The organism is Pedobacter duraquae, from assembly GCF_004362245.1.
Lineage (GTDB): Bacteria > Bacteroidota > Bacteroidia > Sphingobacteriales > Sphingobacteriaceae > Pedobacter > Pedobacter duraquae.
In genome coordinates this window covers 1325159-1382829 of the sequence record NZ_SNWM01000001.1, presented here as the reverse complement: position 1 = coordinate 1382829, position 57671 = coordinate 1325159, and the positions used below count along the sequence as shown (strand labels likewise).

Below are 57671 nucleotides of genomic sequence, written 5' to 3'. Positions count from 1 at the left end.
GACGAAAATCAGTTGCAAGGACTAATGAAAATGGTTGAGCCACGTAAGCATAAAGAACTTCCAGCTATTGAAGGTGATTTCTACCACCTCGGCGATGAAGCTTTGAAAGATGAAGACCGGGCCTTGCAACTAAAGGTTCGTGCTTTTATGGAAAAGGAAGTGCAACCTATTGTCAATGAATATTGGAATAGGGCAGAATTTCCTTTCGAGCTCATCCCCAAACTAGCTGAACTCAATATCTGTGGACTTACCTATCAGGGCTATGGATGTCCGGGTAAATCAAATCTCATGGAAGGGATTCTGGCTATGGAAATGGCTCGTGTAGACACTTCTATTTCTACTTTTTTTGGTGTACAAAGTGGACTTGCAATGGGATCCATTTACCTCTTAGGATCTGAGGAACAGAAACAGGAGTGGCTTCCTGGTATGCAGCAATTTAAAATTATCGGTGCATTTGGGCTTACCGAGCCTGAGGTCGGGTCAGCCGCTGCAGGGGGGCTTACCACTACGGCGAAACGTACTGGCGATACCTGGGTAATTAATGGGCAGAAGAAATGGATTGGTAATGCGACTTTTTCGGATGTGACGATTATATGGGCGCGTGACGTGGATGATAATGAGGTGAAAGGTTTTTTAGTGCGTAAAGGAACACCTGGAATTTCGGTAGAGAAGATGCAGGATAAAATGGCACTGCGAATTGTGCAAAATGGGCTAATCACCTTAACCAACTGCACCGTTCATGAATCTGATAGACTTCAAAATGCCAATTCTTTTAAAGACACAGCAAAGGTATTGCGGATGACCAGGGCTGGTGTGGCCTGGCAGGCGGTGGGATGTGCACGTGGAGCCTATGAAAATGCGCTTGCCTATACACAGACCCGCAAACAATTCGGTAAACCAATTGCCTCATTCCAGCTCGTTCAAAATCATCTTGTAGAAATGTTATCGAACCTTACTGCGATGCAGACCCTGTGTTTCAGACTGTCACAACTGCAGGACCAGAATTTGCTCAAGGATGAACACGCTTCACTGGCAAAGGTATTCTGTTCACTAAGAACCCGTGACGTAGTAAGTAAAGCCAGGGAAGTAATGGGAGGTAACGGTATTTTACTGGAGTACAATGTGGCCAGGTTTGTGGCCGATGCCGAAGCAATCTATTCTTATGAAGGAACAAAAGAGATCAATTCACTGATTGTTGGTCGTGCCATTACCGGCTTTTCAGCATTTGTATAATCAGTCGATGAGTTTGTAGCCTAAGCCACGGACGTTAATGATTTCGATGTTTTGATCAGCCTGGAGGTGTTTACGGAGTTTACTGATAAACACGTCCATGGTGCGGGCATGGAAAGGACTGTCGTTGCCCCATAATTTGATTAATGTCGTTTTTCTGTCCAATAGTTGATATTTACACTCGACTAAGAGGGATAGCAATTCTGATTCTTTATGAGATAACCTGATGGATCTACCAAGGTACACGAGTTCTTGCCGTTCGGCAAAAAACTGGAAGCCACCAACACTTAATGGTTGCGTTGTTCGGGTTTTCAATTGCGGGCTTCGTTTTAGCAACTCATTGATTCGGAAAATCAGCTCTTCCAGACTGAAGGGTTTGCGGAGATAGTCATTGCCGCCACTTTGGTAGCCTTCAGCCACATCTTTGTCCTGGGATCGTGCAGTCAAAAATAATACAGGAATTGTGTTTCCTGAAGCTCTTAAAGTTTTTACGAAGCTAAATCCGTCCATGAAAGGCATCATTACATCTACAATGCAGAGATCAAAAGTCGACGCAGCAAAAGCTTCAAGGCCCTGTTCTCCGTTAATCAAATGTGTAACTGCAAACCCCCTACTCCTGAGTGTTTCGGAAACAATTTTAGACAGTTGCGGATCATCTTCGAGAAAAAGCAATTCAGGGGTTCTCATGTCAGCTTAATGGCAGTTGAATGGTAAATGTAGTTAATTGTTCTGCGGTACTAAGTGTCAGTGTACCTTTATGTTTTTTGATAATGTCCCTGGAATAGCTCAGTCCGAGTCCATAGCCCTTAACATTGTGCAGATTTCCTGTAGGTATCCTGAAAAAACGTTCAAAGATCTTCTCCTTGAATTCTGGTGGGATGCTGCTGCCGTTATTGCTGACCCTGATAATCAGGTTGTTGTTTGCGCGACGGTAATTCAGGTTGATTTCTAATGGGTGCGAACCGTATTTTACGGCGTTATCCAGGATGTTGATCAAGACATTGCTTAAATGTGATTCATCGCCCATTACAAAAAGCTCTGAGGGATCGATAAGGAGGTTGATCTTGGCATTGCGCTCGGATAGTTGGGGCTCAAATTGTTTTATGCTTTCAGCTACAAGTTCAGAAACGCTTAAATTTTTGAGATCCAATGTGTGCTCCCGCAGTGCTCCTGTTCCGCTTTTAAGAATTTGGTCAATAAGATTTGTCAGGTGACTGGATTGCTGGCGGATGATCCCGAGATATTCAGAAGTCGCTTTTTCACTGAGTTTAAAATCCTGAATTGCTTCGGCGGCAATCCCAATTGTAGCTACAGGGGTTTTTAGCTCATGCGTCATATTATTTACAAAATCATCTTTCAACAGCGTTATTGTTTGTTGTGATCTAATAGTCTTTATCGTGTAGATAAAACATCCGATAGTTAATGCGAACAATAAAAGACCGTTCAACAACACCCATTTCATACTACGTAGTAACACCAAATTAGGGTTTGGGAATAATGCTGCTATTTGCTGCGCAGGATGTCCAAAGGCATATTTGAAGCTGCGGGTACTATAGAGCTCCTGATTAGTTTCTTGATTATCTGCTGCAAAACCTTTAAAGGTGTACTTAGCTTGCACCAACTGAAAGTCATTATCGATATTTCTTTTTGCAAGTTCTTTCATGTAAATGTTTCTTAACCTTGCCGTGTCCGGAAGGTCTTTTTGTAATGCTGCCGACATAAGGTCACCGAGTGTATCGGTATAATAATAGGTGGATCCACCACGTAGATCGTGATACAGTACATTTTTAGCAAACATATTGATGAAGTTAACTTTTGCGGCTGGCGATATACTGTCGATGCGTGGCAGATCCTTAAAGCTAATTGTAAACGGCGGACGTTTAACAGCGCCCTGATGTTTATCGCGGATGCTGTAAATTGTGCTTTTCACGCCGGCGCTATATTTTGCGCTCACTACAATAAGATTGGTATCAGCTAACCATTTTTTATATTGAGTAGCAAATTCATCCCTCCGGAAATCCTCCATCCGGTTTATCGATTTTTCCAGAACATCGTTGATGTCACTCTTAAAAACACGTACACTACTTTTATAGGCTTGATAGTTCCAATACAATTGCAAACCCAGGATCAGCGTGGTACAGGCAGTCATTAGCGCAATAATAAGATTGACCTTGTATTTCATTAGTTGCAAATTACACAAGTTGATACGCAAATCTCAAAAACGTTAACACTAATTAACAGAGATTAACAGCTATTTGCACCGCAGGTGCCAGGTAACAAATAGTTTTGTCTCAGTTAATTCAACAATATGAAACATTCAAAATTAGTTCCTTTATCGGCTCTTGTTTTTCTCTTGCTCTTTGCCGGAATAATGCGTGATGACGTTGCCGAAAGTAAATATACAGCTCTGGCTAACCAGAAGCAATTTGATTGTGTAGGACAGGTATTGATCGGGGGTAAGCCTGCCGGCTCCTGCGTGTTGATCTCCAATCGTTTTGTGCTTTCTGCGGCACATGTATTTATGCGTTACCAAACCCGGCAGGATACGCTTTTGGTAGGTGGTCAGAAAGTAGCTGTTAATATCCCAACAAGTGCATCTCCGGTTGATGCCACAAAATGTGCTTTTATTTTTATAGGCAAATCCTACACTGGAAAAGCTTTACATTTTTTCCCTGGTTATAGCATGAAAGATAACAAATCGGATTTGGTGCTTATAGATCTTGAAAATACGGTGAATTCAGTGGTGCCAGCGACGTTAAATATGACTTTTGATGAGAAGGGCACCACAGGAGTGGGGGTAGGATTTGGGGCATCGGGATTTGGTATGCAAGTTAAAACAGTGCGTAGTAAAAACCAAAAAATTGCAGGCGAGAATAGTATTGACAGCCTTGGGGGTAAATTGATGAACGAATTGTCTACTACATTGATCTGCGACTTCGATAGTAAGGCAAGGCCAGAACTTAACAGAATTGGCAGTGCAGAGCCCCTTGGTTTAGAATATTCATCTACCGGAGGAGACAGTGGAGGGGGAATGTTCAGAAAGAAAAATGGACAGTGGGAGCTTATTGGTATTTGCCATAATACAGAAGCAGGTATGGATACTTTCATCACAAATGGTTATTACGGGCTGCTTATGGAATGGATGCGTATTTCTGTATTTCGAAACTGGATTAAATCTGTTACAACTTAACTTTATATATATGAAACGTATTTTTTTATTGACCTTATTAGGTTGTCTAACACTAACTGCTACCGCGCAAATAAAAATAGGTGAATCTATTGGGAATGTTCCAATTGTTAGTTTGCTTAATGCACCCATTAAAAAAACTGATTTAAGCAGTCAACGTGGCAAAGTCGTGCTCCTGGAATTCTGGGCCACCTGGTGCGGCCCATGCGTAGATGCTATGCCCCATCTGCAGGCTCTTCAAAAGCAATTTGGAAACAAATTGCAGATTATAACGGTAAGCACCGAAAAGGAAAAGCGCATCAAGCAATTTTTGCAAAACAGGCCGTCTAATCTATGGTTTGCTATTGATAGTGCCGATGCCTTTCGTAAGGATTTTCCCTATCATACCATTCCGCATAGTATTTTGATTGATCAGCAAGGCGTAATTGCAGCGATTACAGAGCCGGTAAATATTACTGAAAGTGTTATTGCGGATGTGGTGGCGGGAAAGAAGATCAACCTTCCATTTAAGGAAGACAATATGAATATGGATCCATGGAATACTTACTTCAAAGCTGACCCCAGTGTAGAAAGTAGATTCCTGATACAGCCTAAAATACAAGGAGCAAGTACCGGAGTAAAGCACTATACTAAAGCTACGGATTTTAACGGCCGTAGGATTAGTTTCTTGAATATGACGGTCGAAGGAATGTACCGGATAGCCTATGGCGATCTTCCTTATGGTAGAACTATCGATCTCATCCCTAGGGAAGACAAAAAGGACAATGAAAAGATGTATTGTGTGGATTTTATCGTTCCTAAAGGTAGAGAGGCAGAATTGCTGGCTACGCTAAGGGCAGAACTTAAGAGTCGGTTCGATTTGAATGCCAGTGTGGAAAAACGACTAAAAGTAGCTTATATCCTCAAAGTTGCTGATCCTAAGCTTGTAGCTAAAATTGAGTTGTCAAAATTAAAAGAGCAGCAGCTTAACGCCAGTGGAGCTGCGTTTAATGGCGAAGGCGTTACTTTTGCTACGATTGCAAATTATCTGGAAGACTTCGGCGTAACAAACATTCCTGTAATTGATGAGACTAAGGACAGTAAGCGGTATGATATCAGTTTCAATTTTATGCCTGAAAAAAAAGGGGACTATCTGGAAGAACTCCATAAACTTGGTCTGGACCTGGTGAAATCAGAACGGGAAATTGACGTGCTGATCTTTCGATAGCTAAAACGGGGTCTTGGTCATGCTGACATTGCCCATGGCCGACTTCTCATACAAACCAACACAGCTTGAATTAAATACGGGATCAAAGTTTACTGTACCGGCACCTACCTGTGCAGGAACTTTGCTCCCTTCCATAAAATAATAAACCTTGGTGTTTCCACCTTTATGGTGTGGCTTAAAATTACCGTATGCTATCATTTCATTCCAGATGGTGTCTTTTACCGTTACTGCAAAGACATATTGTATCGGTCCGGTGTTGTTGTCGTTTCTATATTTAGCGACCTCTTTAAAGCCACTTTTCATATCCTCAATGCCAGGCTGACCGAAAGTGCCCTTCAGCATCCAACCTATTAGGATCACTACTAAAACACTTAAAAAAATATTGATTTTTTTATTCTTCATACTACAATCCCGGTAAAATCTGCTCCATTACATCCAATCCTTCATCGATATGTTTTTGTTCCATACATAGTGCTGGCCGAAAACGGATGGTTTTAGGGCCACAGCCAAGGAACATCACATTTTTCTCCAATCCTTTTTTGATAAATGCATTTCTTTGTTCGGTATGCTCAAAGTCGAATGCACACAGCAACCCTTTACCACGTACATTTTGCATGCTACTGTATTTACCCGAAAGTGTAAGCAGATTTTGCTGCAGATATGCACCTACTGTAGCTGCATTTTGGCAAAGCTGATCTTCTTCTATAATCTGAAGGATCTGCGTGGCACGCACCATATCCACTAAGTTACCGCCCCAGGTAGAGTTAATCCTGGAGGGCACATGAAAAACATTATTTTCCACCTGATCTACCTTATCGCCCACAAGGATTCCACAAACCTGCATTTTCTTACCAAATGCAACAATATCAGGCCTTGCCTGCTCACTGTAATGCTGGTGGCACCAGAATCTGCCTGTAAGACCAACGCCTGTCTGCACTTCATCATAAATAAGAAAAGCATCATTTTCATCGGCAATCGCTTTCAGCTGAATCAGAAATTCTTCCCGGAGATGGTTATCTCCACCTTCACTTTGTATAGGCTCAATAATGATTGCACAGATCTCGTCTTTAAAATCTGCAAAAGCCTTTTTAACTTGTTGTATGGATACTTCCTCTGTAGATACTGCCGTTTCCAGATTTTGACCCTCTAAAGGAAAACGGATTACGGGTACCGAAACACGTGGCCAGTCAAATTTGGCAAACCACTTCGTTTTTTCCGGGATGGTATTAGTAAGACTCAGCGTGTAACCAGTACGTCCGTGAAATGCTTTTTCAAAGTGAAGTACCTTAAACCCTTTTTCAGAAGAATACCCTTTGGCAAAGTTTTTTTGTACTTTCCAATCCATAGCCACTTTAATAGCATTTTCTACTGCCAGGCCCCCGCCAGCAATAAAAAACGCATGAGGGAGATAATCGGGAATACCAATTTTACCAAATGTTTCTACAAATTGCGCATACTGTTGGGTATACACGTCTGAATTGGAGGGGTTAGACATCGCCGCATTTAACAGATTCCGTTTAAATTCTTCATCGTCTGTCATCTTTGGATGATTGTATCCCAGTGGTACTGAGGCAAAACAAGTAAAGAAATCCAGTAAGGTGCGTTTGTATTTAGAATCGTAAATATAGCTGCCGTGGCTCAACTCCATATCATACGTTAGGTCGAAACCATCTGCAAGGATGTGTTTGCTTAAAGTCTCGTTTACCTGTTCTGGAGTTACGGTTAATTGGTACATATCTGCTGATTTGGTTCATTCCAAATGTACCAAAATGCCCCAAATAAACAAACTGAGGCACTTTTTAAGTTTTTTTTATAAAATCATGGTTTAAAACGTTTAAAGTATGATTTCAGGAATTTAATGCTTCCGTTAAACTATTTCCGGATCTCCGTGATTCAGAAATTAAATGGTTTTTACACCTCTTCGTCCTGAATATTGCCGTCTTCCCAAGTCAGGTAATCTGAATACCACTTGGCTGCTTTAAGGAAAACTTCTTTCAGTTCTTTTTCCTCAGCCATCGTAAAATGCACAGCGAGCTTGTGGTTTTCTTTTTCTCCAAAAGTATTGTGATAAATAAAATCAAAAGTTTGTACACTTGCATTCAGCTTAAACTCTAATGGCTCCTGCATGTCCAGAACTTCCAAAACAGTGTGCGTTGGATTGTGTTGAATGATATTCCGTGTTGCGGTGACATTATTTGGCTCATGATCACTTCCATCCAGGAAGGCGAATTCAGGCAGTGTAAAATCTAGAAATTCCATTTTGCAAATATGCGATTTTATACGCGCTAAATTAAATGATTAGGTTTCAACCCTAAATACTATATCTTAACTTGCAGCAGGCTATAAGTCAGATGTATGAACCCAATATTCTACGATGGAAATAAAAAAAATTGAGCGACTGGAAAATGTGATCAGAGAAATTTCTGGTATGTCGTTAAAAGACTTCGAATTGTCGAAATCCTTCTGGTATGAAAAAGATTATAAAAAGGGCGAATTTTACAACGAATACAAAAATGTATGTAAATATTTGGGTTTTGTAATATCAGGTGTTTTTAGGATATACAAATACGATGAGCAGACAAATTCGGAAAGAAACATTCTGTTTTTTTCAAATGATCAGTTCATGAGCTCATACAAGAGTTTCCTCAGCCAGACCAGCTGTGCATATTATACGGAATCTATGACCAACTCGGAGATTTTGTATATACATTACGATGATCTTCAATACCTGTATAAGACATCGCCGGCCTGGGAGCATTTTGGGCGGATCTTTGCTGAGACTGTTCTGCATGCTGTTATGCATAATACGGAACTACTTTTATTCAAGACGGCAGAAGAGCGGTACGTTGATATGCTGCAACAACACCCAGATATTCTTCAATCGGTTCAATTGTACCATATCGCATCCTACCTTGGCATTGAGGGACCTTCACTAAGCCGCATCCGGAAGCGCATGGGGCGCAGATGATCGTTTGGTTAATTCTAAAACATACAAAACATAGTTATTACAAAGGGCCCGGTATTCTACCGGGTTTTTGCTTTTATACTACCGCTTCAAATGGGTTAATCTTTCCCAAATCATTCATTCTAGTATCGCTAGAGCAGATTTGGAGGGAATTCCAGGCAAATATTAACTATTTTGTTAGTTGACGGTCCCCACATGCATGGCCGATACGGGGTCGGTACGGCCTTAACGCGCCCTTTAGCCGGGGTAAGGCCGCGTCAAGGGCGCGTCAACCCCCCGTGTGTGCCCCGTTTGCCTATGAGTTGTTGATAGTGCTTTAAAAACTCGGTCAGACCCATCTTAGAGGGTGTTCTATACTGTCTTGTACTGGTTTTACTTGACGTGTTTAGCGTGTTATTTTTTTATTTTACTGTTTTAACTTGTCATTGGTTTTTTAATTTCCTAAAATCACTTGACAGACAAATTTTATTTTCCTGGTTTTGCTTGACCTCCCTTCGTGTCATTATTTGTGATGTTGGTTTTGAATCTGATGTGGTGTTATGTTTTCTTTCAGCCATATTTCCCTTAAGAACAGGCTAAAGCCAATAAATATGACTAATATTGTCCATGACTATTGACAACCCACTAACTAAAGAGCAGGAAGACTTTATAAAAAAGCACAAAATCGCAAAGGATTTGTTATTCGATGCACAAGGAAATGTGCTTTCAGACGAGCTTAAAGCTGAAATGTCTGAAAATAATAAAGTAGTCGCCTATAATGCTTCAGGTTACAGTGAAGATGAAAGTTTTAACTTTCAAACAATAGGCGGAGATTGGCTGCAGGCCGACCCTTCAAAACTGGCAATAGCACTTAGAGAAAATATTACTGGTTATATCTACCTGGCTGGCTCTAGAAAAGGCGGATTGATTAAAGTTGGTTCAGCAAATGATAAGCACAACAGTATCAAGGGACTAAATTTGCCTGCGTCACGCTCAGCTGGCTTTGATGATTGGGAACTGTTATTCGACGTTAAATCAACAGCCATGGGTAAATTGGAGAGATTGGTTCAAGGTGAATTGAATGAGTTTAAGGCTGCCTATCCACATGAAAAAATAGCTAAAACACAAAATGCTGCAGAGGTATACCGTTGTTCTTATGATAAAGCAAGGGCTGCTATTGCTACTTTTGAAACTGATGAAGCTTTTGGATTGATGCAATTTAACGAGAAGAAACACCTTATTTCCGGTTATCAGTTCAGAAACCTGAAAGCACAACGTGGCACACCTGTAGAAGCCTAATAATATCCATGTTCATCCTTTCGCGCTTGTTGTTTTACAGCAATGCATTACTGTGTCTTTTGAGTAAATTATTATTTACGTTTCGTTGTAGCATTTGTCAGGTCTCGATCGTTTAATTAGAAAACCAGATTTAAATTAAACTCAAAACCATGAAGAACCTATTTATCCTATCGCTGAGCATGTTCCTGCTAATCTCAGTTTCAAGCTGTAAAAAAGAAGCTAATGAATCAACTTTGGAAGGAAGTTGGGAGCTGCGTCGTGTAGATGGTGGCAATATTGCGGGACTCAAAAGTGATTACGCGGCAGGTAACGGCAATATACTCAAATTTAGTGGCGCAAATTATGAACGTTATGTTGAAGGAAAAGTCGTTGATCGGGGAACATTTAAAATAGAGCGGGAAAAGCAGAAAATCAATAATTCTGAATCTAACTTTACAATTACGTATAACCGCGGCGAACAATTGACTTTTGCCAGCGCTATGAGTAAAGAACCTATCAACCTGTCCAGTAAAGCACTTGTCACTTTTACTGGCGTCATTGCTGCGGATGGTTTTGAGTCTCACTACGTGAAGCAGTAGTTTGATTTCAGATTATCACCTTTTATAATTTGTTGATTTTATTATCTTTACTAGATATTTAATTGACAACGACGATGATCAAAATCAATCCGACAAGACGTATCAGTGAGCGGGAAAAAGAAGGGGTTTATAAACTGTGGAATCAGGAATATCCAAAAAACCTGAGGTATAGCTGTATGGAAGATTTTGAAATCTACCTGTCAGAATTAATAGAGCCTGCCCACTTTTTTCTGATGGAAGATGGCGTTATATTAGGTTGGGCATTTAAATTTAAGCGCGACGAGGCGACTTGGATCGCTGTCATCTTGGACAGTAAGATCCACGGTCGCGGATTTGGATCTGCATTGTTAGACGAACTGAAAGTTGACGAGGAATTATTGAACGGATGGGTAGTCGAACATAATACCTACCTGCGTGCTAATGGAAAACCGTATCAATCACCTATCGGGTTTTATCTCAAAAATGGATTTATCGTCCTTCCGGAAAAAAGATTAGAATCGCCGCACTTGTCAGCAGTTCAATTGCAATGGAGAAAAATCGGTTAAACGTGCATTAATAGTTTAACGCCAAAAAGCGAAAGTGGTAATTCAAATAACATAAAGAATATCAGTTGAAATATAAGAAAAGCTGTCGTCCTTTTAACGATTTGGAGTTTGACAGGCTCCGAAAGTTTAAGCTGTAATCCCGTAATCCGTTGATATATTTTAAAAGGATATTTTTTGGAGTACGGATTTGTGTAAAATGCCAAAATAGCAACACCTCCCATTATTCCTAAGGTAATCGGAATACTATAGAGACGAAGGGTTTCCCAAAGCACTATAGAAGAAATCACGCCTGTAAATCCAGCGAATAGTAAAATTCTAAAGAAATTCATATATAAAAGGACCTGCCTATAGCTGTATTTTTCGCTAAAATCTTTTTCATGGGTGCTGTTTCTCAATCGGAATTGGGTTCGCATAGCGTAACCGAGCAGTAAGCTGAGTTCGTTTTTATTGAATTTGAGAGACATTATCTTTTTTGTAAATTTAGGGATATATAGCTACTATTTCCCGGTTTGGCGCAGTTTTACTGGTTTTTCGTTTTCTGAACTAATTAATAAATATATGGTAAGGAATAGAGCCTTTTATACGGTTTTCCGTAAGTGATGGTTATAATATTTAATTTGGACGGGCTCAAAAGCTCACCTATCATTTAATTTTGTTGAATCTATCCTCAATATCAAAGCTTATAAGCCGTAGAATGCTTGCTTTCTGATAACATCAGAAAACTTTGGATACTTCCAACATACGGTAGCCTGCCAATATTTTCTCTTAGAAACGTATTATAACTGTTCATATCGGGCATCACAATCTTGAGCATAAAGTCGAAATGCCCCGTTAGGTGATAACATTCCATAACCTCCTCGTATTGCATCATTTCATTTTGAAATTGATTTAGTGTATCTTCTCCATGATTATTGAGTTGCACATGGGGAAATGCCACAAAAAGAGACTTAACTTTGTTAATATCTACCAGGGCAACCGTTGCTTTGATAAAGCCATTCATTTTTAACAAGCGGATGCGGTCTGCGATCAGGCTCATGCTTTTTTTAAGACTGTAAGCTATCTCTTTATAGGTCATGCTGCCATCCCGTTGCAACATTCTTAATATTTCAATGTCGATTTCATCCAATTCACGTGCCCTCATCTGCGATTGTTAATTTGGTTGATGTTTTTGTTACGGATAAAAGTATTAATAATATCTAAATATAAATCACTTAGGCAAAATTTTGTAACCCTTAGTGTGTTTCAAACACAAAACTATTGCTGTTTTAGTTCACGCTGCAATTAAATTTTGTATAAACTTTCAGTTTCAGTCCGAACCAAATAAACAAGAGGTGAACACCCTCTGAAAAAAATATTTTTACGGATTTCTGTGGTTGTTTTTGGGAACATGAAAAAGGTCCGGAAATTTGGTCAACTCTTAAAACACCAATAATCCGAAAACTATGAATACTAAACACAATTTTGGAGCAGGTCCTTGTGTACTCCCGGCAAGTGTACTTCAACAAGCAGCTAACGCTGTATTGAATTGGAACAATCTCGGACTATCTATCCTGGAAGTTTCACACCGATCTTCAGATTTTGAAAACGTAATCTCAAAAACAGAATTATTGGTGAGGGAATTACTGCAGGTCCCTGATCATTATAGTATCCTATTTATGCAAGGTGGCGCAAGTACTCAATTTTCCATGTTACCAATGAATTTTTTGAAAGGCAGGGGTAAGGCATGCTATCTGGACACTGGTTTTTTTGCTCAAAAAGCTATTCGCGAAGCCCTGTTATTTGGTGAGGCTAATATTGTAAATAGCTCTGCCGATAAAGCGTACAGCTATATTCCTGAAGATTATTTGGTTGATAAAGATGCCGCTTATCTGCATTGTACTTCAAACAACACAATTGAGGGCACGGAGATGTTTCAGTTTCCGCACACCAGTATTCCACTGGTATGTGATATGTCTTCTGATATTTTCTCCCGGGTGATAAATGTAGAGGATTTTGATCTTATCTACGCAGGGGCACAAAAGAACATGGGCCCCGCTGGAATGACACTTGTTATTGTAAAGGACAAATTTTTGGAACGTATAGATCAGGTTTTGCCTGCAATGTCTGATTACAGAATTTTTAAAGAACATGGAAGTTTATACAACACACCGCCAGTATTTTCTATCTATGTCGCCATGCTAAACATGACCTGGCTGAAAGATCAGGGTGGGGTGACGGTAATTGAACAACGAAACATCGAAAAGGCTGAGATGCTTTACACCGAAATTGATCGCAACTCACTATTCTATGGCATGGCTCAGGGCAAGCACCGCTCCAGGATGAACGTCACCTTCAGCATGTATAATCAACAACAGGAAAGCAGCTTTCTGGATTTTGTTGAGCAATATGGAATCGTGGGCATTCGAGGTTATCGTACTGTTGGAGGATTCCGCGCTTCACTTTATAATGCACTTTCCATTGAAAGCGTTATTGAATTAGTTAAGGCCATGCGGGATTTTGAGCATATTTACGTTAATTTAGATGCATTACACGTTAATTCTGCAAATAATGGCTAACATTAAACCACTTTATGCCATAACGGACCATTACCTGCCAAATCTATCTCCCGGTGCGGCAATATGGGTTTACCGATGTGTTAATTCAACGGGATCCCAGACAGGAATATGGGCTGCAACAGATCCTGTTGATATGGCCAGAGGCAAGATTGTGCCGCATGAAGCTGTATTGCCAAAAAAGCTGGATCATCTGGTATCTTATATGAACAAGAATGAAGTAACCAGATCTCCGGTGTTATTGACCTATAAGCCGCATCAGCAAATTACAAACATTATTGCTGATATTTGCTCCCAACAGACTTCCCATACTAGTAGTGCATCAAATGAAGTCCATCATCTTTGGTGCGTGTCAGATCCTAAAATGATCTCAGACCTGCAAAAAGCTTTTCTTGAGCTTGAGGAAGTCTATGTAGCAGATGGTCACCATCGCCTTGCCGCTACAAAACAACTGGGGAGGTCAATATCTTCACTATACGTGTCAGCAGATGAACTGGAAATCCATCCTTTCCACCGGATTATAAAGTTAGACAAACGGGACAAGATGACGAGTGCTGAGCTGCTCAGAGATATTTTTAATCCCACAACATTCTTAGATAACCTTAGTCTGCATTACGACATAACAAAGAGCATTTCGCAGGAACCTTTTCGTCCAGATCGTCGCAATCGAATGGGCATGTTTTTTCAAGGTAATTGGTATCAGCTAGATTTGAAACGGGAGGGAAGACAGCTCCCAAGCCAGCCGGATGTTAGCCTGCTGCAAGAGCTTATTTTAGCACCGCTCTTGGACATTAGAAATCCAGATTTTGATAACCGCCTACAAAATTATCCAGACAGTGAATGGAATAAATTTACCCTGGAGCTCGACCACAGCACAATGAATATCGGATTTACTTTGTATCCTATGCTGGTGAGCGAGTTTCTCGATGCAGCCCGGCACGGAACATTGCTTCCTCCAAAATCTACATGGATTACACCAAAGATTCCGGATGGGTTGCTGATGGATGCCGGAACTTCAGGAACCGTTGATCCATCTCCACAGGAGATCAAAATTTAATCTAAAAAAGAAGCGGTTATGTGCTGGCTTTTTAGCCAAACACATAACCGCTCTTCCTTCAATCTAATTGTTGAAAATACTACGCTTTAGGCCAGTCGTTCTCGTGTTCTGCGTTGCCCAACTTCAGTTTTCTCGCTGAAACCACAAAGCTTAAAGTCATAGGTGTATTGTCATTTACTGCAATACCTTCGTTATATTGAATAATATATCCGTCTTCGAAAGTCAACTCCTTCATTTTGGAATCTTCTTCACCTTTTTTGAAGGTAATAGTTCCTGACTGAGGTTTATACTGGTTATTTACCATTGCCTCAATCACAGAGGTATCTTCTGTAGACTCAATTTCTATGTGGATTGTACCTCCATAAACACCTGAAGATGGACGGCCTTTAGCGTCAACATCGCGGTTTAATGAAAAGTTACATTGAAGGACATCAAATTCTTTTGATCCTAAAGTTAAACGGGTTTTAAATGCCATGATGGTGTGTTTTAATGTTAAAAGATGTTTTAATTCAAGTGATTACGCTACCGGCCAATCGTTGAGGTGCTCTGCGTTTCCTAATTTAAGCTTTCTTGCCGAAATTTGAAATTTAAGCGTCATCGCATGGTCGCCAACAATGTTAATCCCTTCAGTATATTTTACAATATACCCGTCCTCAAAATGAACTTCTTTCATTTTGGCATCTTCTTCAGTTTTCTTGATCAGAAGTGTTCCTGTAATGGGTTTGTACTGGTTGTTAACCATTGCTTCAATAATTGAGGTGTCTTCGGTAGACTCAATCTCAACATCAATAGTTCCTCCGTAAACTCCGGAAGATGGTCTCCCTTTGGCGTCAACATCACGGTTTAACGCGTAGGCACAATGAAGCACATCGTACTCCTTGCCTGAAAAATTTAATCTAGCTTTGAAAGCCATAGCTTTAAAATTTAAAGGTGAATGAAATAGGCCAACAGCTTCCTGCTGTTACCATTATACAACGAAAAGTAACGTATATTGTTTTTAGTATATGCTTGAAAAATTAAAGCTTACTCCAAAAGACCAGGTAAAAAGAGCTCAGGATATGCGCACTTAGATTAGTTGAACGCCAAATTTCTCCATTTTTGAAAGCCATTTCTGGCTATAATGATTTTCCAGTGAATGGAGTTCCCCAATGGTATTTGTTAACACAGGGTTTATCCGGCATTTTTCAAATACGGCTTTTTTGATAGATAGGTAAGTTGTTTTTTTATTTGTTTTCCAATCCTTAAAGGTAGGCTCATCCATGATGGATACTATCCGTGCCGATTTACCACTGAAATTATTATCGATACTTTGCTGAACACCAAATATCTGATCAGGCATAAATAAACGATCGAAGAACCCCTTTACCCTTGCAGGAATATGATCGGCATAGACAGGGCAAAACAATACAATATGATTTGCTTGCTTGATGGCCTGTAGCGCACGTTGTAAATCAGGTTCCAATTCAGCAATCTGTCTGTTATTGAACAGCTTATTGGAATTAAAAATAAGATCAATAATCGCCATTTCGCGTACAGTTGCGCCAGCGAGTTCTGCCCCGCTTTTGTACGCGTTAATCAGGAAACCTGTAGATGCCGTCTTCTCAATATCCCCATTAAGGATAAGTACTTGTTTCATGTATAATTTGTGTTTGCGATCCAGGGAGACGTGTTACAAAATTATAAAGAATTTGTTAACTGAGGTAAGAATGCTGAAAAAAGAAAAAGCGACCGTTTTTTTGCGGTCGCTTTGGTATAAATAGGGGATGTGTGAATGTTTATTGCTGGTTATATTCTGAAGCCCAGGTTGTACTTTCATCTTCTCCTTTATGGCCATCTAATTTAACCACGAAACTTTTTGCAGGAAAATAGGGAGTGATGTGGATATCCAGGTGAATCCTGTCTTTTTGTTGTTCATCTCTTTCAAAACGCATGATCTTAAAACGTTCAATCAGCCTGTCTGCACCCTGAATGCCATCAAGAAACTTCACAATTTGTCCGCGCAAGTCTTGCTCTGTTTTAGAAGTCCAGTTCTCGAAAGCTCTTCTATTCAGGAAGTCGAACAATACTTTGGTGATATAGTCAAACACACGAACTACCGAGTAGGTCTGCATTCCAATGTTGTCTCCATTAAAAAGTGTTTTGGCAGAAAATGCCATCACTTTACCGTATTCGTTTACCATTGGTACTAGGCCTACACGTTCCAGGTGCGAGATCTCACTTTTCTTAAGGTCAAATTTTACACCATCTACCTCGTTAATAGCACCATGTTTTTTACCAGCTGTAACTTGCGACATCAATGTATAATACATTTTGCCTGCCAATGCTGCTGATCCAGGAACAGTAAGGTCATCTTCTTCACCAACTTCAGCAATTTTTCCGCGCCCAACCAACCAGTTACAGGTCATGATTACATTGGAACGAAAAGCATCAGCACCGGTTAAATTTGCAGCAGTAAATAAGTCGATAACGTCATCCGGTTGGTCAAGATCTGCAAAGTCAGTAACCAGCATCGCCTTGTTGTTATAGGCAATCTTTCCCCAACGCTCCAATACTTTATTAGATCCCATATACCCCGGAACCACCATCAAAGAATAGTTTTGGCGAAGGTCCAAACGGTCATAGTTCTGCTTCATCTCATTGTCCACATAGTCAATAAAGCGTGGATTGTCCAGATCTTTGATCTGATCCATTGACGCATTTAATAAGACAACGTTTTTCAACTTGTCCGCTTCGGTATTTTTGTAGAACAAGTGTACAGAACGATATGCCTGCTCCAGCTCTCTGGTGCTTTCCAGAGCTGTACCGATATTTTTATTCAAGTTCTCTTCCGCTGCCGATAATTTAGCTGTGCTCTGCTCAACCATGTCACTTACCGAAGTAGACGATTCAAGCACATCAATCCATAACTGGATTTTTTTACGTAACTCTTCACGTTCTTTTTTCTTTTCATCGCCGGTCAGGAAAATCTGTTTTCTTGCTTTTCTTTCCGGGTTTAGGTTTTGTAAGCCATCGACGGTAGCTTCCAAAAGGTCGAAGCCACCAACACGAGCTAGTTTATCAAGATTGTCTTTTAAGGATGTTTTTTCTGCTATTCGGGACTCGGCAGTTTTAAATTCTGCCTGAGGATTATTTAGTTCTGTTTTTTCTTCCTGTGGGGTTGCCATGGTAATAGGTTTGTTAAGATCGTTAAGTGTTATTTGTTTTCTTCAAGTTCATCAACAAAGTTTTTCAAAGCACTGATGAACGCTGCCTTTGTGTCAGCATCATCAAGCGTCGTTTTTAAAGTTTTGTTTGATTTAAGCTGCTTGATCACATTTAAGGACATCTCTCTCTCGATATTGATATCCGTAAGATAGTTGCTTTGCTCAATGATACTTTTTACACCAAAATCACCCAGACTCCTGAATTGCAGACTTTCAGATACTGGAGAACCATCTTCTTTTTCGAAAGATACCCTCACATTCGGCTTATAGTGGTCAAAAACCTCTTCTACTGTTTTAAGGCCTTCTACTTTTTCAGGTTTAATTGCTTCGTTATCTGTTAATTTCTGTACAAAAAGAGTCTTATTAAAAGCAATCTCTGCAAAGGCTTCCGAAGAATCTACTTTTCTTTCGTTACCTCCAATTTCATAATTAAACATAGTATGTTGGTTTAGGGGTGTATTTAGTATTTATTTAATAGTAAACGTTTTAATTCAAATTTTGTTCCAAAGCAGGGCTTTTAGCTTGTACAATTTCCCATTCCAGTTTTTCTTCGTCGGGGTGTTTGCTAATACGTACACCTGAACCTTTTTTCAGCTCGCCGGAAATGATATACTTTGAGATGGGCCTGCGTAATAGATTTCTAATGACTGCCGACAGCTGCCGCGCGCCATACTTTGGTGTGAAACCATCCAGGGCAATCATTTTTTTTGCATCTTCTGCTATCTCAAAGCTGATGCCCTGTTTGTTTAACGATTCGATCAGACTCTTCAGTTGGATTTCAAAAATGCGTACTACGTTGCTTTCATTGATCGGTGCAAAAGGGACAATCTCTGAAATCCGAGCCAGAAATTCAGGTCTAAAATGACCAGCCATCACCTCCATCAATTGATTTGATACCGGGATACTACCTTTACTGATCTGCTCTGCAATCCATTCGCTACCAATATTAGATGTGAAAAGGATCAGCGAATTACTGAAATCTCCTTCTTTTCCAAGTCTGTCATGCATATGTCCCTCATCAAGAATCTGTAAAAATGTATCAAATACAGAAGGATGTGCCTTTTCTATTTCGTCAAATAGCAACACTGAATAGGGTTGTTGACGAATCTTATTCACCAGTAAACCGCCTTCTTCGTAGCCAACATATCCGGGAGGCGCCCCGTAAAGCAAGGCAGCACTATGTTCTTCCTTAAATTCGGACATGTCAAACCTAATCATTGCTTTTTCATCGTTAAAGAGGAATTCGGCAATGGATTTTGCGAGCTCTGTTTTACCTGTTCCTGTTGGCCCCAGTAAAAAGAACGATCCCATTGGCTGCCCCTTTTTGTTGAGTCCGCTGCGGGATTCAAGAATGGCGTCCGAAACAGCCTTTAAGGCCTGATCCTGACCCACTACCCGTTTTTTCAGGTATTGCTCCATATTAAGGAGTTTTTCTTTTTCGCCTGCCTGCAGTTTGCCCATAGGAATGCCCGTTTTATAAGATACTACAGCGGCGATATCCTGTTTCGTTACCCGGTCGCTTTTTTCTGCAGCAAACGTTTTAAGTTCCGAGAGGCTACGACTGAGATAGTCGTTAAACTCTGCTGCGGTTTCAAAGGTGTCTGTCTGCGTTTCATCTGTTAAACGGCCAAGTAATACCGGGCTTAATTTATTTTGAAGCAGAGAGAGTTGCCACTTGTAATCGGCCAACTTATCAATATCAGGCAATTCAGAATTCTCGTTGAGTGCAGCAAGATCTTCTTCCAAGCCCTGGATGACTTTGTCGGAAGTATCGTTCATCATTTTCATCGCAGCCATAGTACGATCAAGCAGATCAAATGCAGAATCTGGTAAGCGCCTGTCTTTCATATATCGCTTAGCCATGCGAACACATTCTGTTAGCGCTTCCGGATCAACCTGAAGTACATGGTGGGCTTCGTATTTTACTGCAAGTTTCTGCAGCATTTTGATGGTGCTTTCTTCATTAGGCTCATTGACCTGCAATACCTCAAAACGTCTGCTAAAAGCCTGTTCGGGCTCAATAATTTTCCGATATTCGTCAATGGTGGTAGCACCGATCACAGTGATCTCACCGCGCGCGAGCTCTGGTTTTAACAGGTTGCCGATGCCCGCACCAACGGGACCTTTGCTATCGAGCAGGGTATGGATTTCATCAATAAAAAGTACCGCTTTTTCAAATTGCTTGATCTCTTTAATAATGTTTTTGAGCCGGTCTTCAATTTCTCCTTTATAAGATGCGCCAGCAATAAGAGATCCCATGTCGAGCTCAAATAACTGCACAGCCTTAAGGCTATCGGGTACATTCTGGTTAACTACATCAATAGCGAATCCATCTACAAGCGCTGTTTTGCCCACTCCGGCATCGCCAGTCAGAATTACGTTTGGTTTGGTTCTGCGACAAAGAATTTCCATCATCATCCGTGTCTCTTTATCCCGTCCAATGATTTCATCTGTTTTACCATCACGAACCAGTTGCAACCGGTCTATACAATATTTGTAAAGCGCATTTCCAGTGCTCTTATTCTCTGGCGCTGAACCATTTTTTTCAGGTGCTACTGCACGGTTGATCTCTTCGTCTTTCACATACACATCCAGGATTTCACGTTCCTTGATTGGGAAGGATTTCAATTGATCTGCGTTAAAGCCAACACCGGCCTTGGCCAGGGCCGTAAGCACACAGACTGGGGTAATCAGATCCAGGCCGAGTTTAATCCTTACGTTATCTGCTTCTTCAAAAATTGTAGCAATTTCCGGGGCACCCAAAACTTCATCGCTGACCGTTCCGGTTTTAGGTAGTTCATCGATGCGTACCTCGGCCCATTCGCTCAGGTACTCTTCATCTTTACCTATTGAGGTTAAAAATGAGCGGAGTCCAACATCTTTGTGCATCAATCCTTTAAGGAGATGCGCAGCATTGAAGTCTGTATTGCGGTATTCCTTTGCCAGTGACTGGGCAATATGCAATGCAGTCTTTACAGATTCACTTAGATTTGTAATAGCCATATCCCTTAGTTGGTTACAGGTGTAACTGCCTGATTGAAATTGTTTTCAGTGATGTAGTAATAAGTTTTTCCGTTTGAGGTGAACTGTTGTTCTATCTGCGTTGCCCGTTTAATCTGTTGCACAGACTGACTTAATAATTTGATGTATGCTTCAAATTGTGGTAAAGGTAATTTGGAGTCGTCACCCAGATCGCCGACAGTATACTGGTTCAACATTTCATTGCCCGTAGGCAGACCGGTAACCATCTTGATGTAACCAGCTAAGGTCATGTTCTTAATATCTCCTGAAGATACCTTTGACCCTAGCAGTTTTTTAGGAAGATCAGTGTAGTTACTAACCAATTTACGTCTGAAAGAAGATTCGTCTGGTTGCAGGTTCTCGCCCAGCATCATCGAGAAGATATCGACGATCTGTTTATATTCCATTTCATTTAATACAATAGCATACTGCAAGGCACCACGGTTATTTTTTACAACATCAGAAGAGATATTAGCGGCGCCATAATACTTGAACGCATTATGTGGCATATGATCGCCAACTGTTTCTCCAATTGGCTGCTGCAGGCTACTCTCCGCTAAAGGCGTCAGGTTTTTACGCGAAATTCCGGTCAGCCTGAAAGCACTGTCTAATGAGTTAATTTGTGTATTGATGTCAGTATTTGTTTCCTGTACAAAGCGGCGCAGAGCGATGCTCATACTTTGATTTGAGTTTACAGAACCTTTGGTGGGAAATACCACACCGCCCTGGATCAAGCTATTTTTAGGAAAATCCAAGTAGTAAGAAATCGAGTCTTGCAAAGTCGTGTTATAAGGCTGGAAATTTTTAAGACCTTCACCTTTAACCATGATTTTTTTACGGTATTCTGCTGAGCGGACTGCAGATTCAGATACCAATTTGCGTGACTGGATGACGAAATTGTTAAATGATGGATCAAAGTCGCTATAAACTTGCAAAGCAAGGATCCGTGCATCGGCACCGGCCACTTGTTGACTCAGCTCATCAATTCCATAATTTGTTGTACCTCCGATATTACCGGTGCTGCCTACAAGAACAATTAGATTGGTCTCATTTTTCTTTCCTCTGAACATATTTAAACCTGTTCTGATGGCATCAAATACCGGCTGTTCGGTAATTTCACCACTGCATGAAGCAGTATTTCTGGCTTGGGTACTCAGGAAGCTCATTAACTGCCTGTAATCATCACGTACTGGACTCGAAAATATCCCTGGAACTGAACAACCCGTACCTGCACGGTAAACTACACCGCCATAGCTAATGCTGGCTTTCTTGCCAAAATCGTTCAATATGGTTTCAAAAGACTGTATGGTGTTGGTGAGGCCAGAAAAATACTTCGTCATAGGGCTACCGCCATCAATAACGAATACTATATTAATTTTATTCTTGCTCTTGCGCAGTTGGACATAATCCTGATAAGACAGGGAAGCACCATTGATTGTCAGTAGTTTGTTGTTTTTCTTGTTGTAAATATCGTTGGCTATGCCTACACTATAGTTGTTGCCATCTTCAGACAACACGGGCACACCACGCAAAATCACATTTTCTTGTGGCAGAAGTGGGTCAGCTAGAAAGGTCTCTCCAGTGGCGAAACCAGTGTTTAATGCCTTTGCTGTAGAATCTTCCTGGTTATAACTTCCTGGCTTAGCCGAAATGATATATAAGCGGTCGCCCCAATTGTGGATCGCTTCTGAAGAAACCCAGCCGTAAACGCTTTTCAATGCCGTGTCTGCTACAAGCTGGTCGTCAGATCCAACAAGGTAGGTTTTTCCATCTTCAGACTTCTTAAAGATGTAGGCAATTTCGTGCAGGCGGATTTTGGTTCTTCTTGTTTTAAGTTCGGGACTGTTGTAAACAAGTAGTGAATCTGTGGTGTCATAATAGAATTTAGGTTCCGTTAAAGGCTTTTTACCGTTAATGATACTGATCGCTTTTTCAGGATAACCAGTTTTTTGATTCGAATAGGAGCGTTGCCATAACAATAACTTAGACTTGGCAATCCAGCCATAGCTAATTGCAGTCTTTTTATCGTTTATCTTTCTGCCCCTAACCATACCTGCTTTGTATTTGATAAGTTTGAGGTATCCGTCTTGTTCTTTAGAAACATAAAAAGGCTCCATGAAATTCAATTTTTTCATGATCAGACTTCCACCGGGAGAGGTAGTTGTATAGTTGTCATCACGGTCAGAAAACACAATCCAAGGCATACTGCTGCTGCCAGAGTTATCGTTTACGTTAATACTTTCAGCTGGCTTTTCGTAAGCCTTAGGCATATTTTTAACTTTCCTCCCGAATGACATTGGTGATTGGGCTTGTGCGGCCAGGGTACCAATAAGTAAAATGGAGAGTGCATAATATCGTTTCATAATTTTATGATGCTAACTTATAGATAGATGATTGATTAGTTGTTGGTAGTTGTTGATACGGCTGGTGCCGGCTGTGCAGATGCAGAGTGCTGTTTTACATTGAGTAAACTTGCACAGGATGAATTCGGCTTAATGTTAAGCTCTGCCTCATCAATCGCTATTTCTCCACCAAAGGTTAAACCCATACAGTAGGAATAGAAATCGGTCTGCTTCTTTTTGCCATTCATTTCTACATTAACACTAACCTTCTCATTACTACACATATACTTGTTGATCAAGTAATAGTAATTTGCGTTAAAGTCAGCACCATTAGCAATTGCCTGGAGTCTGGCCCTGATATCATCGATAGCTTTACGCTCTCCATCACCAGGAGCAACCATGTCTTCTACAATTTCCAGGTTTGGATCTGTTACTGTAATGGTATGGAGTATTGGTCTTTTGCTTTTATCTGTCCTCAGACGCACGGTAAATGTGCCGGGTGTTCTGTAGGTATACAAGGCAGTTTTTCCTTTAACATCTACCCGGCCAGTTTCGCCGAAAGACCATTCAAAGTTCTTACCGTCTCCTTCGCCTTCTAAGCGAACTTCTTCGTTTACAACGCCAGAGGTTGGGCCGCTGATGGTGAGCACACTGTCTACAATACTTCTGATAGTATCGCGGACGCTCACAGGAAATTGTTCACGGAGTTTTCCATCTACTGTCAGACGTACAATGTACTCTCCGGGCTTGGTGTAGTGGTAGGAGCCATTTTGCGTAGTTGCTTTTGCTCCATCACCGAATTCCCATACCCAGGCAGCCGCGCCGCGGGTATTATCAGTGAAGACTAGATTTTCATTCACATAGATCTGATCTCTCAGAATCCGGGCATCAACTGTTCTGTTTTCAAAAAGTGAGCTTTTAAACAGGACAATCAGGCCCGTAAGTAAAAGAACTGACAGGAGGATGTATAAAATTACATAGCCCTGGGAGTTGGAACTGACTTGTTTAGTATTGGTTTCAGACATGGGTGGCGTTTTATAGGGTTTATAATGATTATTTAAGGTTTGTCTTTAACGTGGCTGGGGTGCAGCCAGTGTTTGCTGCAATTGTCTTCTGGAAAGTACACAGTCATCAAGTGATTTTTTTAGTCCTTCGGCATCGATCAGGTTTCCTTTCTGCTCGAGCCTTCCGTAGAACAGGATATTATAAAGCTGAGCGGTTTGCAGGAAGGTTTTGTATCTGGAATCTGCCGCTTTACGTTCATAAGCCGATTTAATCGAGGCTATGGCGCTCAACAGGTCGGTTTTCAGAAATACCGCCCGAACATTTGGATTGAAATGAACAATCTGTGTATATGTGGTGTCAATGATTGGCCTTGTGGACTTAGTAACCTCTTCGAATTCCAGATCTTCTCTCACTTTCTCTTCCAGCTCAATTTTAGAAATCTCATGTCTGGTTTTCGTGCTGTAGAAAATGCCAAAGCAGAGTAAAAAAACGGTAGCTACAAAGAGCGCTAGTAAAAACTGGAATTGCTCTCTTCTTTCTTTTATACTTAGTTTGATCATGATGTATTATTTAGCGGCCAAATCTTCCACGTATCCTGGTTATAGCAGCTTTGTTGATGCGTTGGCATTCTGCTAGTTGTTCTTTGTAATTCTGGATAGAATATCTTGAGTCGTAGAGTGAGTCCTGAAGACTGGCCATCACGCCAACATTTTTATTCAGTTTCTCATACAGTTCAAAACTCTGGCTAGCGGCAGGCTGTTTTGCAATCAGTTCTTTTACCCGGTAATTGGCATCCTGAATATCAGCCAGGATAATTGCTTGTTTGCTCTGCTCGTCGGGATTATACTCGTGGTATTTTGAAAGCTCGTTGAATCGCAACAGTATCAAATCAAAATTTGTATTGATTTCCTTTCTGAGTAACGATAGCTTTTCAGTCTCCTTCACCTTTTTCTCTAAAAGAAAGTATTCGCGGTCGGAAGCCATGAAGAACAGAGAAACGCAAAAAACAGAGAATATACTTAGCAGTATAAAGTTCAAAATAAATAGGCGTTGAGATTTTTTAATCTCAAATGCGTTAATAGGTTTCATGAGTAGCGCATATTTGGTGTCATAATAGGGTGATTACGTTAATTTGATCTTCTCTTCACCTTGCGCCCTGCATCATCAAATTATCTTCATCCTCTAACAATTTTTGAGAAACGTTGTTTGATACATAAACGTTTTTCTTGTAGGGATTTCGTTTACTTTTAACAAACTCTAAGCCAAAAGACTGTGCCAGAACATTTTTATCATAAACCTTTCAGATTTGATACGATATTTTCAGGAGCTGAACTCCAGAGTACTGATCTCGGAAAATCGATTTCCAATCATATAGAGCTTATAATTTTCACCAGGTATGGTGAGAACAGACATAATCACGACTTCGGTTGCGAGATATGGGATCTTGATTTTGAGCTTATCGTGAGTGAAGCTATTTGGGAGGAGAAGTTCCGCAAATCGCTGCTAAAATCCATTATCGGATATGAACAGCGTATTGACCAAGTGGAGGTAGAAGTACATATCTCAGAGGTGGAAAATGTATATCCATTAAGAAAAATAACAGAAATTAAGAAAAAGGTTGATATTACCGTCAGAGGAAAAATCAGGACTACAGGAGAAAAGTACTATTTTAATATCGCGCTATTCCTCAGCCCACTTTCCACTTAATAAACGTTCAATTTACGCTATATGAAACCAGTTTTTTATTCGTCTAAAGAAGAGATCAGAAACAGAATTGTAAAAAATGCTGAAGATTTCTGGAACATCCGGGATAGCAATGACCTCGATCCTTTAGTTCGACTTATTATTGAAGCGCTAAGTAACGAGCTATTCAATGTATCTAACGATGTACAAAATCTCGAGAATCGGATTTTCGATAAACTGAGCAGGATTCTTGCTCCCGACCACCTAACTTCTGCCCTGCCGGCCCATGCTGTGATGCATGCGAGGGCTATTGAGCGAACGGATTATATCAACCCATTCACGCAGTTTTCTATTGCTAAGCGAATGGGACAGGATGATGACCGAAATAAAAAAACAGACATATTTTTTAGTCCATTGCATAAAGTAAAGCTTCAAAATGCGGAGGTTAAATATATTGCTACAGGTGCCAGCCTTTATGGTACAAGTTATCTGAACAAGGTACCTCTTTTGAGTACCCTGCCGGGATTTAATCTTGGCAATAACACCATGTATATTGGTTTAAGTGGCTTGGGAAGCTACAGGGATTTAAGTGGTCTTAATTTCTTCTTTGACTGGAGGAATTATGCCGTTCCCGAACATACGTACGATCTCCTTTCCCTCAGTAAATGGTATCTGGATGAAGTGCCAGTTCCGGTTTTTACAGAAAGATTTATGGATGCAGATGACGATACAGAAAGTGTTGCACCCTTTCATCACAAACAATTACTCAACTTATTGAAGGCGGATGTAATACAGTATTATGCAAATAGATTTCTAACATTAGAACGTTTTTCAGCCCTGGATATATCTGCTGCACAGTCAAGCTACCCACAATTGTTCAGTACTGTTTTTCAACCGGGTAATCTCAATCAGCTTGATGCCAATGTGCTTTGGCTCAAGGTAGTGTTTCCAGCGGCTATTTCGAATGAAATGCTAAATGAGTTGTTTGTTCATATCAACGCTTTTCCAGTAGTTAATAAAAAGCTTAGCCAGATCAAGCATCGGTTGAAAACAATGAATAACATTATTCCGATTAAAACCGAAGCATTGGAGCAGATGCTGGCTGTAGACAGCCTTAAAGATAATAAAGGTAAAAATTACAATGAGATACCTTATACCAATGAAAATGATAAGGGCGATGGATCGTTCTCTATCCGCTACGGTGGTACTGAAAGATTTGATACGCGAAACGCTAAAGAGCTTGTAGACTATCTGTTTGAATTGTTACGTGACGAAAAAGCTGCCTTCTCAGCCTATGGTCCTGATTTTTTGAATAATGCATTGAAAAACCTCGAACAGAATATCAGCTTAATTGAGCAAAAGAGCCAGGCTGCATTGAAGTCGATCAAAGAATTGCCTGGCTACATCGTTGTTAAGCCTATTGACGACGCAGATATATTATTTTTAGATATCTGGGTAACGCAGGCTGAAGACGCCAATAGAATTAATTCAGGAAGTCGTTTAGCGCTGCATGAAAATAATAAGGTATTACCAGATAGCGTATTTTTGTTGAGTCAGAGTAGGGGAGGCAGATCGCGCTTAAATGCGAGCCATCGCGTACAGGCCTATAAATACGGCCTTACTACAGCCGACCGTATCGTCACTAAAGCCGATGTGATTAATTTTTGCAAATATGAATTGGGCAAGCGTGTTCAAAATGTGATCCTATCCAAAGGGCTGGTTAGAGACACAAAACCGGGGTCAGGATTTATCAAAACTACCGATGTGCTGATTCAGCCTGCGGCGCAAGCCAGACTGAGCAATGTAGAATGGGAAGAGTTATTGGAACTTACATTGGCGAAGCTTCAATTACGAAGTACAATGAATGTAAACTACCGGATGATGCTTCACCCGGTAGCCTAAACGTAAACAGTATATCCGAGGTATACATTGGCCCCATCTGCACTGAGGATACTTTCCTGAAAGCGGGTGTCGGTCTGCATGTCGATACAGATATCTGTCTCCATCGGAATAAGATATTCCAATGCCATATCCATAATTTTCCGGTTATGCTTTCCCGGTAAAAAATCTATCAGATCTTCGGCTACAGCCGGGCCTATAGCAATTGTGATCTGTTCATTATCAGGTTGAAAATGAGATCCGATAATGGTATCTATTCCGAGCGATCCCCGCCCGAGCTGCATCTGCAGATCAGCATCAACCGCTGCGGGCTTAATTTCATCGGTAGTGTTTCTAATTTCAAAAGGTATATTAAAGAGGGCCGAAAGTACATGGGCAACAAAATCTGTATCGTTACGTTTTTGCTGGATTTCCGGAAGCAAATGCATCCAGATAATACTTTGTTCCTTATTAAGTAAACGGAACTCCTCCCAACCTAGCTCAAAAACACGATTAAGATCGGTATAGGTTGTCCTTTTATCCAGCCGGTTTTCGTACAATTCAGTCATCATACGCAGGTGGTTGATCTCTGCATCGAACGGACTGAAGAAAAGACGTGCCTTTTTCTCTTCCTCACGTCTTTCACGTACATCTTTAATCATTCCATCCTCATCCATCCCGGAACTCCCTCTCGGCGGACGGTGGAAGAGCCCCTCGGGTAACATATCATAAAGGCCCTCACGATTTACCTCAATACGAATCCTATCCTGCCGGCGGTAATCCGAATGGTACTGGACTACCTGCTCAATATCTTTGGCATAGGCTCTTTTTTGGGCACCAGTCGGAACAATTTCTATGCGTTCGGGATCAATTATTCCGCGCTCGATAAGGTCGGCAGCCCTGGCCACAGCCTTGTAATCTGTGAATAGCTCATTATTTATTAAAGTTTCTTTTTTCATCAAACTTTACGCGTGTTTATTCGTTATTTCAATTCCAAATGTCATGTGATAAAGATTATATATTTGCAATAAACATTTACTTATACCCTCAATGGACGTTCAATCTTTTTTTATCCGTTACCTGTTATTTCCGCTGATTGTTCTGGTTTCTACAGCGGTGCTGACAATCAGTAATAAGCGTAACCAATTCCTCAACAACAAAAAATTGATCGTAAGTGTTCTCCTTTTAGGAATTATTTTAGCACTGCCGGGTTTCCTGGGTTTCCTGGATTTCAATTTTATGCCCTGGGGATACATCATTTGCCAGATCTATTACCTCCTTATAGGCTGTTTGTTCGTTTTTTTACTTACCAAATATCATCCACAGCCACTTATAGAGCGCAAGGGATTTATTTTTATTTCGAGCTTTATTGCGGCCATACTGTCCGTTTATCTGTATCAACTGGCTTTCAACTGGCTTAGTAATGTAGATTTTGGCTGGTGGGGTGCGGGCTCAATTGCAACTTTTTTTATTCCCTTGTTTTTCTGGTGGGCCTATGTTGCACTACTCGGAATACCGTCAGAAATCTATAAAATCTGGAAATATCCTCCTACGCCTTTAGATATTAATATGGATCACGTAGATTTCGATAATCTACTCGTTCTGGAGCTTGAACTTTATAAAAAAAGTACAGATGCTGAGCCATTGAAAGTAAAGGTTAAGGCACCGGAACTGATGAATTTTGGTATCTGGTTTCATAAATTTATTGACGATTATAACTTAAAGTTTGCAAAAAGCCCTGTCGAATTCCGAACAGATGGCCAGGAGAGTTATAGCTGGATATTTTTCATTAAGACTTCCTTCTTTAAACGCAATATTTTTATAGATCCGGATCTGGATATCAAGGCAAATGGCATCACAGAAAAAATGACCATCTATGCGAAGCGGGTTTCTGAGAACGTGAATAAACCACAGGAAACTGGCGAGGCCGCCATCTTTATTTAATCATTTCCAACCCCTAATGTTATGATAAAGCCATTAAGATATAAACCAATTAACTGGATTAATGGAATGAAGCTCTCCAGCGATCATTTCACTAAAAGCGACCTTTACGTACAAGATTTTGTTCGGGATGCGGTGTCGCTAGGTATCAATGCCAACAATTACGGCTTGCTACCACCTTTTTCTGGTTATAACAGTTCTCATGATATTGAGATTATTGAGAAAGCAACAAACCATCTGGAAGTGAGAGTGAGGTACTGCAATGCCGTTACACCCGAAGGGTGCCATATTGATATCACGCAAGGTGACACTGCAGAGATGTTAGTTTATAATCATTATTTTGGCCAGTCTGAGCCAAGAAATTATGCTGTTTTACTCGTTGTAAATCCGTTTACCAGTGTACCTGCCGGCGCACCAGATCCCGATGAGAGTCCACTGCGTTACCCTGAATTAGGTAAGGCTTATTCAATAGAGGTATTACCTGAGACTGAGCTCGGACGCCATCTTACAGACAGTTATTTCATTACCATTGGTCAGGTTTTTTACGAAAACGGCCGATTATCTGTTAATAAAAGTTATATCGCTCCAAGCTCTACCGTAACCAGTCACCCTGCATTAATTCGTTATTATGAGAACTTTAGCGTGCTGCTTAACGACCTGCAGCAGGCGAGCTTTAAAATCATAGATAAGACCAGCGGGAAGGATAATGTTAGCCAGTTGGGCAAGAACATCAGGTTGATCTCTGCGAAAATGGTTGACTTTATCGCGCTTATTTTCTATGAGTATAGAAATGTGGCACATCGTGAACCACCTGTTAAGCTGATTGGATACTTCTCAAGTCTGGCGCATACTTTCTTTACGGCGATCAAGCTTGTGGAGCCGCGCGAACGGGAAGAATTGCTGAAGTATTTCTATGAATGGAAGGACGTAACGCCGGGTAATTTTGAGGAGCTACTTTCACGAACAATTGAGCTGGTTTATGACCATAAACAAATTCAGCAGTCTATGCTGATGGTAGGCGAATTCCTGAATGTTTTGGTTGCCCTTTGGAATAAATTAAGTACACTGGAGTACATTGGCCAGCGCAAAGAAAATATAGTTGTTGCAGAGCAACAGGTAGTACAGCAAGTTCAGGCCAGAAAAACATGGACTTTACTCGATTAGTTTACATTATTTTATAAATGCTGAAAATCAATAAATTATAATTACCTTTGGATATAATTAAATACAATATAATGCAACAAGGAACAGTAAAATTTTTCAATGAGACAAAAGGTTTTGGATTTATCGTACCAGCTAATGGTGACGCTGAAATCTTTGTACACTCTTCAGGTTTATTAGATAACATTCGTGAGAATGATACAGTAACCTATGACGTTGAGCAAGGTAAAAAAGGCTTAAACGCAATTAATGTTAAGATCGGTTAATCAACTCCTTCTATAGATTAATGAAAGCATCCCCAAAAGGGATGCTTTTTTTTTTGGTTTAAAATGCCGATAACTGTTGTTTTTCAATCGTTATCTTTCTTCGTTGAACGCCCATGTTCCCAGTCATATCAGTCCCTTCCATGATCAGACTATAAGATCCGGGGTTATCCCCAGCAAAAAAAGTGATCTTTGCTGTTCCAGCCTCGTTGGTAACAACATGCGGTGCCCAAAACACGGTCGATCTGATATCCGTCATGTCAGCTTTGCTTTTTACAGGGTATTTGGGGGCATAAAAAGACCTGATCTGAATCATGGGTAACGGCCTTACCAGTGCTATGCCGACAGGCTTTTTAAAGAAAGGTCCATGTCCTCCGCGCGTTGTGATTTCTATAAAAATATGATTGAATGGCTCTTCGGTCATAGGAGGCAGGAATTCGGAAATATAGCGCAATTGATTTTTTCCAGTCTTCATCACCTCGATTCCCTTGATGTCTTCTGCATCGATGCTTCTTAACATGGTTTGATGGTAATCTTTAAGACTTTCAGATTCCGGTTTAAAGCGTTCTGTTTCCATGCCGTCCATAATGATGTGGATTGGAGATGAATTTATTCCGTAAAAGTAACTTCCCCGTTTAAAGCGAAGACCAAAGCCAGGAATATTTTTTGTGAGCAAATCTTCAAGAGATGTTTTTTTGGCTTTCTGCAGGGCTTCTTCATCTACTGTTATATCTGCCCCACCGGCTCCATTCAGATTCTTAGAGTTTTTTACCACCTTCTTCCCCGTAATCTTCACCTCTCTTAACATATTCTTTCCGGTCAGCTTCTCCATAGTGGCTTTTAGCTCCTGTCGCTGGCGTATAAACAGCAGTCCGGTTGTATCTGTATTAACATACCAGGGCAGTAACATACGTTGATTGTTCTGGAATACAGGGGGGATGAGTTCTTGTATTTCTATTCCACCCGTTCCCTTTTTACCTTTTTGATTTAACCCCTCGATAAAATAGGAAGCGGAATCTGCAGGTACTAAACCAGTAAATACAAAAATGCCCTGCGCATTTGTCGTGGTGTCTGCAAGTACCGCAGGTCTATTACCCAGTAAGGTTATTTTAGCATTTACAACAGGTTTATTAAAAAGATTCGTGTATTTGCCCCTGATCTCAAATCCAGACTCAGCTGGAAATTTCATTGTTTTTGCAGTGGATAGCTCTGTCCATCTATAACCAATCCAGCCCTGGGTGAGTAGCAAAAGATCAAGATCCTGCCATTTTTTTGAATCAGTGATCGCTGCTGAATAATATCCTGGATTTTCAATGTGTCCCTTTAGGTCAGCATTCAACAAAATCTGACTGATGAGGTTATTGGCTTTTATGCTGTCTGTCTTGACCTGTCCATCGTCTGTTACTGCCAATGAAAAACTTCCCTGGACCGGAGATCCATATTTATCAGTCACCTTAACATTGAGTGTAATACTATCTCGTTGTTCATGTCTGAGTTTTTCTGCAGCAAGTTCAATACGAAGTTGGTCCTGATGGTCAATATAGACTACACGTTCATTCACTGATTTCTGATCTGGCGAGAGTACTGAAAAACGGACGAGACCAGTGGGAAAAGTTTTTTTGCTAACCAAGATTGTTACGGATTGATTCCGAAATAAAAATGAAGCACCATAACAAACCATACCCCTAGACTGCGCCATCAAGTAAAGAGGTTTTCCTGCAGCAAGAACGTCAGGACTTGCATGAAGTACAATTTGAATGGAGTCGCGCTTTGCGTCGTTATTGACACTGATCGTTATTCCTGAAGTTGAGGCAAGGGGCAACGGATATGTTTTGAATGATCCATCCGGAAAGTTAAGTTGTGCCGTATAATTTTCAGTGGCTCCCGGGATCAGTTCAAAACTGCCCATACCCTGATGTGTACTGCTGAAACTGGCAACCTCTTTTTTCGCGCTATCATATATTTTTCCTGAGACATCTACACCTAATCCATCCTCAGTCAATGCTTTAAATGCAACTTTATTGGGCAGCGAAGCAATGAAAGATCCGCCTTCTGGCAGAAATTGAAGGTCTGTATTTTCTGCTCTGTTCAGGTACAAAGGTAATATGAGTTTTCTGTTCCCAAAACCCTTTCTTTGATCTTGTAGGCTGATAGATAGCGTCTTAGTGTTTGTTTTTTCAGGTAGGTTAAATTCTGTCTTCAAGAGGCCTTCCACGCTGGTGTCCATTTTATCTGTTAGTATTGTCCGCCTATCATCCGACACCTTAAGCTGAATCTGGCGGAGGCCAACCGGCATCAGATCATACTGTCTGATCCTAAGCCCCATCGACACATTATTTTGATTTGAAATTTTTGTAAGTCTACTGGTATAATCAATCAGCCAGTCGTCTTGAGTGACGTCGGAAACATAAATCTGTTTCCTGAAAACAGCGTCGTCGCCAAAATTGAGCATCCAGCTGGTATACGCAGTAAGTGTATAGCTTCCCTGCGGCATCTCCTCGGGATTGATGGCAATGCTGCCAAAAGTCAAACCCTGATAGACAGGAATCATACTCCGTTGAATCAATCTGTTACTATCATTCGTAATTTCAACATACATTAGTCCACTTTTTTCTGCCCCTGTTAAGGTAACTGCGTCAAATAAATAGCTTTTAAACCAAATGGTATCACCAGCGATATAATTGTCCTTGTCAGTTTGCAGGTAAAGTTTTTCAACGGCCAGTTTGCTGTTATAATCGTTTGCGCTCTTAATGATCTTAGTGATCACTTCTTTTTGTGTGCTTTGTGCAAAAGATATCACCGTTAAAGAAATTAAAAATAGGGAGGCAATGGTTAGCTTGAAGGCGAAATTAATAAACATACAAGAGGGTTAACATTTGATCTCCTGCAATTTAATAAATTTCAGGATTTTTTTTCGGGCAATTTGTTTTTTCCGAACAGGTTAAGAAACTCAGTTGCAGGCATTGTTTTTTCGGTTAATTTTTGTTCTTCCTGTGGCTTAGGTTCCGGATCGATGTTATTCTTCCCGTAACTGATGCCCGGTGAAGTTTTTTTGGTTGATACTGGCATAAATGGAAATTTTGAAAAATGAACTATTTGCTATGCAGAGATACGAATCGATTACTCTCTTCGAATTTACGGAAAACGTTACGAAATTAAAATTGTTCCTTTTCATCACAAATTAAAAAAGAACAGGCGGTAAGAATTCTAGGGAAGCAGTGTCAGTGACAATTTGATTATCATCTTTGTTCCTGTCGTGCTAATATGTACTTTTGCCGAACATGCAAAAAAGGGTTGTTGCGGTATGTTTACTAATAGCTTTGATTGGCTCCGGCTTTTCACAGGTTGCTGTATATGCCGGTTTTCAGCTTAATCAGGATTACATCGCCAAAAATCTATGTGTGAATAGAAACAGGCCTGAGATGCATTGTAATGGACGTTGCTATTTGATGTCTAAGTTAAAGCAGGTAAACGAAAAGGAGAAAAAACAAGCTGCGCGGGATAACCTGAACAGAATGGAAACGTCTTTTCTACAACGTGCTTACATGATAAACCTCAATGCTCCAGTAACTGCGTCAGTAGTTGCACATTTTCCTCCCTATCAATACACTTACTGCAGTCAGTATATGACGACTGTATTCAGACCACCGAAGTTGATGGTTTAGTTTTCCGTTAATTTTCTGAGTACAAATTAGTTTAAAAATATCCTGATGAATAAATTCTTAGGCCTGGTTGCTGCGTTAGCAGTAACTACAGGCGTATGTGCGCAAACTGTGGTGCCTGCAAAAAAGGACTCTACGGTGCACGAACTTAAAGAAGTTAATGTAACTTCTAAATATTATAAACGCTACAAAATCGACCGTTCGTCAAATAGCCTGAAACTTGTAACTCCGATGCTGGAACTTCCTCAAAATATCCAGGCGGTAGACCAAAGCATTCTTACCGATCAACAGGCGATCAATATTAATGAGAGTGTAACTCGAAATGTAAGTGGCGCTATTCGGAATAATACTGCCGACTTTTATGGCCCGTTTATCTTCATGCGTGGTGCGGCGATAAATACGTTGCGCAACGGTGTAGACCTGTCTATGATTTATTATGGGCCTACACCGGAAGACGTTGGGATTATGGACAGGGTCGAGTTTATCAAAGGCCCGGCGGGTTTCGTGAATTCGGTTGGCGACCCGGCAGGTTCTTTTAATGTTGTGACTAAACAGCCCAGTGGCATGACTTCTAATAATGTCAATTTTACTACGGGGAGTTTTAACCTATACAGATTAAGTGCTGATCTGGACGGACGTTTGGATTCTGCCAATAAATGGCAATATCGTTTAAATGTAATTGGACAGAAAGCTAAGTCTTTCCAGAAATTTGCATTTAATGATAAGATATTAATCGATCCTGTATTGAAATATAATATCAACAGTCATTCCTTTATTTCTGGGGAGTACATTTATCAAAGACAGCAATTTGAACAGTATCTGCTTACAGTTTTTACACCAAATGGTTTTGCGGCACAACCCATAGATTTCAGTATTGCTGATCCAAATAAGAAGCCCGTTAATGCCCATGAAAACAATGCGTTCTTAACGTATCACAACAGTTTTAGTAGGCATTGGCAACTCAATATTAAGGGTACATTTGCTCAGGATAATCTCGATGGGAATTACTTTTTTGTCTCTGCTTACGATAAGACAAAACCAAATTTTATACCGCGAAGGGTGACGTACGAACGATTTAAAACAGATGTGTATGCACTGCAAATGTTTTTAAACGGCAGTTTCCAAACTGGAAATGTTAGTCATCAGCTCTTAGCAGGTTTCGATATCAACCATAAACATTTATTAGCCTATTCCGGCTATAATGACAAAAAAGCAAATCAAACTTTGTATCCCCTGGATGTGAATAATCCGGTATATGGTATCAGCTTCGATCCTAATGAAAAACAAGGTGCACTATCGGATATTGCCACCAACAAATCAGCTATTGCGTACTATGCCGGTTATCTGCAGGACGAGCTTGGCTTTCTGCAGAATAAATTCAGGCTCACAATTGCAGCCAGGTTAACTTCGGCTAGAAGTAGCGTTAGTATACCCACCAACTCCGCGGTATCTGATCTTGTTGTTACACCCAGAATCGGCTTGAGCTACTCGTTGCTGCCGGATTTTACCGCATATGCACTTTTGGATCAAACATATACGCCACAGAGTGGGATAAGCGCCAGTGGTGGCGTGTTTGAACCGTTAAAAGGGAAAAATGTAGAGGCCGGTTTTAAAAAAGATTGGGGAGAGGGGAAATGGAACACCGCAATTTCGGTATACTACATTACCAGAGATAACATTATTGTAAGCGATCCACTAACAAATTTGCAGTCGCAGATTGGGCAGACTAAATCTAGAGGTATTGAATTCGATCTGAAAGGTGAGCTGGTTAAAGACTTAAACGTGGTGATTAATTACGCGTACACAGATTCCTATATCTCGGACGACGCCAATAAGAGTCTTATTGGTCTGTCGTCGCCCTATCGGGTAAAACACATTCAGAATACCTGGCTCAACTATAAGTTGCCTTTAAGAGCAGTTAAGGGTTTAACCACTTCTGCAGGTTACCAGTTACAAATGGGAAGGGCCGGACGTTATCCTCAAGATGGAAATATTGATGTTGCGCCAATATTCAGGGTAGATGCGGGTTTAGGTTGGTCTAATGAAAAAGTTTCGATAAATCTGTTGGTTAACAATGTCCTGAACAGGTTCAACTATGGTAGCGCCTGGACAAGGCCGGTAGGTTTGTATGCTTACGTACCTTATCCACCCAGAGAATTTAGACTTTCAATTGGTTATAAGTTTTAGCATGAAAACCAGGCGTAACTTAACAAAACTGGCATTTAAAGCACACGGCTGGCTCGGACTTGCAGCGGGAATATTCTTCCTGCTGTATGGCTTTAGCGGATCCATGCTCATGTTCAGGACACAGATTGATCGATTTATCAATAGTGACCTACATCAGCTAAAGCCGATGGATCATCGGGTATCAATCGATAGTATTTACCATATGATTGTGCGTACCCACCCAAACCTGAAGAAGATTGTATTGCATGATTTTCCGGTTGATCGGTATGACAGTTATGAATTTATGGTTTATAAAAACCAGCAAAGTATTACCGCAAACTATCTTTATTTCATTTTTGTCGATCCCTACAGTGGTAAAATCCTCAGGGAAGGCAGTTATCAGGATATTACCCCTTCATTTTTTCGCTGGCTGTATTCTCTGCACTATAGCTTGCAGTTAGGGATGCCGGGAAAACTCTTTACTGCTATTATAGGTCTTGTTATGTTACTATCTTTAGCAACCGGCCTTGTTGTTTACCGAAAGCATCTATGGGATGCATTACGTTTCAAAGCGGGTCTTAACTTTAAGAACCGCCGAACGGCCCTTTCATCACTGCACAGGATTGTTGGTGTTTGGGCTACCATCTTTACTGCAATTCTTTTTTTTACCGGTTTTTGGATGAACAAAGAGCATTTTTCTGCAGACACCTGGAAACTGATGCCCGTACATCGAAACAGTATTGTGAGCGCTAATCTGGATAGTATAGTGCAACGTTCAAGACAGCTTGTAAAGGGCTTTGTGCCTATTGCAGTAACGATTCCCTGCATGTCCGGGCAGGATATTTTGGTACGCGGGCACTTGCCCTCCACCACGTTTTTCTTATTACAGGGTAAAACAAGTGGGATGTCTTTTGACGCAACCACCGGCGTATTTAAGATGCTCAGCGACATTGATAAACAGCACTTCGGTAAACGTTTTGATGCTGAGGTATATCAGATTCATATCGGGGCTTACGGCGGCACGTTGCTCCGCTGGATCTATGTAGTCCTGGGCTTATTGCCGGGTCTGCTATCTGTAACCGGAGCTCTGCTTTGGTTGAGGAGGCGGTAAAACAAAATAAAGGCAGGTTTTTTACCTGCCTTTATTCATTATTGCTCTTTTAGAAGCGTATCCATATCTTTCATCAACTGATCAACTTGTTCTGCAACGGTGCCATCGTAAGCACCCCGCACACGTTTTTGCTTGTCTACCAGGATAAGGTAACCCTGGTGTACATATCCTCCAGGAGCTTTTGGATCTACACTAACGGATACCAGATAATTTTTCTGGGCAAGCGTGTAAGTAACTTCTTTGCTGCCGTGGACAAACTGCCATTGCTGGTCATTGACACCTAGTTTTGTCGCATACTTTTTAAGGATGTGTGGCACATCATATTTAAAATCAATACTGTGCGAAAGTAGCATCACATCCTTATTTCCTTGAAATTTATGGTAAACTTTCAACATGTTACGATGCATAACCGGGCAGATGGAAGGACAGCTTGTAAAGAAAAAGTCTGCAACATAAATCTTCCCATCAAATAGGTGATTGTCAATCAACACACTGTCCTGATTCACAAATTGAAATGAAGGAATGGTCTGATATACAGTATCTGTTATCGATTTACCATCAACTATTTTGGTTACAGCCTCTCTGTTGCCGTAGATCGGCAGTCGCTCTGATTTAGACTGACATCCTGCAGCAAAAAACAGGGCCGCCAGGATGTAATGAAAAGACTTCACCATTACATTTTATGTTGATGTACAGCAACTGTGGTATCTGTCGCCATATTAAGGCGCTTCAAATAGGTATTGGCATTTGTCAGCGCTATTCTATAAAGGCTATCGATCTGGTTTACTTTGACCTTTTCGTCTTTAAAATATAAAACAGCATCGTGATTTGATTTGCCCTCAGCATCCGGATTAAAAGCATGCATCCAGTTGTTCATACTATCGTCGGCCTTAACCAGGTCATTTAGCAAGGCCTTTATCTGTTGTTGTTCGGCAACTGTATCCAGGGCAGGTTGGTTTACCTTAAGCGTTTTTAATCCTGATTTACTTAGCGTATCTAGTTTCATTTGTAATGTCATTACCTTTTCGCCATCAAGCATCAACTGATCATGCTGATCCAGCACTTCTTGTCTTACTACTTTAAAATCTGGTTCTTGGCTGCATGATTGCATTACTAACGCTAACGAAACTGCACAAAATGCAGTTAAAAAAAATGATGTATTTAATTTCATGAAATAACGGTATGTAGGATTTGAAAGGCATCTATTATTTGCCTTTCAAATCGTGAATAATAAAAAAAATAGTAATGTGATACAATTAAACAAATTGCGGTGGATGGAAGATCGCAAAGCTGAGCTTAACAGGATCTTGTACGCGGCAGGCAGGGTAGCTGCAAAGTGCTATGTTTTTGCTAAAAGGCTTGATGATGAGCACGGCCGTTAAAACCTCGTTGTATCTGCTCTTTTGATTTTCGCGCTCCTGCTTCTTTTCCTTTTCTTCGGTTTGTTTGATCTTTTGAGCGAGATAACAGCGACCGTTACAATGCATCCAGGGCCTGCTTTTATTTACACAGAGGTTTGCAGCAATATAAGTCTTGTTAGCTTCGAAGCCCGCATACACGAAAAACCTCGATAAGTTGGAACTTATCATGGCTATCATTAAAATCAGCGTAAGCAAGCGGTTTGGCATACACTGCAAAAATAGCCATTCCGGCTTAATTTATTCCGGAATAAATTAAATAAGGGCAGCGTTTGCTAACAATAATTTTCAGCCTTTGTAATATATAGTACAACGAATTACGTATATTAGTTACTATCATCTATAACCAAATCTGTTGTGAAAGGTAAGTTGGAACCCGCAAATGAGCAGGGCCGTCTGAGGGCCCTCCGTAGCTACGATATTTTAGATTCATTGAGTGAGGAAGAATTTGACCGGCTTACTGAGCTTGCCTCAATAATTTGTGAAACACCTATTTCCCTTGTTTCTTTAGTAGACAGTAGCCGGCAGTGGTTTAAGTCAAAAGTCGGATTAGACGTCGAAGAAACACCACGCAGCCTGGCTTTTTGTAATTACCCTGTCCAAAGTAATTCTTTTCTTGAAGTCGCCGATGCTACAAAAGATGAACGATTCCAGAATAACCTACTCGTTACTGGTAATCCAAAGATTCGCTTTTATGCAGGGTACCCTTTAACAGATCCCGAAGGTTATACTTTGGGTACCCTATGTGTTATCGACACTAAACCGCGCGTGCTCAGCGCTACCCAAAAACGCGCCCTTGAGCTCCTTGCTAATGAAGTTATGGGACTGATCATGGAAAGGAGACAAAAGGAAGAGCTGAAGAACTTCGAGAAACTGTTCGGACTTTCTAATGACCTGATCTGTGTTGCCGGAACAGACGGTTATTTTAAAAAGATCAACCCTGCGTTTAAAGAGATTTTAGGCTGGGATGACACTAAAATTCTGACGACGCCGTTTTCTGAACTCACACACCCCGACGATGTTGCGGAAACTCAGCGGCAGCTGGAAAAACTGAAGCTTGGTGAAAAAACCGTTGATTTTACAACCCGGTTGAAAACAAAGGATCAAGGATATAAAACGATCCAATGGGAGGGTACTCCAGAACCTGCTACGGGATTTCTGTTTGCTGTTGGACGTGATATTTCTATTCAGAAAGCTAGGGAGATTGCACTTGCTGACAGTGAGTCGAGGCTTAAGATCTTTTTTCAAAATTCACAGGGGCTGATGTGTACGCATGATCTTGCCGGTCGCTTTTTATCTGTAAATAGTGCCGGAGCAAATATAATAGGATATAGCGTTGACGAGCTTCTCAGTATGAGCTTGTTTGATATCATTCCCGAAGAAAGGCATTTGATGCTGGAAGAATACCTGAGGGTAGTAGCCACACAGGGCATTGCCAGAGGTCAGATGGTTACAAGGGGAAAGAATGGCAACCTACGTATTTGGATGTTTAATAATGTGCTGGAAGAGAGCCAATCCGGAGATTCTTACGTAATAGGGAATGCGGTTGATATCACCGAAAAACAGGAGTTGGAAAACAACCTGCAACGAACCAAAGAAATGCTTGAACGAACCAACCAGGTTGCCCGGGTAGGGGGATGGCAACTGGATTTTCCGGAACGTCACATTTACTGGACTTCCGTAACGAAAGAAATTCATGGCCTCGGCCAGGATTATATACCTGATCTCAAGAGTGGGATTAGCTTTTATAAAGAGGGGGAGAGCCGTACAAAAATTACTGAAGCGATTAATGAATGCCTGAAAACTGGGAAGCCCTGGGATATTGAGCTCCAGATTGTAAATAAAAAAGGGGAAGACGTGTGGGTCAGGACAATAGGAAATGCTGTTTTTGAAAATGGTGTCTGTAAACGCATGTATGGAACGTTTCAAGATATCAATGACAGCAAAAAGGCGCAACTGGAAATCAAGGCAGCAAAATTGGCTGCTGAAGAAGCCAACTTAGCTAAATCTGAATTTCTTGCAAATATGAGTCATGAAATCCGCACCCCCTTAAATGGGATCATCGGTTTCACAGACCTGGTATTGAAGACGGAACTTAATCCTGCGCAGCAGCAATACTTAAAAATTGTAAATCAATCTGGCAGTGCCTTGCTCAGCATCGTTAACGATATTCTTGATTTCTCCAAAATTGAGGCTGGTAAGTTGGAGCTGGATATTGTGAAATCCGACCTGTATGAGTTAAGTGGTCAGGCAACAGATATCATCAAATATCAGATTGAGCATAAAGGCTTGGAAATGATGCTCCGCATAGCACAAGGGGTGCCCCGATTTGTCTGGGTGGATGACGTCCGCCTAAGGCAAGTCCTGATCAATCTCCTCGGGAATGCCGTGAAATTCACGGAATCGGGCGAAATTGAACTATCTATCCAATTCATTTCTACATATGATCTGGAGCAGGTATTCAGGTTCAGCGTTCGCGATACCGGGATCGGTATTCACCCCGAAAAACTTGGGAAAATATTCGAAGCGTTTTCTCAGGAAGATGGGTCTACCACAAAGAAATATGGCGGTACAGGACTGGGGCTCACAATTTCCAACAGCCTCCTCGGTTTAATGGGAAGTAAATTGCAATTGAGAAGTAGTCCGGGGGAAGGTAGTACGTTCTTTTTTGACCTCCGGTTGAAGTCCGAGGCAGGGGATATAGTACCTGAAGTCGATGCTAACTTCACAGTTTTGGAACCGGTAGCTCGTAGCTTAACGGTACTTATTGCTGAAGATAATGCGATCAATATGCTTCTGGCCAGAACATTGTTGAAAAGAATAGCGCCAAATGCAAAGATTGTGGAGGCTGTAGACGGCGCTGAGGCTGTGGCTTACTGCGAGATTGAACAACCTGATATTATTTTTATGGATGTACAGATGCCCGAAATGAATGGCTACGAGGCATCAAGAAGGATAAGAATCATGGAAAAAGATATGCACATTCCAATTATTGCGCTCACGGCGGGAAATGAAAAAAGCGAACGCGAAAAATGTATCGCCGCAGGAATGGACGATTTTGTGGTCAAACCGGTAGTAGAAGAAACTATTGCGGCGGTATTTAATAAATGGATCTAAGTTCGTTTTTCATCCCCCAGATACCCAATAATCCTCCTGTATGTAGCGCAACAATCTTTTCGTCAGGTTTGAGTGCCCCTCGATCAGACAGATCATCAATGGCATAAAACAGTTTAGCAGTATAAACCGGGTCTATCAACATACCTGTATCGGCGATGAAGGTTTTCATAAACTGTAGCAGCTCAGGTTGCGTTTTAGCATATCCACCAAAGTGATAGTCGTTATGTACAACAAGTTGTCCTTCCAGGTCGCAATATTTTAAAATCTCATCCCTGATAAAACCGGCACCTTTTAGAACAGGTATTACGTGGAGTACCGTTTTTGAGTCGGCAGTTTTGATTCCACTTAAAAGACCCGCGGCAGTAGTACCTGTCCCTGCAGCACAAAATAAGTGGCTTACATCTTCAGGAAGCTCACTTACAATTTCCGCACAACCAGACACCGCATCAGCGCCGGCACCGCCCTCATCAATAAAAAAGGTATCTGGGTTATTGCCAAAATATTTCTGAAACAATGCTTCTTTGTCCTTATAGCTCAGCCGGTCCGTAAATCGCAGGTCCATTCCGTATAAGCGACAGAGCAGGAGCATTTCGTTATCCACAACCTCTCCTCTAACAAATGCGGTTGCCTTAAATCCTGTTCTGGCAGCGGCCGCTGCAGTTGCTACCAGGTGGTTGGAGAAAGCGCCACCAAATGTAACCAAATGTGTTTTTTGTAAGTCTCTGGCACGCGCGAGGTTATATTTTAGTTTACGCCATTTGTTTCCGGAAATGTAAGGGTCTATCTGGTCGTCCCGCTTAACCCAGAGCTCGTTGAGACGTGTATGGTTCAGCTTTTCGAGCGGGCTATAAACATTTGTAAACATTTACAAATATAATATCTGAAAAACTAATTGATCCTCGCTGAGATTTTTACTCCGGGAAATGGACTTATGTGGTCTCACCAATTTCTTATTTAAGAATGTAATACTTAAAGATTAGTTTTGTACCATGGAAAATACCAATACCGGACAGGATTTAGAAGAGCAGGATTTATACGAACATTTTAATATTGTTGTAGACAGAGGACAGTCACCGCTAAGGATTGACAAGTTTTTGATGCAGCGTATGGAAAATGCGTCACGTAACCGGATTCAGAATGCAATCGATGCTGGCAACGTACTCGTTAATCAAAAAACAATTAAAGCCAGCTATAAGATAAAACCATCGGATGAAATTTCCATCGTGTTCCCGCATCCACCAAGAGACACCGAAGTTTATCCTGAGGATATACCGCTGGATATCGTTTATGAAGATGCTGACTTACTTGTAGTAAATAAACCTGCAGGTATGGTAGTTCACCCCGGCTTTAACAACTACACCGGTACACTGGTAAATGCACTTGCTTTTCATTTTGAGCAGCTCCCACAACTTCCTGGAAATGAGGGAAGACCAGGACTGGTGCACCGTATAGATAAAGATACATCAGGATTGTTGCTGATCAGTAAGAATGAAGTAACGATGACTAAGCTTGCTAAACAATTTTTTGATCATAGTATCACCCGTAAGTACCTTGCGCTGGTATGGGGAGATCTGGAAGAAAATGGTACAGTAACAGGCTTTATTGGCCGGAGTGCTAAAAACAGAATTGTAATGGATGTTTATGAGGATGAGGACAAAGGAAAATGGTCTGTAACGCACTATACTGTATTAGAAAGACTGGGTTATGTTACCTTAATTAGCTGCCAGTTGGAAACCGGACGCACCCATCAGATCCGTGCACATATGCAGCATATTCACCATCCATTATTCAGTGATGCAAATTATGGCGGCGACAAAATATTAAAGGGTACGACATTTGCGAAGTATAAACAGTTTGTACAAAATTGCTTCGATTTAATGCCAAGACAGGCTCTTCATGCACAAACTTTAGGATTTATTCACCCAACTACTAAAGAATATATGGAATTTGAAGCACCTTTGCCATCCGATTTTGAAGCGGTGCTTCATAAATGGAGAAACTATATCGTACAGGCTTAATATTACATGCAGCAATTTATTTTATACAACGACGAATTTATGACGGCAGACCAGCCTGTAATCAGTAGCCAGAACAGGGCTTTTAAATACGGGGATGGTTTGTTTGAATCGATGAAGATGTATAATGGAAAGCTGATGTTTGCTGAGCAGCATGCTGATCGGCTGCGTGCCGGAATGACAGCCTTAAAGATGGAAGGCGGAGCACTGATGGATGAATACTTTTTAAGACAAAAAACTTCAGAACTGGCGAAGAAAAACAAACTTAAGGGTACCTTAAGATTTAGGTTGTCTGTGTACCGGGCAGGTGATGGGCTGTATACTCCAGATACCAATAAGTCCGGATATCTGCTGGAATGTTCAACATTACCTGAAGATGGCTATGAGCTTAATAAACGCGGGCTCATTATCGATGTATATGATGATATAGCAAAGCCGGTAAATAAGCTATCAAATTACAAAACCAGCAGTGCGCTTATTTACGTGCTGGCAGGTCTTTTTAAAAAACAACAGCGGTTAGATGATGCTTTCCTGCTAAATCAACATGGCTTCCTTTGCGAAAGCATCAGCTCTAATATTTTTGTTGTGTACGACAAGCAAATCTATACGCCAGCATTGTCTGAAGGCTGCGTAGGCGGTGTGATGCGTAATGTAGTAATGCACACTGCCAGAACCAACGGGATCAACATTGTTGAGGCACAGCTGAATCCCGAAGTCCTTAAAGAAGCCGAAGAAGTATTTATTACGAATGCTATAGGTGGGATCCGGTGGATCATGGGTTATGGTAAAAAACGTTACTTTAACGAAGTATCCAAGCAGTTAAGTGCATTGCTCAACGCCAGTATCTAGAAACGCATTCCCCGTAAGAGATCGCCAACAGGCATTCTCTTTTTCCCTTCCAGTTGTACATCGGTCAGATTTAACAACCCATCTGCTGCGGCATACTTAAGGTATGTTTTCCCATCGGTAAGATAAGTTCCAACAGCAATTTCTGGCGGAGTGTTTTCCAGTTCTGCCTTAAATATTTTTAGGGTTTTGTCTTGTAAATGGGTGTATGCCGTTGGATAAGGACTTAATCCGCGGATCAGGTTATGAATGTTCTGTGCAGGCTCATTCCAGTTCACTTCGCCAAACTCCTTGAAAAGTTTCGGCGCATGTTTGGTTTCAGCGGTACTTTGTTGCGGTTTTTCGGTATAAGTTCCGGTTTCAATAGATTTTACGGTCTCAACAAGCAATGTAGCCCCTGTCTCCATAAGCCTATCATGTAGTTCACCAGCAGTTTCATCTGGTCCGATACTTACTTTTGCAGATTGGATAATATCACCTGTGTCTATTTCATGAGTCAGAAAAAAGGTGGTTACGCCACTTTCAGTTTCCCCATTGATAATTGCGTGATTGATTGGTGCCGCACCTCTGTAATCAGGTAACAATGATCCATGCAGGTTAATCGTTCCTTTTGCAGGCATTGCCCAAACCACTTCTGGTAACATCCTGAAAGCAACTACAACCTGTAACTCTGCCCCCAGTTCCCTGAGCTCTTCAATAAATTCGGGCGCTTTGAGTTTGAGGGGCTGTAGTACTTTAAGATGGTGTGCTACAGCGAATTTCTTAACGGCACTTTCGTTGATCTTCTGTCCACGTCCGGCAGGTTTATCAGCTGCTGTAACCACTCCAACAATATCAAATCCGGCACTCAGCAATGCAGCTAAAGAAGCAACAGCGAAATCCGGGGTACCCATAAAAACTATTTTCATTTACAAGTGTTAAGTTCCAAAAATCACGCAATACAGATTCTAAAACCTGCCTTGCAAGAAGCAAAAATAACGAAAATAATATGGTTGACGCGAGGGAAGAGATTAAATCAAGTGGTTTGGTGTATAGCAGTGATAGTGCGCCTGGGATTTACAGGAAAGGAAAGCCGGGTAAGTTTCATTATGTGGACCGTGATGGCAAGCGTATCCATGACGAAGAGCTGTTAGGAAGAATCAAGGCTTTGGTGTTGCCGCCTGCCTGGACGGAGGTTTGGATAGCGCCTAAAAAAAATGCCTACCTCCAGGCCACGGGATTAGATGTAGCAGGGAGGAAACAATACAGGTACCATCCTAAATGGACATCCCGAAGGTCAGAAAGTAAATACTTTAGACTTCTTGAGTTCGGAAAAGCACTTCCGGCAGCGAGAAAACGTTTAGCAAAAGATCTTCGACGTAAGGACTTTGATGAACAAAAGGTACTGGCGATATGCGTTCAGGTGATGCAGAAGACATTGATCCGTGTTGGAAATGAGGCCTACAAAAATTTATATGGAAGTTACGGTCTGAGTACCCTTCGCGATAAGCACGCGAAGATAAACGGCAATTCGCTCACCCTAAGTTTTGTGGGTAAAAAAGGTGTAAAACAGGAGGTGACCTTAAATGATAAAACGCTAACTGCCCTGGTCAAAAAGAGTCGCGATATTCCAGGGCAGGAGCTCTTTCAGTACTATACTCATGGAAAGGAGCACCGCTCTGTAGATTCCGGCCAGATTAACAATTACATCCGCGAGATCACCGGCTGTGATTTTACTGCAAAAGATTTCCGGACCTGGGGTGGTACGCTGGAAGCACTGCGTCAACTCGCAAGATGCTGCAGCGATCCGCAAGAAGTAAAGGCTAAAAAGAAAGTCATCGTTGAAGTGCTGGATTGTGTTGCCAGTAAGCTCGGCAACACACGCGCGGTATGCAAGAGCTCATATGTATATCCCCTGCTACTCGAGGCCTTTGAAAACGACCAGCTAGGGAAATATCTTAAGCAGATACACACGGAAAAACCCGAGACTACAAAAGCGATGGAAAATGATGAAAAAGTACTGATGAAATTTCTTAGGTCAGCACAGAAAAAGGCTAAGATTTAGGCGGCGTCTTCACTGGATTAACTGGCTGCTCCTCAATTTCACGTTTCTTTGCAGGGTTTTTAAAGTCAGCCTCTTCCTCATTGTAGTCTTTGTCTTCTGTTTTTTTTACAGCATGATCGCCTGACGGTACTTTTCCTTTAGGCGTCTCTTCCTGAAAATTGCTACTCGGTTTTTCGTTTTTGTCTTTATGTGCAGTATTCATAATGCTCAGTTAAGGATATAACAGGTATTTCTTACGCATGGTCTTATATTTACTTAGCCCAGGTTCCCAACTTGCTCTGATTTCTTTTTCAGATTTTCCAGCAATGATCTGCTCTTTGAAGTCAGACACACCAATTAGTTTATCAATGTTGTTCATCTGCTTACTGAGTTTGAAGTTAAAGAAGTCAGCTTTATTCGGGTAAGCCTGATACAATTCAATCATCCATTGAAGGTGTAACGCTTTTTCCTTCCTAATGTTTGCAATATCATAATTTCTAAGGTCCAGGCCATAACATAAACTATCCATATAAAGGGGCGTTTCTGCCATCCCTTTGATGCTTTTAGGTGTGTAGGAGAAACTGTATTTACCTTTTAATGCAGGAGACCCGAGTATGGTAAAAGGAAATAATGTACCGCGACCGTGATTTAAATAGGTTCCTTCAAATAAGCACAAGGTAGGGTAAAGCATAATCGATTGCTGAGTGTTAAGATTGGGAGAAGGTTTAACTGGCAATACATAGGGCATGTCGTGGGTGTAATTCGCAATCTTAATGATCTTAATTTTACATTTCACCTTTCCCTTTAGCCAACCTTCACCGTTCAGCATCTGTGCATATTCAGCAACCGTTAATCCGTGTACCACGGGAATAGGTTGCAAACCAATTCCCGATGCCAGTTTCGGATCGAGGATCGGCCCATCAATATAAAATCCGTTGGGATTTGGCCTATCCAGGATCAGTACTTCTTTGTTGTTCTCAGCACAGGCTTCCATCACATGTTGCAGTGTATTGATATACGTGTAAAAACGAACACCCACATCCTGAATATCAAAAACAATCAGATCCAAGTCTGCCAGATCCGCTGTTGTAGGCTTTTGATGTTTGCCATATAGGGAAACGGCTTTAATGCCTGTTTTTGCATCTACAGCATCATCAACAGAAATTCCAGCACTGGCATCGCCCCTAAATCCATGTTCAGGTCCAAATATCTTCGTGATTTTTACCCCAACTTTGAGTAAGCTGTCTACTACAGTCTGTTTGCCAATTACTGAGGTAGGGTTTACAACCATACCAATCCTTTTTCCCTTAAGATAAGGTAAGTAACTTTCTGTTTGCTCAGCTCCGGTACGGATTTTTGATGGGGCAATTTTGCTGGTAACGGCTTTTTCCGGAAACACTGTAGCTGTCGTTGGTGTTGTATGGTTTCCACAGGCACTGAGTGCTGCTGTGATTAGGCCAAAGTGGAGTGCAAAGACTAGGGTCGCTTTCATTAAGGGCTTTTTTTAATAGTGTACACTAAATCAAAATCTTATTAGCATTTTTGCTAAGGTAATATTTATTGCAAAAATTTGAATACAGAATATTTCATCGCGCAGCGAATAGCTATTAAATCAGAACGGACTTTTTCTAAACTGATTGTACGTATTGCCATTTCAGGGGTCATGTTAAGTCTGGCAGTAATGATGCTGTCGGTAGCAATAATCAAAGGTTTTAAGACCGAAATTCAGGAAAAGGTACGTGGCTATGTTGGAGATATCCGGATTTTTAAACTCGATTTAAATAACTCCTTTGAACTTTCCCCATTTATACCAGATGCTGAGACCTACCAGGATCTCCAAAAGAACAAGGACATCGTTTACTGCGTTCCGTACGCAACTAAGCCAGCTATTATCTCTGCCAACAATGAAGTAGAGGGAATCAATTTCAAAGGTGTTGATAAGACCTACAACTGGGATTACCTGAATAAACATCTGGTAAGTGGCAAAATCCTGGATTTTACAGACCCAGTAAAGTCGCTGTCAGAAATCATGATCTCTCAGTATACTGCCAATCGGCTGAAGCTCAAAATTGGAGATGATTTCATTATGCATTTTTTGATGCAGGATGCCACAGAGCCGCCGAGACCCAGAAAATTCAAGATTGTTGGTATTTATGCCATCGGTGTAGATGAAGTAGATAAAAGTTTCGTGATTGGAGATCTTAATATCATAAGACGCCTGAATAAATGGTCGCCGGAGCAAATCGGCGGATTGGAAATCCGCATTAAAAATTTCGCTAAGCTGTCGCAGGTAAATGACGGCATCATCCGTAAACTGGAAATAAAGCTTAAAGCGGAAAGCGTTGTCGACTATTTTCCTAACATTTTCACGTGGTTATCATTATTGGATGTAAACACAAAAGTGTTGTTGGTTCTCATGATGATTGTGGGTGTTATCAATATGATTACTGCATTACTGATTATTATTTTAGAGCGAACCAATATGATTGGAATGCTTAAAGCTTTTGGTATGACCAACCTCAGTATCATGAAGGTGTTCTTATACAATGCGATGTATTTGGTAGGTTTTGGGCTGTTACTCGGAAATATTTTGGGATTAGGGTTGGGCTTCTTTCAAAAGGTTACCCATATTTTCCGGCTTGATCAGGCATCGTATTACCTGTCATATGTCCCGATAGAGTTTCACCTTCAGGATGTACTGTTCCTAAATATAGCCACATTATTAATTTGCCTGCTGGTATTAATCATCCCTTCATTGCTGGTGAGCAAAGTATCCCCGCTAAAAGCAATTCGTTTTAAATAAAAGAAGCCCATCAAATTTGGTTTGATGGGCTTCTTTTAAATTCGGCTGATTACTTTGCGTTTTTAACGTACTTATCTAGCCAGGTATTCATTTCCCACAACATGTGCAGCAGATTCTCTTTACCGCGGTAACTGTGTGCTTCGTAAGGAAGGAATACAAAACGGGTAGTTCCACCAAATCCCTTGATTGCTGCAAACAGTCGCTCAGAGTTGATTGGGAAAGTTCCAGGATTGTCGTCAGAATCTCCGTGGATTAATAGTAACGGGGTTTTAATTTTATTGGCATAGCTGAACGGACTCATTTCGTAGTATAATTTAGGGTCATCCCAATACGTACGCTCCTCGTTTTGAAATCCAAATGGGGTAAGGGTTCTGTTATATGCACCACTACGTGCCAAACCGGCTTTAAATAAGTTAGTGTGGGCAAGGAGATTTGCAGTCATAAATGCACCATAGCTATGTCCGCCTACTGCCATTCTATTTCTGTCGCCAACACCAAGATCAGATAATTTATTGATCGCTGCTTCAGCATTCAGCTGCAACTGCTCTACAAAAGTATCGTTTGGTTTTTTACCTTCTTTGGCTACGATAGGCATCTCGGCATTGTCAAGTACCGCATATCCCTGAGTTACCCAGAAAATCGGTGAAGCCCAGCTGATTGTAGTAAAACGGTCTTTTGATCCCCTGATTTGTGCTGCATCTGCTGCAGAGTTAAACTCACGTGGATACGCCCAGATTAAAGTAGGTAGCGGGCCATCTTTCACTTTATTGTATCCTTTAGGTAAATACAAGTCGCCGGTAAGATCTACACCGTCAGCTCTTTTGTAAGATATCTTTTCTTTGATTACGCCTTCCAGCTGAGGATATGGATTGCTGAAGTTAGTGATCGGCTGGTCCGCAATCCTTAACATCAGGTTTTTAAGGTAATAGTTAGGAACGTTTTTTTGAGATTCCTTTCTGGTTACCAGCACTAGTTTATTTGGATCAAGAACGTCAACTACATACTCGTATGTACCTTCGGCGCTGCGCCAGATAATCTCATTTTTCTTGGTGTTGAGGTCAAACTTTGCTAGAAAAGGCAAATCACCTCTATCAGAAGCACCAGTCGTATTATTCATCAGGAGCTTAGTGCCATTATCAATTGTCTCGATAACATACTCTCCATATTTATTTTTTTTAGTAACTGGATTTCCTGGGAAATTATAAGCATCGGTTTGATTACGTTCATACAACGTCTCCATTACTCCGGTGCTTGGGTTAAGCTTGCTGAGTTTTGTTGTTTGTTTGCTGCGGAGACCCTCAGAAACAAGCGCTAAATTCGCATCGCCCCACTGTACTCCTCTGTAACGTGTTTGTGTTTTAAATAATTCTTTTGGCTGTCCGGTAAATGGAGCATTGAGTGAATAAACAGCATCATGGAAAGGTACTTGTTTTTTGATCAATCCGCTATCCAGGGGCTTTGACCAGGTTAAAGTTGCGGGCTCATCATCACGCCAGTCAAATCCACGTTCAACATTCTGAGTGTTGTCATAACCAGAAGGCGTTCCTTCCGAAGACGGCAGTTGAGCTACTTCTTTAAGAACTTTTCCTGTTCTGTCGGTTATCGTAATCGTTGATGGAAATCCTCCTGCCGATACCAGATAAGAGAACGGTTTCCTGATCACACGTGTTAACAAGTAAGTTTTATCTGGCGACGGTCTCACAGAAGTATAAATCGCTGGTTTTCCAATTGGTGTCTCTACGCCGCTTTTGTTGGAAATTAGTTGTGAAGTGGCGAAAAATTCGAACAGCTGCTCGTCAAATGGCGATTTAATCAAATCCTGATAGGTGACACTTGGTGACGCTTTGCCTAGATTCTGTTGTACAGTTGGCCCTTTTGGCATTAAAGGTTTTGCTGGTGCCAGTGCTGCAGATTTAGTAGCTACGCGATACAACATCGTATTATTGTCTAACCAGGTTATACCGCCCCCTAACAGTGCGTTAAGTGGTTGTTTGTTCATCTTCGTAGTTTTTCCTGTAGCAATATCAATCACATACAGGTCCACGCTTTTTTGTGTTGTATTGGTGAAAGCAATCTTGTTTTCTGCCGGACTCCAGCTTACATTACCGGCAAGCAGGGGAACGGGTAGTCCTGTAATCGACAGCGCTTTTCCAGTTTTAATATTCTTCAAAGTGAAGTTGTTAATGAACGATTGCCTGCTTAAAGAATAATTGTTAGGATTGATGCGCATTCCGGCAATCCTGTATTCCGGCATAGCAAGTTCTTCGACCGAAGGATATGAATTACGATCGATCAGCAACATCCATTCTGCTTTACTGTCAATACTTACTGAAGGCGTGGCTTTAGCCAGTAATAAATCTGCCATAGCCTGTGGAGGCGTCTGGTAATTTATTGCATCCTGTGCGTACATGCTTAAGGATGAACCAATAAGAAAAAGATTTAGTAGTAGTTTTTTCATTTTGTTGGGTATTATTTAGGTTGAGTAAACTTACACATACTTGCGATTAAAGTGCAAAATCGACCATCAAAATGTTGATACATAAGCGAACTTTAGGATATGGTTTTAGGTAATACGCCATAGTGGCATTATTTACTGAGGTTAAATGTGTAAATTTGCAGATCAACAAAACAGAAGCAGCGTGTCATTAGATAAATTAAAACTCAGCAAGGCCCTGGTCATTTCCATGACCGACGCCGGATATTTAAGTCCAAAGGAAATTCAGGCACGTACGATGTCCAGGATTCTTGGCGGGCAGGATATTATTGCTGTTGCACCCGAAGGTGCCGGTAAAACGACAACTTATGTGCTGGGCATGCTGATGCGCTTAAAATACACGAAAGATGATGCGCCAAAAGTACTTATTCTGGTTGCAGATCAGGCCCGCGGTGAAGCTGTAATTGAGCAGTTCGTTTCGCTGAGTAAAAATAGAGATCTGAACATTATGGGCTTGCTTGGTACAGGTGGACTTGATGCTGAAGTAAGTGAACTGGCATTGGGTGTAGATATTGTTGTTGCTACGCCAACTCGTGCAAGGGCAGTTTATCTTAAGCTAGGTCTTAATCTCAGTAAGCTGCAGACTTTTATTGTTGATGATGCTGCATTAATTGTTAAACAGGGTATGCAGCTACCAGTTGCAGAACTAGCCAGAAGCGCAGGTAAGTGTCAGCATCTGATCTTTACCGAAGTGGTGCATGAGAAGCTGTATAAAATGACCGATCAGTTTTTAAATTTCCCTACGCTAATAGAAGTAGAAGATTTTGGTCCTGAAAAAACAGAGATCGTAACACAGTTACTTTACCTGGTGCCAAATTACCAAACAAAAGTGAACTTATTACGCACACTACTTCGTGATGATGAAGTATTCGATAAGGTAGTCGTATTCATAAATACGAGATTGGCAGCACAGAAACTTGCTAAAAGTCTTGAGTCACCCAAAGTAGGCGAATATTCGATGCTAAGACCACTCCATTTTGATGAGAATGGCTTTGATGACTTTGAGGATTTCAAGGCGACACCCGAAGCAAGGGTGTTGGTTGTATCTAATGAAGGTACCGGACCATTGGATCTTGATGGTATTCCTTTTCTAGTCCATTTTGAAGTGCCAGAAGCTAAAGAAGAGTTTTTAGCGCGGATTGTTAAAAGAAATGATGATGAAGTTGTTTCCTTAACTTTCGCTACAGACATGGAGTTGCTACAAGTAAGAAAGATCGAACAATCCATTGGTCAAAAACTTGAGATTGCTGAACTTCCCGCAGATGTTCTTGTTGAGCGTTCAAGCAAACCTAAAGGGCTCGATAAAAATCGAATTGTCAAAGAAAGCGACGGCCCTTCTGGTGGTGGTGCCTATCACGAAAAAAAGGAAAGCAATAGCAAAGACTATAACTATGGCATCGGCCAAAAGGCTAAGATGACCATGAAGAAAAAGCATAGTTAAAGTTTTTTTGCTTCGTTCCAGTAAATGTCCATTTCTGCTAGCGTCATATCCTGTAAAGCCTTTCCGCTTTCCTGCGCCTTGCTTTCCAGATACTGGAAACGCTTGATGAATTTTTTATTGGTTTTTTCCAGGGCATTTTCAGGGTTGATATTGATAAAGCGCGCGTAGTTGATCAGTGAGAATAGCAAATCGCCAAATTCTGATTCCGCTTTTTCGACATCAATAGCGCTATTTTCAACAACATTAAATTCATCCTTAAATTCCTGAAGCTCTTCTTCAACCTTTTCCCATACCTGGGTTTTGTCTTCCCAATCAAAACCAATTCCTCTTGCTTTTTCCTGAATCCGACTTGCCTTTACCAACGCGGGAAGGGATGCCGGAACACCACCTAGGACTGACTTATTACCCTCCTTAAGTTTAATCTTTTCCCAGTTTCGTTTCACATCTTCTTCGTTCTGTACATCTACATCTCCATAAATATGGGGATGCCTGTTAATCAACTTTTCGCACACACCATTAAGCACGTCGAGAATATCAAAAGCACCTTGTTCTTCTGCAATACGCGCATAAAATACAAGATGCATCATAACATCGCCAAGTTCTTTTTTAATCTCCTGCATATCGCCTTCCATGATGGCATCAGAAAGCTCATAAGTTTCTTCAATGCTGAGATGTCTTAAACTTTCCATGGTTTGTTTCTTGTCCCAGGGACATTCTGTACGCAACGTATTGAGTACAGTTAGTAGCCTGGTGAAACCAGTAGCAGCGTCATTGGCAGGAGTAGGGGGGATAAAATTGGGCATATTGCAAGGGTTTTAGCAGGCGCAAATTAACGTAATTTATTCCCGTTCCTCTAATTTTATCTTTTTTGTAATCCGGTAAACCCTGCGCTTTTTTGCTGCATTGTGCTCTTCACCCAATAGGATTCCCCAGGGCTTTAAAGGATCTACACGATCGAAGATGATCTTTAGCATAGCCAGGTAAGGGATACAAAGAAACATACCCGAGATGCCCCAGATCATTTCGCCAACTACAATGCCTATAAACGCAAACAATGCATTGATCTTAACTTTCGAGCCTACAACAAGTGGCATGAGGATATTACCATCCAAGGCATGCACACCGATGAACGCGACAAGTACTAATAAAACTTTAGCCCCTGTTGCAGTAGCAAAAGTAATCAGGATGCTGATCAAGAGTGCCGTAAAGATGCCCAGGTAAGGAATTAGATTGAAAATTCCAGCAATAAGGCCAAGTAATACAGCATATTTTATACCCAATACGGAAAGAATCGTGATCATAAGTATGGTCACGATCAACATCTGAAGGAATAAACCAATGATGTATTTTTTGATGATATGTTGAATCTGACTTAGAATTTCCGCAACCTTTTCTGTGTGTTCCTCGGCAAAAACAGAGGTTAGAAACCTATATAATATCCTTCTGTAATTGAGCAGGAAGAAGGTGAATAAAAGGATAAACCCTAAAAAAAGAAAGGTAGAAGATACGGTAAGTAATGTGGCGCCAACTACCGTAGCACTTTTTGCCAGGGCGCCGGCAGCGCTTTCATTAAGGTAGTTTAGCTGTTTCTGCGTATTAATATGGAAAGTACGGGAGATATATGTTTGTGCTTCATGAAAGGAGTTCGTCACCTGAACTTTTAACAATGGCCAGTCGTTCCAAAGATCGCTCAGCTGATTAGCAAAAAAATAAATAATACCACTGATCACACTGATCATAATTACTACCGAAATTATTGACGCTATAGCTCTTTTAAAACGCCATTTATTCTCCATAAAATTTGCCATGGGCAGTAGGAGTAGAGCGAGCAGGAAAGAAGCGAGAAATGGTGCCAGTAGAGTCTGACCCAGTATAGCAATATATACCAGAGCGATCAGTGAGATGAGCACCATGGTAAGCTTGGTGATAAATGGTAGTGATATTTCTTTCATAATGTAGCCCTAATAAGATGGATTTCCTAGATAGACAAATGCCCTGCCAGTTTAGATGGCAGGGTATTTAAAGCTACAAAATTAATTGAACCCTAGGATGCACTTGCATCGTCAAGTATATCGATGTCATCATTGCTGAGTTTTAGGCTCGCTGCTGCCACCAGATCTTTCAGTTGTGACGTGCTCGTTACGCTGGCAATTGGGGCCGTAATTGACGGGCGTGCAATCAGCCAGGCGATAGCCACACTCGCAGGCGTAGCATTATATTGCTCGGAAACTTCGTCCAAAGCTTTTAAAATTTTAAATCCCCTTTCATTTAAGAAGTCTTTTACACCGCCTCCACGCTGACTTTTATTCAGGTCGGCCTCAGACCGGTATTTGCCGGTTAAGAATCCGCTGGCTAACGCGTAATAATTGATCACGCCAATTTGATTATCCAACACAATCTGCTCAAAGTCCTGCTCAAATTTAGCTCTGTTGTAAAGGTTGTACTCAGGCTGGTATACCTGATATTTTGGGAGACTTAGTTTTTTGCTGGTTTCTAAAGATTCAACAAGGCGTTCTTTGGAGAAGTTCGACGCGCCGATCCACCGAACTTTTCCAGCTTTAATCAGCTCGTCATATGCTTCAAGTGTTTCCTGTACAGGTGTTGTCTCATCATCGAAATGAGAAAAATAAAGATCAATGTAATCTGTTTGCAGTCGCTGTAAAGATGCATCTACAGCTTTTAGTATATACGCCTTCTTTAGACTTTTACCATCACCCATATCTGAACCTACCTTCGTGGATAGAATGATATCCTTACGGTTATTTCTATCTTTCATCCATTTACCAATGATAGTTTCTGACTCTCCACCTTGATTGCCCGGTTTCCAGCGCGAATACACATCTGCGGTATCTATAAAATTAAATCCTGATCCTACAAAAGCATCGAGGATTTCAAATGATGTCTTTTCGTCAATTGTCCATCCGAATACGTTACCTCCGAATGTTATCGGAGAAACCATAAGGTCACTATTTCCTAATTTTCTATAATCCATATGAAATTTGTAAATAAGCTACGCCCCAAGTGGCGCGAGGTTCTAACAAATGGATGGTGCACCCGGTTTTGTGTACCAGGTATTTTGATATTAATTGACAGTTTGTCTACAATTTTGTGGCGCGCAGCATTTCGCGTTTTCCCGGGGCACCAGGTAATTTCTCGATGCTAAATCCGAAACTTTTAAGTGCGCGTTTAAGGTGACCGGTAATTGCATAAGTGACAAATATTCCACCGGGAATTAAAAGTGATGCAGCATGTCCGATAACCTCTTCTGTCCACATCTCTGGTTGATGCCGCACTGAGAAAGCATCGTAATATAAAAGATTATAGCGCTCAAGTGGTTTGAATTCCTGAAGACTGGTATGGACGACCTTTAGGGATTGATTTGGAAGCAGCTCCAATTCCCGATTGATACATTCCGGGTAACTGGCAGCCAGAGCCTGCCAGATCTCAGGAGCAACATATTTGTCGTATCCAGTACTTTG

General features: G+C 41.1%; 54 protein-coding genes (2 of these 54 running past the window's edge). 23 read left to right on the top strand and 31 right to left on the bottom strand.

The window, feature by feature from the left end; translation table 11 throughout:
- On the top strand, positions 1-1233 hold the 3' portion of the coding sequence (locus CLV32_RS05965; RefSeq protein WP_133553362.1) for an acyl-CoA dehydrogenase family protein. It extends 126 nt beyond the left edge of the window; the window shows 1233 of its 1359 coding nt (coding positions 127-1359); its start codon lies off the left edge, out of view; it ends in the stop codon at positions 1231-1233.
- Here the strand turns inward: CLV32_RS05965 and CLV32_RS05960 are convergent, their stop codons facing one another.
- Positions 1234-1917, bottom strand: coding sequence for a response regulator transcription factor (locus tag CLV32_RS05960; RefSeq protein WP_133553360.1), 684 nt, complete (start codon positions 1915-1917; stop codon positions 1234-1236). It lies immediately after the preceding gene.
- 1 nt (position 1918) lies between these two features.
- On the bottom strand, positions 1919-3412 hold the full coding sequence (locus tag CLV32_RS05955; RefSeq protein WP_133553358.1) for a sensor histidine kinase: 1494 nt from the start codon (positions 3410-3412) through the stop codon (positions 1919-1921).
- A 126-nt stretch (positions 3413-3538) separates the two neighbouring features.
- Here CLV32_RS05955 and CLV32_RS05950 point away from each other — a divergent pair, with 126 nt between their 5' ends.
- Together CLV32_RS05950 and CLV32_RS05945 are read left to right on the top strand one after the other, a co-directional pair.
- On the top strand, positions 3539-4420 hold the full coding sequence (locus CLV32_RS05950; protein ID WP_133553356.1) for a trypsin-like serine protease: 882 nt from the start codon (positions 3539-3541) through the stop codon (positions 4418-4420).
- Between the two features lie 10 nt (positions 4421-4430).
- Positions 4431-5624, top strand: a complete 1194-nt coding sequence (locus tag CLV32_RS05945) for a redoxin family protein (protein WP_166641895.1) — start codon at positions 4431-4433, stop codon at positions 5622-5624.
- Here CLV32_RS05945 and CLV32_RS05940 read toward each other — a convergent pair whose 3' ends face one another.
- From CLV32_RS05940 to CLV32_RS05930, 3 genes are all read right to left on the bottom strand, one after another.
- Positions 5625-6026 (bottom strand): hypothetical protein, encoded by a 402-nt coding sequence (locus CLV32_RS05940; protein WP_133553352.1) that lies wholly within the window; start codon positions 6024-6026, stop codon positions 5625-5627. It abuts the gene before it with no gap.
- Between the two features lies 1 nt (position 6027).
- Positions 6028-7359, bottom strand: a complete 1332-nt coding sequence (gene lat / locus CLV32_RS05935) for an L-lysine 6-transaminase (RefSeq protein WP_133553350.1) — start codon at positions 7357-7359, stop codon at positions 6028-6030.
- Between the two features lie 176 nt (positions 7360-7535).
- Positions 7536-7883: a hypothetical protein gene (locus CLV32_RS05930; protein WP_133553348.1), complete on the bottom strand. Its 348-nt coding sequence runs from the start codon at positions 7881-7883 to the stop codon at positions 7536-7538.
- Positions 7884-7998: 115 nt separating this feature from the next.
- Between CLV32_RS05930 and CLV32_RS05925 the strand changes: the two genes are divergently transcribed.
- The 4 genes from CLV32_RS05925 to CLV32_RS05910 all read left to right on the top strand — a co-directional run bounded on the left by CLV32_RS05925 (position 7999) and on the right by CLV32_RS05910 (position 10990).
- Positions 7999-8592, top strand: a complete 594-nt coding sequence (locus CLV32_RS05925; RefSeq protein ID WP_243732243.1) for a Crp/Fnr family transcriptional regulator — start codon at positions 7999-8001, stop codon at positions 8590-8592.
- A 603-nt stretch (positions 8593-9195) separates the two neighbouring features.
- Positions 9196-9867, top strand: coding sequence for a GIY-YIG nuclease family protein (locus tag CLV32_RS05920; RefSeq protein WP_133553346.1), 672 nt, complete (start codon positions 9196-9198; stop codon positions 9865-9867).
- A gap of 149 nt (positions 9868-10016) precedes the next feature.
- Positions 10017-10445: a hypothetical protein gene (locus CLV32_RS05915; RefSeq protein WP_133553344.1), complete on the top strand. Its 429-nt coding sequence runs from the start codon at positions 10017-10019 to the stop codon at positions 10443-10445.
- A 74-nt stretch (positions 10446-10519) separates the two neighbouring features.
- The gene (locus tag CLV32_RS05910; protein ID WP_133553342.1) at positions 10520-10990 is read left to right on the top strand and encodes a GNAT family N-acetyltransferase; all 471 of its coding nucleotides are present in this window, start codon (positions 10520-10522) and stop codon (positions 10988-10990) included.
- 673 nt (positions 10991-11663) lie between these two features.
- Here CLV32_RS05910 and CLV32_RS05900 read toward each other — a convergent pair.
- Positions 11664-12131: an Lrp/AsnC family transcriptional regulator gene (locus CLV32_RS05900; protein ID WP_133553338.1), complete on the bottom strand. Its 468-nt coding sequence runs from the start codon at positions 12129-12131 to the stop codon at positions 11664-11666.
- A 301-nt stretch (positions 12132-12432) separates the two neighbouring features.
- Between CLV32_RS05900 and serC the strand changes: the two genes are divergently transcribed.
- Both serC and CLV32_RS05890 read left to right on the top strand, forming a co-directional pair.
- A complete protein-coding gene (gene serC / locus CLV32_RS05895) occupies positions 12433-13545 on the top strand; it encodes a 3-phosphoserine/phosphohydroxythreonine transaminase (RefSeq protein ID WP_133553336.1) in 1113 nt (370 codons plus the stop codon).
- Complete coding sequence (locus tag CLV32_RS05890; protein WP_166641894.1) at positions 13538-14599, top strand: DUF1015 family protein; 1062 nt, start codon at positions 13538-13540, stop codon at positions 14597-14599. The genes serC and CLV32_RS05890 overlap by 8 nt, the downstream gene beginning before the upstream one ends.
- A 79-nt stretch (positions 14600-14678) precedes the next feature.
- On the opposite strand, the gene tssD (CLV32_RS05885) is transcribed toward CLV32_RS05890, so the two are convergent.
- From tssD (CLV32_RS05885) to CLV32_RS05840, 10 genes are all read right to left on the bottom strand, one after another.
- Positions 14679-15074: a type VI secretion system tube protein TssD gene (tssD, locus tag CLV32_RS05885; protein WP_133553332.1), complete on the bottom strand. Its 396-nt coding sequence runs from the start codon at positions 15072-15074 to the stop codon at positions 14679-14681.
- Between the two features lie 42 nt (positions 15075-15116).
- The gene (gene tssD, locus CLV32_RS05880; RefSeq protein ID WP_133553330.1) at positions 15117-15512 is read right to left on the bottom strand and encodes a type VI secretion system tube protein TssD; all 396 of its coding nucleotides are present in this window, start codon (positions 15510-15512) and stop codon (positions 15117-15119) included.
- A gap of 153 nt (positions 15513-15665) precedes the next feature.
- A complete protein-coding gene (locus CLV32_RS05875; protein WP_133553328.1) occupies positions 15666-16235 on the bottom strand; it encodes an NAD(P)H-dependent oxidoreductase in 570 nt (189 codons plus the stop codon).
- A 139-nt stretch (positions 16236-16374) separates the two neighbouring features.
- Positions 16375-17763 carry a DUF5458 family protein gene (locus tag CLV32_RS05870; RefSeq protein ID WP_133553326.1) on the bottom strand — a complete coding sequence of 463 codons (1389 nt, stop codon included), beginning with the start codon at positions 17761-17763 and terminating at the stop codon, positions 16375-16377.
- A 29-nt stretch (positions 17764-17792) separates the two neighbouring features.
- Positions 17793-18239, bottom strand: a complete 447-nt coding sequence (locus CLV32_RS05865; protein ID WP_133553324.1) for a hypothetical protein — start codon at positions 18237-18239, stop codon at positions 17793-17795.
- Positions 18240-18288: 49 nt separating this feature from the next.
- Positions 18289-20805 carry an ATP-dependent Clp protease ATP-binding subunit gene (locus CLV32_RS05860; protein ID WP_133553322.1) on the bottom strand — a complete coding sequence of 839 codons (2517 nt, stop codon included), beginning with the start codon at positions 20803-20805 and terminating at the stop codon, positions 18289-18291.
- Between the two features lie 5 nt (positions 20806-20810).
- Complete coding sequence (gene tssR / locus CLV32_RS05855; protein ID WP_133553320.1) at positions 20811-23186, bottom strand: type VI secretion system protein TssR domain-containing protein; 2376 nt, start codon at positions 23184-23186, stop codon at positions 20811-20813.
- Between the two features lie 35 nt (positions 23187-23221).
- Positions 23222-24190 carry a PKD domain-containing protein gene (locus CLV32_RS05850; RefSeq protein WP_133553318.1) on the bottom strand — a complete coding sequence of 323 codons (969 nt, stop codon included), beginning with the start codon at positions 24188-24190 and terminating at the stop codon, positions 23222-23224.
- Between the two features lie 45 nt (positions 24191-24235).
- A complete protein-coding gene (tssO, locus tag CLV32_RS05845; protein ID WP_166641893.1) occupies positions 24236-24730 on the bottom strand; it encodes a type VI secretion system TssO in 495 nt (164 codons plus the stop codon).
- A gap of 10 nt (positions 24731-24740) precedes the next feature.
- Positions 24741-25259: a hypothetical protein gene (locus CLV32_RS05840; RefSeq protein WP_133553316.1), complete on the bottom strand. Its 519-nt coding sequence runs from the start codon at positions 25257-25259 to the stop codon at positions 24741-24743.
- Between the two features lie 183 nt (positions 25260-25442).
- On the opposite strand from CLV32_RS05840, the gene CLV32_RS05835 reads away from it, so the two are divergent.
- Entirely contained in the window at positions 25443-25877 is a 435-nt protein-coding gene (locus tag CLV32_RS05835) for a GPW/gp25 family protein (RefSeq protein WP_133553314.1), read from the top strand.
- Between the two features lie 21 nt (positions 25878-25898).
- A complete protein-coding gene (locus CLV32_RS05830; RefSeq protein WP_133553312.1) occupies positions 25899-27755 on the top strand; it encodes a type VI secretion system baseplate subunit TssF in 1857 nt (618 codons plus the stop codon).
- Here CLV32_RS05830 and CLV32_RS05825 read toward each other — a convergent pair.
- The gene (locus CLV32_RS05825) at positions 27752-28690 is read right to left on the bottom strand and encodes a type VI secretion system baseplate subunit TssG (protein ID WP_133553310.1); all 939 of its coding nucleotides are present in this window, start codon (positions 28688-28690) and stop codon (positions 27752-27754) included. The genes CLV32_RS05830 and CLV32_RS05825 overlap by 4 nt on opposite strands.
- A gap of 91 nt (positions 28691-28781) precedes the next feature.
- Here CLV32_RS05825 and CLV32_RS05820 point away from each other — a divergent pair, with 91 nt between their 5' ends.
- The 3 genes from CLV32_RS05820 (at position 28782) to CLV32_RS05810 (ending at position 31099) form a co-directional block, all read left to right on the top strand.
- Positions 28782-29675 carry a TssN family type VI secretion system protein gene (locus CLV32_RS05820; RefSeq protein ID WP_133553308.1) on the top strand — a complete coding sequence of 298 codons (894 nt, stop codon included), beginning with the start codon at positions 28782-28784 and terminating at the stop codon, positions 29673-29675.
- A gap of 21 nt (positions 29676-29696) precedes the next feature.
- Positions 29697-30836 (top strand): hypothetical protein, encoded by a 1140-nt coding sequence (locus tag CLV32_RS05815; protein WP_133553306.1) that lies wholly within the window; start codon positions 29697-29699, stop codon positions 30834-30836.
- A gap of 71 nt (positions 30837-30907) precedes the next feature.
- Positions 30908-31099 (top strand): cold-shock protein, encoded by a 192-nt coding sequence (locus CLV32_RS05810; RefSeq protein ID WP_133553304.1) that lies wholly within the window; start codon positions 30908-30910, stop codon positions 31097-31099.
- A gap of 58 nt (positions 31100-31157) precedes the next feature.
- On the opposite strand, the gene CLV32_RS05805 is transcribed toward CLV32_RS05810, so the two are convergent.
- Both CLV32_RS05805 and CLV32_RS23060 read right to left on the bottom strand, forming a co-directional pair.
- On the bottom strand, positions 31158-33956 hold the full coding sequence (locus CLV32_RS05805; protein ID WP_133553302.1) for a TonB-dependent receptor plug domain-containing protein: 2799 nt from the start codon (positions 33954-33956) through the stop codon (positions 31158-31160).
- 41 nt (positions 33957-33997) lie between these two features.
- Positions 33998-34165: a hypothetical protein gene (locus CLV32_RS23060; protein ID WP_166641892.1), complete on the bottom strand. Its 168-nt coding sequence runs from the start codon at positions 34163-34165 to the stop codon at positions 33998-34000.
- Between the two features lie 212 nt (positions 34166-34377).
- Between CLV32_RS23060 and CLV32_RS05800 the strand changes: the two genes are divergently transcribed.
- Genes CLV32_RS05800 through CLV32_RS05790 form a run of 3 tightly spaced genes read left to right on the top strand, consistent with a single transcriptional unit; the run spans position 34378 to position 38035 of the window.
- Positions 34378-34761: a hypothetical protein gene (locus CLV32_RS05800; RefSeq protein ID WP_133553300.1), complete on the top strand. Its 384-nt coding sequence runs from the start codon at positions 34378-34380 to the stop codon at positions 34759-34761.
- A gap of 45 nt (positions 34762-34806) precedes the next feature.
- A complete protein-coding gene (locus tag CLV32_RS05795; RefSeq protein WP_133553298.1) occupies positions 34807-36945 on the top strand; it encodes a TonB-dependent siderophore receptor in 2139 nt (712 codons plus the stop codon).
- A 1-nt stretch (position 36946) separates the two neighbouring features.
- Entirely contained in the window at positions 36947-38035 is a 1089-nt protein-coding gene (locus tag CLV32_RS05790) for a PepSY-associated TM helix domain-containing protein (RefSeq protein ID WP_166641891.1), read from the top strand.
- Between the two features lie 38 nt (positions 38036-38073).
- On the opposite strand, the gene CLV32_RS05785 is transcribed toward CLV32_RS05790, so the two are convergent.
- The 3 genes from CLV32_RS05785 to CLV32_RS05775 form a co-directional block, all read right to left on the bottom strand.
- Positions 38074-38709 carry an SCO family protein gene (locus CLV32_RS05785; RefSeq protein ID WP_133553294.1) on the bottom strand — a complete coding sequence of 212 codons (636 nt, stop codon included), beginning with the start codon at positions 38707-38709 and terminating at the stop codon, positions 38074-38076.
- Positions 38709-39206, bottom strand: a complete 498-nt coding sequence (locus CLV32_RS05780; protein WP_133553292.1) for a hypothetical protein — start codon at positions 39204-39206, stop codon at positions 38709-38711. Before CLV32_RS05780 ends, CLV32_RS05785 begins: the two co-directional genes overlap by 1 nt.
- A gap of 85 nt (positions 39207-39291) precedes the next feature.
- Positions 39292-39624, bottom strand: a complete 333-nt coding sequence (locus CLV32_RS05775; RefSeq protein ID WP_133553290.1) for a hypothetical protein — start codon at positions 39622-39624, stop codon at positions 39292-39294.
- A gap of 186 nt (positions 39625-39810) precedes the next feature.
- On the opposite strand from CLV32_RS05775, the gene CLV32_RS05770 reads away from it, so the two are divergent.
- Complete coding sequence (locus CLV32_RS05770) at positions 39811-42570, top strand: PAS domain S-box protein (protein ID WP_133553288.1); 2760 nt, start codon at positions 39811-39813, stop codon at positions 42568-42570.
- Here CLV32_RS05770 and CLV32_RS05765 read toward each other — a convergent pair.
- Positions 42554-43435: a 1-aminocyclopropane-1-carboxylate deaminase/D-cysteine desulfhydrase gene (locus CLV32_RS05765; RefSeq protein ID WP_133553286.1), complete on the bottom strand. Its 882-nt coding sequence runs from the start codon at positions 43433-43435 to the stop codon at positions 42554-42556. The genes CLV32_RS05770 and CLV32_RS05765 overlap by 17 nt on opposite strands.
- Before the next feature lie 124 nt (positions 43436-43559).
- Between CLV32_RS05765 and CLV32_RS05760 the strand changes: the two genes are divergently transcribed.
- Positions 43560-44588 (top strand): RluA family pseudouridine synthase, encoded by a 1029-nt coding sequence (locus CLV32_RS05760; protein ID WP_133553284.1) that lies wholly within the window; start codon positions 43560-43562, stop codon positions 44586-44588.
- 6 nt (positions 44589-44594) lie between these two features.
- Positions 44595-45434, top strand: coding sequence for an aminotransferase class IV (locus tag CLV32_RS05755; RefSeq protein ID WP_133553282.1), 840 nt, complete (start codon positions 44595-44597; stop codon positions 45432-45434).
- On the opposite strand, the gene fmt is transcribed toward CLV32_RS05755, so the two are convergent.
- Positions 45431-46339: a methionyl-tRNA formyltransferase gene (gene fmt / locus CLV32_RS05750; protein WP_133553280.1), complete on the bottom strand. Its 909-nt coding sequence runs from the start codon at positions 46337-46339 to the stop codon at positions 45431-45433. The two genes, CLV32_RS05755 and fmt, sit on opposite strands and share 4 nt — an antisense overlap.
- An 80-nt stretch (positions 46340-46419) precedes the next feature.
- Here fmt and CLV32_RS05745 point away from each other — a divergent pair, with 80 nt between their 5' ends.
- Complete coding sequence (locus CLV32_RS05745; protein ID WP_133553278.1) at positions 46420-47475, top strand: DNA topoisomerase IB; 1056 nt, start codon at positions 46420-46422, stop codon at positions 47473-47475.
- Here CLV32_RS05745 and CLV32_RS05740 read toward each other — a convergent pair.
- Positions 47465-47677: a hypothetical protein gene (locus tag CLV32_RS05740; RefSeq protein WP_133553276.1), complete on the bottom strand. Its 213-nt coding sequence runs from the start codon at positions 47675-47677 to the stop codon at positions 47465-47467. The two genes, CLV32_RS05745 and CLV32_RS05740, sit on opposite strands and share 11 nt — an antisense overlap.
- A gap of 9 nt (positions 47678-47686) precedes the next feature.
- The gene (locus tag CLV32_RS05735; protein ID WP_133553274.1) at positions 47687-48946 is read right to left on the bottom strand and encodes an exo-beta-N-acetylmuramidase NamZ family protein; all 1260 of its coding nucleotides are present in this window, start codon (positions 48944-48946) and stop codon (positions 47687-47689) included.
- Positions 48947-49024: 78 nt separating this feature from the next.
- Here CLV32_RS05735 and CLV32_RS05730 point away from each other — a divergent pair, with 78 nt between their 5' ends.
- Positions 49025-50257: an ABC transporter permease gene (locus tag CLV32_RS05730; protein WP_133553272.1), complete on the top strand. Its 1233-nt coding sequence runs from the start codon at positions 49025-49027 to the stop codon at positions 50255-50257.
- Between the two features lie 49 nt (positions 50258-50306).
- Here the strand turns inward: CLV32_RS05730 and CLV32_RS05725 are convergent, their stop codons facing one another.
- A complete protein-coding gene (locus CLV32_RS05725; RefSeq protein WP_133553270.1) occupies positions 50307-52715 on the bottom strand; it encodes an alpha/beta hydrolase family protein in 2409 nt (802 codons plus the stop codon).
- Positions 52716-52860: 145 nt separating this feature from the next.
- On the opposite strand from CLV32_RS05725, the gene CLV32_RS05720 reads away from it, so the two are divergent.
- On the top strand, positions 52861-54192 hold the full coding sequence (locus CLV32_RS05720; protein ID WP_243732242.1) for a DEAD/DEAH box helicase: 1332 nt from the start codon (positions 52861-52863) through the stop codon (positions 54190-54192).
- Here CLV32_RS05720 and mazG read toward each other — a convergent pair.
- The 4 genes from mazG to mnmD all read right to left on the bottom strand — a co-directional run.
- On the bottom strand, positions 54189-54995 hold the full coding sequence (gene mazG, locus CLV32_RS05715) for a nucleoside triphosphate pyrophosphohydrolase (RefSeq protein WP_133553268.1): 807 nt from the start codon (positions 54993-54995) through the stop codon (positions 54189-54191). The two genes, CLV32_RS05720 and mazG, sit on opposite strands and share 4 nt — an antisense overlap.
- 36 nt (positions 54996-55031) lie before the next feature.
- The gene (locus CLV32_RS05710; protein WP_133553265.1) at positions 55032-56144 is read right to left on the bottom strand and encodes an AI-2E family transporter; all 1113 of its coding nucleotides are present in this window, start codon (positions 56142-56144) and stop codon (positions 55032-55034) included.
- A gap of 92 nt (positions 56145-56236) precedes the next feature.
- Positions 56237-57184 (bottom strand): aldo/keto reductase, encoded by a 948-nt coding sequence (locus CLV32_RS05705; protein WP_133553263.1) that lies wholly within the window; start codon positions 57182-57184, stop codon positions 56237-56239.
- A 106-nt stretch (positions 57185-57290) separates the two neighbouring features.
- A protein-coding gene (mnmD, locus tag CLV32_RS05700; RefSeq protein WP_133553261.1) for a tRNA (5-methylaminomethyl-2-thiouridine)(34)-methyltransferase MnmD crosses the window boundary here: on the bottom strand, positions 57291-57671 show its 3' portion. Its footprint extends 288 nt past the window's final position; 381 of the gene's 669 nt are visible here — the last part of the coding sequence; the start codon falls outside the window, past its right edge; the stop codon is at positions 57291-57293.

Excerpts from the sequence above, each read along its gene's own strand:
- CLV32_RS05910 (WP_133553342.1), top strand. The coding sequence starts at position 10,520 with ATGATCAAAATCAATCCGACAAGACGTATCAGTGAGCGGGAAAAAGAA.
- CLV32_RS05860 (WP_133553322.1), bottom strand. The coding sequence starts at position 20,805 with ATGGCTATTACAAATCTAAGTGAATCTGTAAAGACTGCATTGCATATT.
- CLV32_RS05865 (WP_133553324.1), bottom strand. The coding sequence starts at position 18,239 with ATGTTTAATTATGAAATTGGAGGTAACGAAAGAAAAGTAGATTCTTCG.
- CLV32_RS05725 (WP_133553270.1), bottom strand. The coding sequence starts at position 52,715 with ATGAAAAAACTACTACTAAATCTTTTTCTTATTGGTTCATCCTTAAGC.
- serC (WP_133553336.1), top strand. The coding sequence starts at position 12,433 with ATGAATACTAAACACAATTTTGGAGCAGGTCCTTGTGTACTCCCGGCA.
- CLV32_RS05775 (WP_133553290.1), bottom strand. The coding sequence starts at position 39,624 with ATGATAAGTTCCAACTTATCGAGGTTTTTCGTGTATGCGGGCTTCGAA.
- CLV32_RS05800 (WP_133553300.1), top strand. The coding sequence starts at position 34,378 with ATGCAAAAAAGGGTTGTTGCGGTATGTTTACTAATAGCTTTGATTGGC.
- CLV32_RS05900 (WP_133553338.1), bottom strand. The coding sequence starts at position 12,131 with ATGAGGGCACGTGAATTGGATGAAATCGACATTGAAATATTAAGAATG.
- CLV32_RS05755 (WP_133553282.1), top strand. The coding sequence starts at position 44,595 with ATGCAGCAATTTATTTTATACAACGACGAATTTATGACGGCAGACCAG.
- fmt (WP_133553280.1), bottom strand. The coding sequence starts at position 46,339 with ATGAAAATAGTTTTTATGGGTACCCCGGATTTCGCTGTTGCTTCTTTA.
- CLV32_RS05745 (WP_133553278.1), top strand. The coding sequence starts at position 46,420 with ATGGTTGACGCGAGGGAAGAGATTAAATCAAGTGGTTTGGTGTATAGC.
- CLV32_RS05940 (WP_133553352.1), bottom strand. The coding sequence starts at position 6,026 with ATGAAGAATAAAAAAATCAATATTTTTTTAAGTGTTTTAGTAGTGATC.
- CLV32_RS05875 (WP_133553328.1), bottom strand. The coding sequence starts at position 16,235 with ATGAAACAAGTACTTATCCTTAATGGGGATATTGAGAAGACGGCATCT.
- CLV32_RS05915 (WP_133553344.1), top strand. The coding sequence starts at position 10,017 with ATGAAGAACCTATTTATCCTATCGCTGAGCATGTTCCTGCTAATCTCA.
- CLV32_RS05735 (WP_133553274.1), bottom strand. The coding sequence starts at position 48,946 with ATGAAAGCGACCCTAGTCTTTGCACTCCACTTTGGCCTAATCACAGCA.
- CLV32_RS05925 (WP_243732243.1), top strand. The coding sequence starts at position 7,999 with ATGGAAATAAAAAAAATTGAGCGACTGGAAAATGTGATCAGAGAAATT.
- mazG (WP_133553268.1), bottom strand. The coding sequence starts at position 54,995 with ATGCCCAATTTTATCCCCCCTACTCCTGCCAATGACGCTGCTACTGGT.
- CLV32_RS05870 (WP_133553326.1), bottom strand. The coding sequence starts at position 17,763 with ATGGCAACCCCACAGGAAGAAAAAACAGAACTAAATAATCCTCAGGCA.
- CLV32_RS05830 (WP_133553312.1), top strand. The coding sequence starts at position 25,899 with ATGAAACCAGTTTTTTATTCGTCTAAAGAAGAGATCAGAAACAGAATT.
- CLV32_RS05960 (WP_133553360.1), bottom strand. The coding sequence starts at position 1,917 with ATGAGAACCCCTGAATTGCTTTTTCTCGAAGATGATCCGCAACTGTCT.
- CLV32_RS05920 (WP_133553346.1), top strand. The coding sequence starts at position 9,196 with ATGACTATTGACAACCCACTAACTAAAGAGCAGGAAGACTTTATAAAA.
- CLV32_RS05805 (WP_133553302.1), bottom strand. The coding sequence starts at position 33,956 with ATGTTTATTAATTTCGCCTTCAAGCTAACCATTGCCTCCCTATTTTTA.
- CLV32_RS05820 (WP_133553308.1), top strand. The coding sequence starts at position 28,782 with ATGGACGTTCAATCTTTTTTTATCCGTTACCTGTTATTTCCGCTGATT.
- CLV32_RS05930 (WP_133553348.1), bottom strand. The coding sequence starts at position 7,883 with ATGGAATTTCTAGATTTTACACTGCCTGAATTCGCCTTCCTGGATGGA.
- CLV32_RS05850 (WP_133553318.1), bottom strand. The coding sequence starts at position 24,190 with ATGTCTGAAACCAATACTAAACAAGTCAGTTCCAACTCCCAGGGCTAT.
- CLV32_RS05890 (WP_166641894.1), top strand. The coding sequence starts at position 13,538 with ATGGCTAACATTAAACCACTTTATGCCATAACGGACCATTACCTGCCA.
- tssD (WP_133553330.1), bottom strand. The coding sequence starts at position 15,512 with ATGGCTTTCAAAGCTAGATTAAATTTTTCAGGCAAGGAGTACGATGTG.
- CLV32_RS05840 (WP_133553316.1), bottom strand. The coding sequence starts at position 25,259 with ATGAAACCTATTAACGCATTTGAGATTAAAAAATCTCAACGCCTATTT.
- CLV32_RS05815 (WP_133553306.1), top strand. The coding sequence starts at position 29,697 with ATGATAAAGCCATTAAGATATAAACCAATTAACTGGATTAATGGAATG.
- CLV32_RS05950 (WP_133553356.1), top strand. The coding sequence starts at position 3,539 with ATGAAACATTCAAAATTAGTTCCTTTATCGGCTCTTGTTTTTCTCTTG.
- CLV32_RS05945 (WP_166641895.1), top strand. The coding sequence starts at position 4,431 with ATGAAACGTATTTTTTTATTGACCTTATTAGGTTGTCTAACACTAACT.
- tssD (WP_133553332.1), bottom strand. The coding sequence starts at position 15,074 with ATGGCATTTAAAACCCGTTTAACTTTAGGATCAAAAGAATTTGATGTC.
- CLV32_RS05720 (WP_243732242.1), top strand. The coding sequence starts at position 52,861 with ATGTGTAAATTTGCAGATCAACAAAACAGAAGCAGCGTGTCATTAGAT.
- CLV32_RS05710 (WP_133553265.1), bottom strand. The coding sequence starts at position 56,144 with ATGAAAGAAATATCACTACCATTTATCACCAAGCTTACCATGGTGCTC.
- CLV32_RS05955 (WP_133553358.1), bottom strand. The coding sequence starts at position 3,412 with ATGAAATACAAGGTCAATCTTATTATTGCGCTAATGACTGCCTGTACC.
- CLV32_RS05760 (WP_133553284.1), top strand. The coding sequence starts at position 43,560 with ATGGAAAATACCAATACCGGACAGGATTTAGAAGAGCAGGATTTATAC.
- CLV32_RS05810 (WP_133553304.1), top strand. The coding sequence starts at position 30,908 with ATGCAACAAGGAACAGTAAAATTTTTCAATGAGACAAAAGGTTTTGGA.
- CLV32_RS05795 (WP_133553298.1), top strand. The coding sequence starts at position 34,807 with ATGAATAAATTCTTAGGCCTGGTTGCTGCGTTAGCAGTAACTACAGGC.
- CLV32_RS05790 (WP_166641891.1), top strand. The coding sequence starts at position 36,947 with ATGAAAACCAGGCGTAACTTAACAAAACTGGCATTTAAAGCACACGGC.
- CLV32_RS05705 (WP_133553263.1), bottom strand. The coding sequence starts at position 57,184 with ATGGATTATAGAAAATTAGGAAATAGTGACCTTATGGTTTCTCCGATA.
- tssO (WP_166641893.1), bottom strand. The coding sequence starts at position 24,730 with ATGATCAAACTAAGTATAAAAGAAAGAAGAGAGCAATTCCAGTTTTTA.
- CLV32_RS05765 (WP_133553286.1), bottom strand. The coding sequence starts at position 43,435 with ATGTTTACAAATGTTTATAGCCCGCTCGAAAAGCTGAACCATACACGT.
- CLV32_RS05785 (WP_133553294.1), bottom strand. The coding sequence starts at position 38,709 with ATGGTGAAGTCTTTTCATTACATCCTGGCGGCCCTGTTTTTTGCTGCA.
- tssR (WP_133553320.1), bottom strand. The coding sequence starts at position 23,186 with ATGAAACGATATTATGCACTCTCCATTTTACTTATTGGTACCCTGGCC.
- CLV32_RS05740 (WP_133553276.1), bottom strand. The coding sequence starts at position 47,677 with ATGAATACTGCACATAAAGACAAAAACGAAAAACCGAGTAGCAATTTT.
- CLV32_RS23060 (WP_166641892.1), bottom strand. The coding sequence starts at position 34,165 with ATGCCAGTATCAACCAAAAAAACTTCACCGGGCATCAGTTACGGGAAG.
- CLV32_RS05825 (WP_133553310.1), bottom strand. The coding sequence starts at position 28,690 with ATGAAAAAAGAAACTTTAATAAATAATGAGCTATTCACAGATTACAAG.
- CLV32_RS05780 (WP_133553292.1), bottom strand. The coding sequence starts at position 39,206 with ATGAAATTAAATACATCATTTTTTTTAACTGCATTTTGTGCAGTTTCG.
- lat (WP_133553350.1), bottom strand. The coding sequence starts at position 7,359 with ATGTACCAATTAACCGTAACTCCAGAACAGGTAAACGAGACTTTAAGC.